Annotated in this window: 41 protein-coding genes (2 of these 41 cut by a window edge); 26 read left to right on the forward strand and 15 right to left on the reverse strand. The window is 50.7% G+C overall.

The features are described from left to right. A protein-coding gene (locus ACFSW8_RS16815) for a phytanoyl-CoA dioxygenase family protein (RefSeq protein ID WP_377087893.1) crosses the window boundary here: on the reverse strand, positions 1-368 show its beginning. Its footprint begins 607 nt before the window's first position; only the first 368 of its 975 coding nucleotides appear in the window; it begins with the start codon at positions 366-368; the stop codon falls past the left edge of the window. A gap of 43 nt (positions 369-411) precedes the next feature. On the opposite strand from ACFSW8_RS16815, the gene ACFSW8_RS16820 reads away from it, so the two are divergent. The 3 genes from ACFSW8_RS16820 to ACFSW8_RS16830 all read left to right on the forward strand — a co-directional run bounded on the left by ACFSW8_RS16820 (position 412) and on the right by ACFSW8_RS16830 (position 4,064). Then, positions 412-1,518 (forward strand): GntR family transcriptional regulator, encoded by a 1,107-nt coding sequence (locus ACFSW8_RS16820; RefSeq protein WP_377087891.1) that lies wholly within the window; start codon positions 412-414, stop codon positions 1,516-1,518. A gap of 332 nt (positions 1,519-1,850) precedes the next feature. Next, the gene (locus ACFSW8_RS16825; RefSeq protein WP_377178814.1) at positions 1,851-2,498 is read left to right on the forward strand and encodes a PEP-CTERM sorting domain-containing protein; all 648 of its coding nucleotides are present in this window, start codon (positions 1,851-1,853) and stop codon (positions 2,496-2,498) included. Between the two features lie 168 nt (positions 2,499-2,666). Beyond that, positions 2,667-4,064: a YARHG domain-containing protein gene (locus ACFSW8_RS16830; RefSeq protein WP_377178816.1), complete on the forward strand. Its 1,398-nt coding sequence runs from the start codon at positions 2,667-2,669 to the stop codon at positions 4,062-4,064. Between the two features lie 11 nt (positions 4,065-4,075). On the opposite strand, the gene ACFSW8_RS16835 is transcribed toward ACFSW8_RS16830, so the two are convergent. Then, complete coding sequence (locus ACFSW8_RS16835; protein WP_377087885.1) at positions 4,076-4,741, reverse strand: discoidin domain-containing protein; 666 nt, start codon at positions 4,739-4,741, stop codon at positions 4,076-4,078. A 92-nt stretch (positions 4,742-4,833) separates the two neighbouring features. After that, positions 4,834-5,226 (reverse strand): PEP-CTERM sorting domain-containing protein, encoded by a 393-nt coding sequence (locus ACFSW8_RS16840; RefSeq protein WP_377087884.1) that lies wholly within the window; start codon positions 5,224-5,226, stop codon positions 4,834-4,836. A gap of 60 nt (positions 5,227-5,286) precedes the next feature. Here ACFSW8_RS16840 and ACFSW8_RS16845 point away from each other — a divergent pair, with 60 nt between their 5' ends. Both ACFSW8_RS16845 and ACFSW8_RS16850 read left to right on the forward strand, forming a co-directional pair. Further along, the gene (locus ACFSW8_RS16845) at positions 5,287-5,442 is read left to right on the forward strand and encodes a hypothetical protein (RefSeq protein WP_377178818.1); all 156 of its coding nucleotides are present in this window, start codon (positions 5,287-5,289) and stop codon (positions 5,440-5,442) included. A gap of 305 nt (positions 5,443-5,747) precedes the next feature. Next, positions 5,748-7,445, forward strand: coding sequence for an arylsulfatase (locus ACFSW8_RS16850; RefSeq protein WP_377178820.1), 1,698 nt, complete (start codon positions 5,748-5,750; stop codon positions 7,443-7,445). Positions 7,446-7,528: 83 nt separating this feature from the next. Here the strand turns inward: ACFSW8_RS16850 and ACFSW8_RS16855 are convergent, their stop codons facing one another. Further along, positions 7,529-10,024: a hypothetical protein gene (locus ACFSW8_RS16855; protein WP_377178822.1), complete on the reverse strand. Its 2,496-nt coding sequence runs from the start codon at positions 10,022-10,024 to the stop codon at positions 7,529-7,531. Positions 10,025-10,431: 407 nt separating this feature from the next. Between ACFSW8_RS16855 and ACFSW8_RS16860 the strand changes: the two genes are divergently transcribed. From ACFSW8_RS16860 to ACFSW8_RS16875, 4 genes are all read left to right on the forward strand, one after another. Beyond that, positions 10,432-14,037: a hypothetical protein gene (locus ACFSW8_RS16860; protein WP_377087875.1), complete on the forward strand. Its 3,606-nt coding sequence runs from the start codon at positions 10,432-10,434 to the stop codon at positions 14,035-14,037. Then, positions 14,034-14,738, forward strand: a complete 705-nt coding sequence (locus ACFSW8_RS16865) for a hypothetical protein (RefSeq protein WP_377087874.1) — start codon at positions 14,034-14,036, stop codon at positions 14,736-14,738. The genes ACFSW8_RS16860 and ACFSW8_RS16865 overlap by 4 nt, the downstream gene beginning before the upstream one ends. 136 nt (positions 14,739-14,874) lie before the next feature. Then, positions 14,875-18,948, forward strand: coding sequence for a DUF6288 domain-containing protein (locus ACFSW8_RS16870; protein WP_377087872.1), 4,074 nt, complete (start codon positions 14,875-14,877; stop codon positions 18,946-18,948). A gap of 23 nt (positions 18,949-18,971) precedes the next feature. Then, complete coding sequence (locus tag ACFSW8_RS16875; RefSeq protein WP_377178824.1) at positions 18,972-19,799, forward strand: hypothetical protein; 828 nt, start codon at positions 18,972-18,974, stop codon at positions 19,797-19,799. 59 nt (positions 19,800-19,858) lie between these two features. Here ACFSW8_RS16875 and ACFSW8_RS16880 read toward each other — a convergent pair whose 3' ends face one another. The 3 genes from ACFSW8_RS16880 to ACFSW8_RS16890 all read right to left on the reverse strand — a co-directional run bounded on the left by ACFSW8_RS16880 (position 19,859) and on the right by ACFSW8_RS16890 (position 24,701). After that, positions 19,859-21,352, reverse strand: coding sequence for a prenyltransferase/squalene oxidase repeat-containing protein (locus ACFSW8_RS16880; protein ID WP_377087869.1), 1,494 nt, complete (start codon positions 21,350-21,352; stop codon positions 19,859-19,861). A 129-nt stretch (positions 21,353-21,481) separates the two neighbouring features. Beyond that, entirely contained in the window at positions 21,482-22,207 is a 726-nt protein-coding gene (locus tag ACFSW8_RS16885) for a CBM96 family carbohydrate-binding protein (RefSeq protein WP_377178826.1), read from the reverse strand. Between the two features lie 73 nt (positions 22,208-22,280). Beyond that, positions 22,281-24,701 carry a hypothetical protein gene (locus tag ACFSW8_RS16890; protein WP_377087866.1) on the reverse strand — a complete coding sequence of 807 codons (2,421 nt, stop codon included), beginning with the start codon at positions 24,699-24,701 and terminating at the stop codon, positions 22,281-22,283. Between the two features lie 138 nt (positions 24,702-24,839). Between ACFSW8_RS16890 and ACFSW8_RS16895 the strand changes: the two genes are divergently transcribed. The 5 genes from ACFSW8_RS16895 (at position 24,840) to ACFSW8_RS16915 (ending at position 30,806) form a co-directional block, all read left to right on the forward strand. After that, positions 24,840-25,379, forward strand: a complete 540-nt coding sequence (locus ACFSW8_RS16895; protein ID WP_377178828.1) for a sigma-70 family RNA polymerase sigma factor — start codon at positions 24,840-24,842, stop codon at positions 25,377-25,379. Beyond that, positions 25,349-26,941: a LamG domain-containing protein gene (locus tag ACFSW8_RS16900; protein ID WP_377087862.1), complete on the forward strand. Its 1,593-nt coding sequence runs from the start codon at positions 25,349-25,351 to the stop codon at positions 26,939-26,941. Before ACFSW8_RS16895 ends, ACFSW8_RS16900 begins: the two co-directional genes overlap by 31 nt. Positions 26,942-27,024: 83 nt before the next feature. Next, positions 27,025-28,551 carry an arylsulfatase gene (locus tag ACFSW8_RS16905; RefSeq protein ID WP_377178830.1) on the forward strand — a complete coding sequence of 509 codons (1,527 nt, stop codon included), beginning with the start codon at positions 27,025-27,027 and terminating at the stop codon, positions 28,549-28,551. A gap of 44 nt (positions 28,552-28,595) precedes the next feature. After that, positions 28,596-29,810 carry a hypothetical protein gene (locus ACFSW8_RS16910; protein ID WP_377178832.1) on the forward strand — a complete coding sequence of 405 codons (1,215 nt, stop codon included), beginning with the start codon at positions 28,596-28,598 and terminating at the stop codon, positions 29,808-29,810. 81 nt (positions 29,811-29,891) lie between these two features. Then, entirely contained in the window at positions 29,892-30,806 is a 915-nt protein-coding gene (locus tag ACFSW8_RS16915) for a metallophosphoesterase (protein ID WP_377087857.1), read from the forward strand. On the opposite strand, the gene ACFSW8_RS16920 is transcribed toward ACFSW8_RS16915, so the two are convergent. Continuing rightward, positions 30,796-31,674: a hypothetical protein gene (locus ACFSW8_RS16920; RefSeq protein ID WP_377087856.1), complete on the reverse strand. Its 879-nt coding sequence runs from the start codon at positions 31,672-31,674 to the stop codon at positions 30,796-30,798. The two genes, ACFSW8_RS16915 and ACFSW8_RS16920, sit on opposite strands and share 11 nt — an antisense overlap. Before the next feature lie 260 nt (positions 31,675-31,934). Between ACFSW8_RS16920 and ACFSW8_RS16925 the strand changes: the two genes are divergently transcribed. The 3 genes from ACFSW8_RS16925 to ACFSW8_RS16935 all read left to right on the forward strand — a co-directional run bounded on the left by ACFSW8_RS16925 (position 31,935) and on the right by ACFSW8_RS16935 (position 35,417). Beyond that, positions 31,935-33,524 (forward strand): arylsulfatase, encoded by a 1,590-nt coding sequence (locus ACFSW8_RS16925; protein ID WP_377087852.1) that lies wholly within the window; start codon positions 31,935-31,937, stop codon positions 33,522-33,524. A 225-nt stretch (positions 33,525-33,749) separates the two neighbouring features. After that, the gene (gene tnpA / locus ACFSW8_RS16930) at positions 33,750-34,199 is read left to right on the forward strand and encodes an IS200/IS605 family transposase (RefSeq protein WP_377087851.1); all 450 of its coding nucleotides are present in this window, start codon (positions 33,750-33,752) and stop codon (positions 34,197-34,199) included. A gap of 273 nt (positions 34,200-34,472) precedes the next feature. Next, positions 34,473-35,417 carry a hypothetical protein gene (locus tag ACFSW8_RS16935; protein ID WP_377087848.1) on the forward strand — a complete coding sequence of 315 codons (945 nt, stop codon included), beginning with the start codon at positions 34,473-34,475 and terminating at the stop codon, positions 35,415-35,417. A gap of 71 nt (positions 35,418-35,488) precedes the next feature. Here the strand turns inward: ACFSW8_RS16935 and alaS are convergent, their stop codons facing one another. From alaS to rdgB, 3 genes are all read right to left on the reverse strand, one after another. After that, the gene (gene alaS / locus ACFSW8_RS16940) at positions 35,489-38,362 is read right to left on the reverse strand and encodes an alanine--tRNA ligase (RefSeq protein ID WP_377087846.1); all 2,874 of its coding nucleotides are present in this window, start codon (positions 38,360-38,362) and stop codon (positions 35,489-35,491) included. A 427-nt stretch (positions 38,363-38,789) separates the two neighbouring features. Next, entirely contained in the window at positions 38,790-40,673 is a 1,884-nt protein-coding gene (locus ACFSW8_RS16945) for a serine/threonine protein kinase (protein ID WP_377087840.1), read from the reverse strand. A gap of 104 nt (positions 40,674-40,777) precedes the next feature. After that, the gene (gene rdgB, locus ACFSW8_RS16950; protein WP_377087838.1) at positions 40,778-41,377 is read right to left on the reverse strand and encodes an RdgB/HAM1 family non-canonical purine NTP pyrophosphatase; all 600 of its coding nucleotides are present in this window, start codon (positions 41,375-41,377) and stop codon (positions 40,778-40,780) included. Positions 41,378-41,444: 67 nt separating this feature from the next. On the opposite strand from rdgB, the gene ACFSW8_RS16955 reads away from it, so the two are divergent. Continuing rightward, positions 41,445-41,900 carry a thioredoxin family protein gene (locus tag ACFSW8_RS16955; RefSeq protein ID WP_377087836.1) on the forward strand — a complete coding sequence of 152 codons (456 nt, stop codon included), beginning with the start codon at positions 41,445-41,447 and terminating at the stop codon, positions 41,898-41,900. Positions 41,901-42,036: 136 nt separating this feature from the next. Here ACFSW8_RS16955 and ACFSW8_RS16960 read toward each other — a convergent pair whose 3' ends face one another. Beyond that, positions 42,037-43,530: a sulfatase family protein gene (locus tag ACFSW8_RS16960; protein ID WP_377087834.1), complete on the reverse strand. Its 1,494-nt coding sequence runs from the start codon at positions 43,528-43,530 to the stop codon at positions 42,037-42,039. 136 nt (positions 43,531-43,666) lie between these two features. Here ACFSW8_RS16960 and ACFSW8_RS16965 point away from each other — a divergent pair, with 136 nt between their 5' ends. Then, positions 43,667-45,214 carry an exo-alpha-sialidase gene (locus ACFSW8_RS16965; protein WP_377178834.1) on the forward strand — a complete coding sequence of 516 codons (1,548 nt, stop codon included), beginning with the start codon at positions 43,667-43,669 and terminating at the stop codon, positions 45,212-45,214. Positions 45,215-45,428: 214 nt separating this feature from the next. Then, on the forward strand, positions 45,429-46,379 hold the full coding sequence (locus tag ACFSW8_RS16970; RefSeq protein WP_377178836.1) for a ligand-gated ion channel: 951 nt from the start codon (positions 45,429-45,431) through the stop codon (positions 46,377-46,379). Between the two features lie 216 nt (positions 46,380-46,595). Here the strand turns inward: ACFSW8_RS16970 and ACFSW8_RS16975 are convergent, their stop codons facing one another. Next, the gene (locus tag ACFSW8_RS16975) at positions 46,596-47,351 is read right to left on the reverse strand and encodes a hypothetical protein (RefSeq protein ID WP_377087828.1); all 756 of its coding nucleotides are present in this window, start codon (positions 47,349-47,351) and stop codon (positions 46,596-46,598) included. A gap of 155 nt (positions 47,352-47,506) precedes the next feature. On the opposite strand from ACFSW8_RS16975, the gene ACFSW8_RS16980 reads away from it, so the two are divergent. Next, entirely contained in the window at positions 47,507-48,901 is a 1,395-nt protein-coding gene (locus ACFSW8_RS16980) for a mechanosensitive ion channel family protein (RefSeq protein ID WP_377087826.1), read from the forward strand. Positions 48,902-49,247: 346 nt separating this feature from the next. Beyond that, complete coding sequence (locus ACFSW8_RS16985) at positions 49,248-49,802, forward strand: hypothetical protein (protein WP_377087824.1); 555 nt, start codon at positions 49,248-49,250, stop codon at positions 49,800-49,802. A gap of 485 nt (positions 49,803-50,287) precedes the next feature. On the opposite strand, the gene speA is transcribed toward ACFSW8_RS16985, so the two are convergent. Together speA and ACFSW8_RS16995 are read right to left on the reverse strand one after the other, a co-directional pair. Next, positions 50,288-52,189, reverse strand: coding sequence for a biosynthetic arginine decarboxylase (gene speA, locus ACFSW8_RS16990; RefSeq protein WP_377087819.1), 1,902 nt, complete (start codon positions 52,187-52,189; stop codon positions 50,288-50,290). 120 nt (positions 52,190-52,309) lie between these two features. Continuing rightward, positions 52,310-52,999: a type II secretion system protein gene (locus tag ACFSW8_RS16995; RefSeq protein WP_377087818.1), complete on the reverse strand. Its 690-nt coding sequence runs from the start codon at positions 52,997-52,999 to the stop codon at positions 52,310-52,312. A 548-nt stretch (positions 53,000-53,547) separates the two neighbouring features. Here ACFSW8_RS16995 and dnaK point away from each other — a divergent pair. The 4 genes from dnaK to groL form a co-directional block, all read left to right on the forward strand. Continuing rightward, positions 53,548-55,467, forward strand: coding sequence for a molecular chaperone DnaK (gene dnaK / locus ACFSW8_RS17000; protein WP_377087814.1), 1,920 nt, complete (start codon positions 53,548-53,550; stop codon positions 55,465-55,467). 65 nt (positions 55,468-55,532) lie between these two features. After that, entirely contained in the window at positions 55,533-55,898 is a 366-nt protein-coding gene (locus ACFSW8_RS17005) for a four helix bundle protein (RefSeq protein ID WP_377087812.1), read from the forward strand. A gap of 102 nt (positions 55,899-56,000) precedes the next feature. Beyond that, positions 56,001-56,291 carry a co-chaperone GroES gene (locus ACFSW8_RS17010; RefSeq protein WP_377087811.1) on the forward strand — a complete coding sequence of 97 codons (291 nt, stop codon included), beginning with the start codon at positions 56,001-56,003 and terminating at the stop codon, positions 56,289-56,291. A 143-nt stretch (positions 56,292-56,434) separates the two neighbouring features. Continuing rightward, positions 56,435-57,671, forward strand: the 5' portion of a protein-coding gene (gene groL, locus ACFSW8_RS17015) for a chaperonin GroEL (protein WP_377087809.1). Its footprint extends 422 nt past the window's final position; 1,237 of the gene's 1,659 nt are visible here — the first part of the coding sequence; the start codon lies at positions 56,435-56,437; the stop codon falls past the right edge of the window.

Genomic DNA, 57,671 nt, shown 5'->3' on the forward strand with positions numbered 1-57,671 from the left:
TTGATTGCAGGAACTTCATCCACAATTCCATCGAGGGTGGCAGAGCCCTTGTCTTTGTCATCAATTCCACTGAGGAGCTTGGAGTGTGGAATGGCATCCATGGGGGCTGAGCCATCTGCTAGGAAGCCATGGTGCGCCATGCGGGAGGTAAGTTTTTCGCGAATAGCGACGATTTCAGGACGGTCCCAAAATCCTTTGATGTAGAGGTAGCCGTCGCGTTCGTATTGGGCCTTGCAGGCGGCAATGTTCTCGAGGGGGTCCTCGGTGAACTCATTGAGAAAGCCGAAGGCTTCTGGGGAGGTGTCGAGGGTATAGCCACGGCTTTTGAGTTCGAGGCCTGGTTCAATGATTGGGGTAGTGGTACTCATGTCAGTTGCTTGCTAGTTGGTGGTAGAATAGTGGTTTAGGGGGATGAGGAGCAACCTGACGAGTTTGGCCTTTTTAAAAGTCCAACTAGAATTTATAGTGGGTGAGATGGCGAGGGAATTTCAGCGCAAGAAGGTGTATGAGCAAGTAGCTCAGGCATTAGAGGAGAGGATTGGTAGGGGGGAGTGGGATAGGGTGATGCCGAGTGAGCGATGGCTGAGTGTGGATTTGGGGGTGAGTCGGGACCAGGTGCATGCGGCGATATTGAGTTTGAGGGCGCGGGGGGTGTTGGGGGTTGAGAAGCGGCGCAATGTGATTGTTTTGGAGACGCAGGTAGCGGAGGATTTAAGCAAGGTGGTGGTATTGACTTCGGATGATTTACAGCAAGCTAGCCACGGATTTTTGCACTGTGTGGATGCGTTGCGGCGTCAATTAAAGGAGGTGGATGTGCAATCGGTGGCGGCCTTAGGCCAGAAGTCACCGGGGCGAAGCCTTGAGCGATTAGTCGCCAAGTTCCCGGGGGCGGTGTGGGTACTGCACCGGGCATCTGTGGCTGCACAAAGGTGGTTTAGCGCAAAGGGCCTGCCAGCAGTGGTGTTAGGTTCGACTGGGGTTGCGTTAGAGTCGATAGATTTAGACCATCACGCTGCGGCAAGGCATGCCGTGGGAAGGTTACAGGCAGCTGGGCACCATGCTAGCGAGATTTTGTTCGTGAGGCCCGAGTGGGAGTTAGAAGGTGTGGCACGGATGGAGCGCGGGTACCGGGAGGTGGTTGAGGGGTTGGGTGGGAAGGCTGTGGTGATGCGGTATCGGGATTTAGAACATTTGAAGCTGCGTGTTAGCCAATTGCTAGAAAAGGGGGTGCCGTTGCGCGCAATGGTGGTGACATCGTACAAAGCGGCGAGTTTGTTGCCGGGTTGGTTAGCGTATGAGTATGGGGTGTACGTGGGGCGTGATTTATCATTAATCTGTTTATCTGATGGACCATCGTTAGCTTACCAGCATCCGGCTGTGGCCTACTATGCGATGGCTGAAAGTGGCTTGAGCCGCAAGTTGGTGCAGAGGGTTGAGGGGACACTGAAGCGGCAGGAGGGGGGGAGTGAGACTTTAGTGATGCCAGAATTTGTTAGGGGAGCTTCGGTGATTGGGTAATCGAAGAACAAAGTAGTTATGGCTTTAGAACTCTGTTTCATTTATTTTCCAGCTGATTAGGGTGTCGCACCATAGGCGGTGTGGACAAATTGCTTCACCGCCCGATTTTAGATAGGGTGATATGGAGTCAGTTGCCTTGCGGCAAACCATTTTGTCCACACTGTCTACGAGGAAGTTCATCCGTTCGATAAGTGGATTTTTAATTTTTGGAGTAAGAATAAGTGTATAATTATATTTACAGAATAGGGTAGTGACGTGTATGAATTACTTTTTTAAGTGCGATGAAAACTCCCAAATTATTCTTCATTTTAGCAGTGACATGCCTTGCTAGCATGCAGCTTCACGCTATCTCTGTGAGCATTGATTTCACGGAATTAGACAGTGGTTCTGGAAATATTAGTAACACTGTTTTGGCGCCACCCGATCCGATTTCAGTAATTGTTAGTGAGGGAGGAGTCTCGTTTACAGCAACGGCAACTATCACAGGTTTACAGCACTCGGGAGGCAGTGGTATTTCTTATGGGCGTCAAACGATCGATGGTCAAGCGGGTACAGGTTTCATAGCAATGAGCCATTTACCAGGTGGTGATGATACTCTCAATAAGGATATTACAGTCACATTTAGTAATTTCATGCAGACTTCAGGCGACAGTGGGGCGACCCTTACGTTCAATGGTTTGTCAGGATTTACGTCAGCTGGTGTTGGGGTGGGAATATCTGTTGGAATTGGAACACAAGGATACACAAATATTACGAGCAATTTGGAAACTGCAGCTTTTCAGTCCTTAACGGGAACTAATCCATATAAAGATTCGGAATTTGCTGTTCAGGTAAGAGCGAGTGATGGAAATCCAGGTGAGTTTCGTTTGTTAGGAGTGGAGGCGGATTTTACGATTGTGCCTGTACCTGAGCCAAGTAGCTCACTATTCTTGGCGATTGGAGGATTGGTACTGGGAGTGAGAAAACGACCTCGTGGGTGAATTGATACACTGGTTGGTTTGTCATTCCCTTTTTGAGGCTGGAGCTGGGTTACAGCAAAGTTCATTTTACAGGCCAGACGTGCGAGAGTGTTAGGGGAGCTTCGGTGGTTGGGTAATGGGAGGATTGGGCTTGATGCTTGGGCGAGAGATTGGATAAAGGTGGGCGTCATGCGTATTCTCACGATTGTTTCATTGTTATTGGCCCCTGGGGTATTTGGTCAGACACGCGGAGCGGTTTTTGAGGATCCTGAGGTGTACCGTGACATTCCCTTGGCAGTGGCACCGATGCGGGGTGAATTACCTGAGCGGGTGGATTTGTCTGGGAGTTTTCCGCGGCCGGGTGATCAGGGTGATCAAGGGTCATGTGTGGGGTGGGCGACGGCTTATGCGCTCAAGGGGTATTTAGAGAAGAAGGAACGTGAGTGGCCGGGGAGGGTGTCTAACGAGCTTTTCAGCCCAGCTTTCATCTACAACCAGATTAAGTTAGATGGAGGTGGTGCATATATTACATCGGCCTTGGATTTATTGATGCAGCAGGGTGTGGCTACCTTGGCGTCGTTTCCCTATGATGCTGGCAACGATGATAAGAAGCCGAGTGATGCTGTTAGGCGAGAGGCTCGGCAATTTGCGATAGCGTCATGGCGCAGAGTGAATCCGAAAGAGATTGGCGAAGTCAAAAGCCATTTGGCGAGTGGGTTTCCCATTCTGATAGGCATGTACGTGGGCAATGATTTTATGAAGCACCGTGGCAGTGGCGTTTTTAGTCACGGTCAGAGGAGTAATTCTGAAGGGGGGCACGCGATGTGTGTGGTGGGGTATGATGATGGCAAGGAGGCGGTGAAGTTGATCAATTCATGGGGGACGAGATGGGGTGATGGCGGCTATGCATGGGTGAGTTATGCGACATTTCAAAAGAAGGTGAGTCAGGCTTTTGTGGTGCAGGATATTGTGGTGTATCACCCTGATGAGCCTGAGAAAGATTTGGATCCGGAGCCCAGCGAGGAAAGCCCGTGGGTGTTTGGCTATTCGGGGGCGCGCAAGATTGCTGAGGCTGAGATGCGGGTGCGTTCTGAGAGAGAGTTGTGGCGGGCACGCAATGAAATTTATGCGCGTCATGGATATGCCTTTCAGTCGGCGAAGGGGAAGCGCTACGCGGCATCATTAGGGAGGCATTATAAGAATCAAGGTAAGTCAGCAGCGCAGGTTGAGGCTGGTTTTAACGCGGTTGAGCACTACAACGTGGCGCTGATTTTATCTTATGAAAAGGGGCGTGCACGTCCTAACAAACCCGAGGATAAAGCGGGTTGGATTTTTGCTGATTCGAGTGTGCGAAGGCTCAATCAGTATGAATTAGAGAGTTTGAGCAACGGGGAGCTGTGGCGTGCGCGCAATGAGATTTTTGCACGTAATGGCTATGTATTCCAATCGGAGAAAGGCAAGGCTTTGGCCAAGTTTATGGGGCCACTTTACGAGCCAAAGTCATCGGACATGGAGCAGGTATTTGCGGCGATGAACGCGGTGGAGCGAGAGAACGTGTTGTTGATTCGTCGTTACGAGCGGCGTTAGGCTAGCTGGTATTAGCGGCGGCGTTTTCTGATGAGCAATGCGCTGGCGGAGAGAAGAAGGAGTCCAGAGGTGCTTGGTTCTGGGATAGCCGTGCCTTCGATTTGGATTTCTGTGAGGCTATATTTATCACCGCCGATGGTGTCACCATCGATATTGAGTCTGACGTAGCGGGCAGTTTGGGAGAGGTTTGTGGTGATGAATTGTTGACCAGTGGTGTAGGTGAAGTTGGTGTTAATCGTGTTTTGGGGGGTGAAGCTGAGGCCATCGGTGCTGAAGGAGAGGTTGAAGTCGTCTGGAGCACCCAGAGCGAAGGAGGTGTAGACGTAGCTGTAGAGGCTAACAGAAGTGATATCTGCGAGGGTGCCTAGGTCGAAAGTGATTTCTGTTGGGATGACCGCTCCTGAACCATCAGTCACGGGGTTCCAAGCGACGACTGTATTGACGGCTGGAGAGGTAGGGGCTCCAGTGGTAAAGAAGGTGTCGTCATTGAGATCTCCACTATCAAAGGCATTGGGGCTGCTATTTCCGGCGTGACCATCATCGAAATAGAAGGTACCGCCATCGAACTGTGGCATGGGGCCATCGGTGTATGCGTAGGTGGCATTGAGAGCGAGGTTCGCCGCACTCACTTGGGCAGTGAGAAGGGCACTGGAGATGAGGAGGAGACGTGCACTCATAGAAAATAGAATAGATTTGACTATGAATGGGTGTCTGAGAGGGGTCAAGGAGATAGATGAGGGGGCTGGTCTGAATGCTAGGTAGAGCTAGGTTAGCGGCGTCGCTTAAGGGTGAAGGTGAGAGCTGCTAGGAGAGCGAGTGAGCTAGTACTCGGTTCTGGCACGCTAGTGATAGAGAGGGTGCCGATTCCTTGGTATTTTGAGCTTTGACGGGTGAACAGGCCATCAGCGGTGAGGATGCGTGTCGCTGTATTGCTTTGGCCAGCAACCGAGCTTCCGATTTGGGTATCATTGACGGAGAGGCTGGCTTGGTTGGTGAGGAGGTCGTAGTCGAGGCGGATGGTACGGTTGGCATCGCCACCAGAGAAGGCGCCTAGGTTGGTACGTGAGCCATTTGCGATGATGAAGTACTGGTTGGAGTTATTGAAATCTAGGCCCCAACCGAGGACGTCACCATGGGTGCTGGAGTAGAAGCCACTTTGCATGAAGTTGCTGGTGAGTCGTGCTGTGGTTTCGAGTGAGATGTGGGTGGTGGCGGGGGTAAATTGGTAGCTAAAGTTAGCATCGTTGAGTCTGGTGATTGTGTTATCTCCACCATTGTCGTTACGGGCGTAGAGCAGGCCATTTTGCGAGGCGAGGATCCAGTTGGGGAGGTCATCGCCAGTCCAGCCGTCACTGCTGATGGCATTGCCAATGCTTAGGCGTTCAGAGACCGAGTAGCTGACAGTGGCTGCGTGGATTGTATTGAGTGTCAGGGGGGGAGTAGGATAAGTATTTTTTTCATAAGGGGAAGTAGCTTGAGGCTATTTCTTCATGGATAGGGTGTGTTGTTAAGGTCTCAGGACGGAAGATAGATTTTCAAATTGCGACGCTGAGTGTGGGGGGGGATGTGGAAAAAATGAGGTGGAATGTGGGCTTTGGCGGGTAGTCAAGTGGGGGGTATGTTGTTTAATTTAAGGGGAGGTGGCACGCCGTGAGTGGAGGTCATTGAATGATAGAGAGAGCAATGATGAATGTGAGAATGCAGGGTTTTGGAGATTTGGTACGCCGCTTGTTACTGTGGGGGGCATTGCTTTTTCACTCTGTGGCATGGGCGGTGAGCCGGCCAAACATCATCACGATTTTGGTAGATGATTTAGGGTATTCGGACATTGGTTCATACGGGGGGGAAATTGAGACACCGCATATTGATGCGTTAGCAGCTGGAGGTGTACGTTTTACCCAGTTTTATACGACATCGCGGTGTTGTCCTTCGAGGGCGAGTTTACTGACGGGTTTGTACCCGCATCAGGTGGGGATTGGTCACATGGTGTACCGAGATTATGGTGATGGGTACCGCAAGAACTTGAGTCGTGGGTGTGTGACATTTGGCGAGGTTCTTCAGCAGGCTGGTTACAGGACTTTTTTTTCAGGGAAGTGGTATGTTGGGCATACGGACAAGGAGGCACGTCCAGAGCAGCGTGGTTTTGATAAATTCACGGGGGTGTATTCGCACATTGATGCTTACTGGTCTGTGCTCAAGGGCTGTGAGATCTACCGAGATAACACCTTGTTGATTCCGGCGGGCAAGGACCCGGTGAATCCGTATCGGCCAGATGAGGAGTTTTACATCACAGACTTTTTTACAGATGTGGCGATCGATTATGTAGATCAAGCGGCTGAGGAATCTGGGAAGCCATTCTTACTGCACCTTTGCTATAACACGCCGCACTTTCCGTTAGAGGCTCCAGAGGCATTGATTGAGAAATACCGTGGGCGTTACCTGAAGGGATGGGACATTATGCGGGCTGAGAAGTTAGAGCGTATGCGGGTGTTAGGGGTGGTTTCTGAGGGACAAGAGTTACCACGTGTCAAAGGGTTCAAGAATGTATCGATCCGGGGGTTTACACAGGTGGGGGTGGAGAGTGAATGGCTAAGAAATTGGGGTTCTCTGGCACAGAAGGATAGAGAAGAGCTCGACTTTAGGCGTGCGATGTATGCTGCGCAGGTGGAGAATCTTGATCAAAATGTTGGGAGGTTAGTGGCACATCTCAAAGCGAAGGGGCTTTATGAGAACACGGTGATTCTTTTTCTATCAGATAATGGATGTTCGGGTGAGACTGGGCTTTTTGGTATGCAATGGGGGAGGTTTCATTCTGGGAATTATCACCATTGGCGCAAGCGTGGTGGCTGGTCGATCTCGCAAGGTCAGGGGTGGGCGGCATATTCAAACACGCCGCTGCGCAAGTATAAGAAGTTCGTGCACGAAGGGGGGATTGCGAGTCCATTGATCGTGCATTGGCCGGGCGGGCTGCCAGCACGAGGCGAGATCGTTTCCGGTCAAAGTTTTCATTTAATCGACATCATGCCGACGCTGTGCGAGCTCGGTGGAGCGACTTATCCTGAGAGGTATCGGGGGCATCGGATTCCACCGATGGAGGGGCATAGCATGGTATCTTATTTGAAGGATCCTGATGTTGTTGGGGAAGCGCGGAGGCTGTATTGGCAGCATGAGAATCACGCGGCGATGCGCGAGGGGGACTGGAAGTTGGTGACGGTGGATGACAGGGTGGAAGGACGGTGGGAGCTCTATGATCTGAGTGATGATAGAAGTGAATCAGAGAATCTAGCAGCTCGGTACCCTGAGAAAGTAAAGGCGCTGCGGCAGCAATGGGAGAGCTGGGCGAGGCGTGTGAAGGCCGTGCCATTTCCGGAGGATCGTTAGATAGAAGTGGGGTAGGATCAGACCCGGAGGTGAGGACAAATTATCTCTCATCGCCCAGCAAATTTATTGTGTATACTATGCACCTAGCGCATTAAGCTCACAGATCTACCCAGTTGATTAAGGTAGGGGATGGTGAGGGTGGTGGTGGTTTCATTTTGCGTGAGGGTAGTATCACTGGGGGCGGAGTGGAGTTTCCAGTGACCTTCGAGAGTGATCGAGAACGGGGTGTTATTTTTGAGATCGGTGGAGCCGATGACGAGTTGGCAGTGATTTTTATTTTGATGCCACATGAGTGTGGATGGGCGATTGAGTTTTTGGACCAAGGAGGTGTGAGTGAATGTGGTATCTGGCTGGAAGGTGACGAGGGCGTGGGTTTGGGAGCTTTGGTCGATGAGGTAGTGGTAATGGTTTTGGATATCTTGGTAGATGGGAGGTGTGGAGGACTCCATGGCGTGGTGGAACTTTTTAAGTTCGAGGTGTGAGGAATTGACGAGCACATGGAAGTGGCACTGGTCATTGTTGGGGGCGTTACCGTGGTCGAAGTAGGCGAGTGATGCGGGGCGGATGATGGGGGAGAATTGGTCGATAGATTCGCGTAGTTGTTGGCGGTTTTTGATGGTGGATGGGAGGTTTTTTGGGGCACCTGGTTTGAGTTGGCTTGATAGCGCGTAGGTATAGCCTTGGTTGCCGCGACGGATGTGGATGGGTGGGTTGCCTTTGGGGATGTAGTAGCCGGTTTGGCTGGCATCGAGCAAGGTATGCGAGCGGTCAGAGGGGAGAATGGTTTGGTAATTTTGGGAATAGACTTCGGCATTAATAGTGAGTGGATTTCCGGGGAGTTGGTCATGGATGCTTTGGAGAAGAGCGGTGCGAACATTTGGTTTTGGAATGGTGATGCCGGTGGTGAAGAGGCTGATGCGATTGCCAAAGAAGAAGCCACTTTTCTGGACATGGCCTGGGTTCCAGGCCCAGACACCGAAGCCGTTGAGGCTGACGCCTCCACCTTGTTTAGCGCCGCTTCCGAGGTAGTCGGGATTATAGCGACCGGCGAGGTCTGGGTTATTTTGTTCTGCGGCGGTGACGTTGGGGAAGAGGTTGGGGTCATAGCCTTCGGTTCGGTAGCCACTATCGACAGTGTTAGGGAAGCGTCCCTCATCGCCGCGTGAGAAGATGAAGAGGGCTCCGTGCATGATGCGGTCCATGTAGGCGCCGGGGTAGCCTGCATCAGCGTAGACTTCTCCGCCACGGTAGTAGCGGTTGGCCCCGCGCAGCATGATGACTGCATTCTTGTGGCGGTGGACAGCGTTCCCCATGACGGGGAATGGTCGGTGCCCTTGGAGTGGGGAGAGCATGTTGGGATCTGAAGCGTAATGCTTCCAGAAATCTGGGAGTTGAGAGGAATCTCCGGCCATTTTTGAAGTGATGATGCGTGCCATTTCTCGGTCATCTTCGATGGGGCTGCCGAAGGTGGCGGTGGTGAGTTCTGCGGTTTTGATGGCAAATGTTTTGCTGAGCCCTACGCCTTGTCCTTTATGGCGTGAATTTTCCCAGGAGGGTGCGGGTCGGAGTTGCATCACGTAGGGGATTTCTGAGCGGAGCGAATTGAACGCCCAAGCAGTCGTGGCGGCACGGTAGCGCTGGCAGGCACGCTTGCTGTGGGGGCTGAAGATGCCGGCTTTGGCGAAGTTGATTTGGTGTTGAAGGGCGTGGATATGGCTATAGCTGGCGTAGGAAATGTGGTGGCCATTGTGGTGGATAATACCGCCATCTGGGGTGAGGTAGCGGTCTTGGGTGACGGCGAGGTCCAGTCCGCGACGGCAGGTGAGGAGTCGTTGCCACTTTGCTGGGCCGTCATCCATGCGACTGATGAAGCGCAGGACATTGTAGTAGAAGTTGAGTTGGAGGTCGGTATTGGCGTAGGGGGCTTCTTTGTAGAGGTGGTGGCCTTCACCGGTATAGGCGAGGCATTCGAGTAAGTATTGGCGTTCGAGTTTTGGGAGTGTGTGGTCCATGAGGACAAACTTTTGGCCCCAGTTACGCCAGCCGTAGCCATTACCGAGCCAGCCGTCCCTTTTACCGCCGGGGTGGAAATCGGAGTGCATGAGTGCGTGGGCGATGCGACGGTAGAGGGCTTCGATGGTAGGGGCTTGTGCGTCGTTGGCGTGAGCATAGGCGTGAAGCACACGCTCGAGAAGGGGCTTGAGCTCTTTGTCTATGGCGATGGGCGGGAGTTGGCCATCGGGTTGATTTTTGTTTTTTGACCGAATGAGTTTTACCTTGCGGTGGGGAGTGGTGTCAGTGGGGAGTGGGAGAGCGGAGTCGATATCACGCATGAGTTGGTCCAATTTTTGGGGTTCATTTCCCTGACCGTTTGGGGTGACTTTGGCGAGTGGGTAGGAAGAGCTGAAGCGTTGCATGCTATCGCGCTGTGCGTCCGTGAGTGTGGTGGGGAGGGGGGGCAGCCAGGGAAATTGCTGGTGAAGGTCCCAGGTGTAGTTTTTCCAGGGATTGGCTAAGATGCTGGGGAAGCTGAGTATGCAGGCAATGAGAATGGTCTGGAGTGATTTGAGGAAGTGCATAGCGGTTGGTGCGGACTTTGTATGTAGCTCATACTTGTGGTGATGCATAGATGTATCACGAGGGTGGTGGGTGATGGTTCATATTTGGATCAATCGGTCACCATGAGGATGTATGACCTCTTTCATTGGTATCTGATTTAGGGGTGGATGGTAGAGTTTGATTGTATTTTTTAGGCATTGTTGTTTCGTGTGGTATGTTGAATTTGATCTTATATATGGGTTGTAATTGTTTTATTTTAAAGCGTTTAGGTTGTTTATGGGTGGTCTGCATTGTTTCATATATGAATCTGATTGGGATCTAATTGCTGGCATGATGGTGGAGATCGTGGTCTGGTAATCTATGAAAATCCCGTAATGCCTGCTGCGATTTGTGGTGGGCAGGGCATGATCAGCTACCCCAGACAAAGATGAAAGCGAGTAAGGATAGGAAGAGGCCGCGAGTGACCGCTCAAAGTATGCAGAGTGGTTTTGCTTTGATTAGTGCCGTGATGCTGACGAGTTTTTTATTTTTTGTGATGATAGGGATGTTGACCTTGAGTTCTACAGAGACGCGCAAGGCTCAGAGTGATGGTGCTATGTTAGAAGCTAAAGCGAATGCGAAGTTAGCACTGACGATAGCATTGGGGCAGCTACAGAAATATGCGGGGAGTGACCAGAGAGTGACCGCGAGGGCGGACATCACTGATGAGGATTGGACTCAGTTAGATTCAGCTAAAGTGAATCCGTACTATACTTTAGTGTGGGATGTATCTGGATCTGAGATGGATTTTGAGTCGGTGGACGGGGAGATGGATTTATCGCATGGCAACCGCCGACCTGGCATGGATAGTGGTCATGATTTTGCTAAGAAGCCGGCAGTTCTAGTGAGTGGGAATGAAGCATTCTCTCTGGTTGACCAGGTAGGCAATTGGGTGGGAGAGGCTTATCCGGAGGGTTATATCACTGCGGATAGTGTGTTAGAGCAAGGTTCAGGAGATAGCATAACGATTGTTCCAGCTGAGAGGATTTTGGGTAAGAATGCCATGAGCACGGGAGAGGTGCATGCTCATTCGGTGACGGCGCCCTTGGTTGAGTTAGAAAATGATGGGGCATATGCTTGGTGGATCGGTGACGAATCCATCAAGGCGCGGACGAATTTATCTGAGAGGCATGCTATGGATTCGAAGCCAGCGCAGATGATGGCGCAGCGCAGTGTGATAGATTTTTATCAAGAGGGCTTGAGCAGTGTGGGGGTGGATAAGCGGAAGGTTGATGCCATGTTGAGTGTGGCAAATACTCCTTTGGCAGTCTCAGCGCCTTCTGGGAAGAGCTATAGTTATTCTCCAGATATCACGGCATTTTCAGAGTCTATTTTGAGTGATACACGGAATGGGGGGTTGAAGAAGGATATGAGCTATGTGTTGTATCGGCAAGAGGATGCCGAGGGGATTCCCGCAGAGCTCGCAGACTCAGCTCCTTTGTTAGACAGGCTAGATGGGCGTAGTTTTGGTGGTGAGCCTGGTTTGGTTACTGGCAATAGTGATTTGGGAGGTTTAGCACCCTATGTGAAGTATTGGCGTGAGTATGCGCAGCAAGAGGCGGGTGAGGCTGGTCGGGCTGTGAGCATGGGGACAGGTGGGATGGTGCCTGTGATGAGTCAGGTTCAGGCGGGTATACATGGAGCGATTCAGGTTGTGGACGGGTCCAAATTTCAAATTTACTATGGGGTGTATCCAGCGGTGACTTTATGGAATCCCTACAGTGTGCCTCTCAAGATAGACAAGAAAATCAATGTGTATATGGAGCGGCGTTCAGGCACGAGTAATTGGTGGTTAAACCTTTTCCGAGCGAACTATAAAATCCAGCGATCTGATGGGAGTTTTTACTCTAACGACGGAGTATTTGATAATTCACAGGGGGGGAAGGGAGGCTGGAATTTTCGCTTAGAGATCGATGCAGAGGAGGGTGTTATTCCACCTGGGAAGGCGATGGTTTTTACACCTCAAGGGATGACGATAGATTCGCGGCCAGTGGCTTCATCGCCAGGTGAATCGTGGAAGCGAACTACTCATGTGATTGAGTTAAAGAGTGGATGGCGTCCGGGAAAGGGGCATTTGTTTGCTTTGGACGGGGTAACGCATGATGCGAAGCAATTTAATCCCGATGGGGGGAGCTTTCCTAAGATTGCGATTGGAATGGGAGGGGTAGCGACTGATAATTTATTGTGGTTTGCCAATTTTCAGGATGATCAGAGGGTGACGCAGACTCTATCTTATTGGTCGAGGTTGAGTGCGCAGATGGCATCAGAGACGGCATTTTTTGCAGCGCCATCGGTGACGGATGAGAGCCAGGACACGCGCGGTGGGTTTCCTGGGATGTTATACAAGCATGCGTTACGTATGGGAGATGACTATTTAATCACTCCGTCGGAGGCGGTGCATGAGGAGCAGCTGGAGCTTCATTTTCCTTACATGGCGCATTACAATCCGCGGGCAATTTATCATGCTGGTATTGGGGACAGCTACACGCATAATCCTCATGAGAATAAGACAAAATTCTATAGTTCTGAGGGCACGGAGAGTGCGCCTTCATTGATGGGAGCACTTTATGATTACCAGAATGCGAGGACGATTTATACGATTCCGACTTTGAGTATAGCTGAGACATTTAGTTATATAGGATCAGGGTATTTAGGATCTGATGCGATGGTGATGGCAGCTCCGCCTGTCTCGCTAGGTGAGGTGAGGAATGCTGAGAGTGGGGGGATCGTTTCCTTAGTTCAGCTCAACCATTCTAACAGCTTTGTAGGATCAAGACGGGCGACGGGGGCGTTACGTTATATGTGGATGGGCACGTCGAATCTACCAGCGGAACCGATTGGCAACTCGGTGGGGGATTTTCGTTTAAATTTGGAGCACAGGAGGGTGAGTCACAGTGGAGTACGGCATTGGGGGAGCATGGCGAAGAGAGATACCCAGGGGTGGCGTGTGGACAGTGCGCATTATGATGTGTCCTATTTGATGAATGACATGCTGTATGACCGTTACTTTTTTTCTACGATCCCTCAGGGAAGTCAATATGACGCTGAGTCTCCATTGGTGAATGGTAGGATGCGTGTGGTAAATGGGTTGCAAGACAAGTTGCAGAGTATTGATAGTGCAGAGTATTTAAGGTTGTTAGGTGGATTTAACATCAACTCAACATCAGTGCCTGCATGGGAGATGGTTTTATCATCTTCACTGGGGGTAGCTGGGGATGGTGAGCATGTGAGTTTCAGTGCTTATCGGGAGTTTGAGGACAGCAAGAGGTTGCATGAAATGGATGACATAGATGCTGCTGCAGGGGATATACGCGTGACTCTTACTCAGTCTGAGATTGAGTTATTGGCACAAGCGGTGGTGCGTGAGGTAAAGCGTCGGGGGCCATTTCCGAGCGTGGCAGCATTTGTGAATCGGACGAACCGGTTGGGGGATTTATTACGTGAGGAGGTGAATGAGGGTGTGGCGCGTGGGCATGTTGAGGATGTGCGTTATGCGGGGGCGATACAGTCAGCGATAGACGCAGCGAGCTTGAATAAGAATGTGGATGGAGGCAATGAGGTGAGCTCGAGTGATTTCGTGAATGACACTCGATTTTATCCGGGTGTGGGTGCGGTGAGGAAGGCGACAAGTTCGCATTTACCTGGATCGGTGAAGCAAAGTGACATTTTGCAGCAGATTGATCCAATGATCACTGCACGAGGTGACACCTTTGTGATACGGACTGTGGGGGTGAGTCGGGATGAGAGTGGTAGGGTACTTGCGAAGGCAGCGTGTGAGGCGGTGGTACAACGGGGTGTGGATTACTTGGATGCGAGTCAATCTCCAGCTGAAGAGCCCTATGCTCTGGAAGGTGGGGCGAGTGGTAGCAAGGAATTCAAGGAGCAGCTCAGTGCGAGTAACAAGAAATTTGGTCGCGCATTCAAGGTGGTTGATTTTAAATGGTTGGCCTCATCTGAGGTCGCGCAGATGGAAATTCATGAAGTAAGCAAATGAGGAAGCATTGGATGATCGTATGGCTCGTTGTGGTGAGCTTGTTAGGTGGGGCTGCAATGGCTGAGGTGGAGCGTAGTCTGCGGTTCAAGGTGTATACCTGGTATGACGAATTGAGAGATCGGGCTGACCAAGTGGAGGTTCCGCAATTATATTATAGGGTTTCGGCTGAGCGCTATGTACCGATCGAGTTAAGCCACAGCCAGGTATCTGTGGAGTGCAAGACGAAGTTGACGGATGCGTTGATACTTTTTGAGCGTCACGTCAATGCTGAGGGGGAGGAAAGTTATGAGCCAGCTGTGAGTGCCAAATTATCTAAGGCGACGAAGCAGGCGTTTGTGTATTTATTTCCATTTGAGGGCAAGTTGGCGATGATGGTGGTAGATACGGGTGAGGAAGCGATTCCGAGTTCGAGCATGTTATTTATCAATCGGTCGCAGAAGCCAGTGGTTGTGGAGCTCAATGGGAAGAAGGTTGAGGTTGGATCTCTGAAGAAGGGGGTCATTTCTTATCGATTAGGGGAGCAGAAGACGCTGCGCTTGAAGGTGGTGGAGCAGGGGAAATCACGGCCACTGAGTGTGATGACCGTGGGGGCTCGGGAGGGACAGCGCCTCATCGGCTTGTTTTACCCTGTGCGGCAAGGCCGCTACCGGGTGTTGATTGAGCGAGAGGTAGATGACCAAAGTATTTTGATCGCGCAATAGTGGTGGGGGAAGATTGTACTCATAAGGGACACACTTGCGGGGGCTGCTCTCTTGAAATGTGTGGTGAATGTTGAGAGTATGAGAGCATGCTCTCAGGTGCCAATCTGTTAGCACATGCACATACCCAACACCACTCATGCACGAAAAATCTACGATCGATGCTGCTTGCCCGTCCTGTGGTAAGCAGTTCAAACTGGACGCCGAATTGTTAGGCAGAAAAGGCCGTTGCGACGCCTGTGATACTAAGTTTATCATTGAAGAAGCACCGAAAAGGAAAGCGAAGAAGAAGGAGGCGGTGAGCCCTCCACCTCAGGCTTTAGCATCGGCGAAATCATCTTCAGGTGTGGGAGTAGGGGTGGCAGCCATTGCTCTGGTAGGGGTGCTAGGAGTGGGTTACTTTTTTTATGACACGCAGGCACCGAGTAGCGGTGGGACGCCGGTAGTGACGGCAGGTTCTTTAGATGTTTCAAAGGAGCCAGCATTGGCGCCCTTGGTAGAGAGTTTTCCGGTGGTTGAGACATTTAGCGAGCCGGACATCCGCAAGTACATGCAGCGGTATCCCGATGTACACATGGGATGGATGCCCTCAAAGGTAGAGCAGGCTGAGGAAGCTAAGGGATGGGGGCATTATCTTGGACCCTTGGGGGTAAGGATTCGTTCTTACGTACCTCAACATCAGGGGCGTGCCTGTTTTGCAGCGATTGTTCCTGATTGTTTACGAGGTGAAGATGGCAGGTTGGCATTGACTGCGGCTGAGGTGGTTAGCATCGCTCCAGGCTCACCTGCAGAAGGCAAGTTAGAGGAAGGGGATCTAATCATTGGTATCGAAGGTGAGGTGCTTCAATCAGGCAATAAGTACCGGCCGGATTGGGAATTCATGCACAAGGACAGGCGTGAGGTTCAACTTATGTTCGGGGAGAAGCTGGATACTGCGCAGGCACGTGGTGATGTGCGCTTGAGTGTCATGCGGTATCCACGGCCAAGCGAGACAGTGTTTTCTGAGGAGATGGTGGAGTCAGATGGCAAGTGTATGTTATCTGAGACAGCAGTGCGTGCGGGGGATGAGATCCACCTGATTGTCGATAAGAAGGATAAGAATGATTTTGATCATTTTACGTGGCTTACTCCTGCACTGAATGGGCCGGCGGGCAGCTTGGACCTGAGTGATGAGGCGAAAATTAAGCCGATGAAAGCGACTACAGGCTGGGGGAAGGTGACACGGGGTAAGGATCTGACGGGTAAAGTGATAGCGGAACCCTGTCTTTCTGTGCACGGTGATTCCACATTAGTGTTTGTGGTACCGGAGGGGTTTGATCGTTTCACAACGGGGATGCAAGTGACGCATGGGAAAGCGGATTTGCGTGCTGAGGTAAGGATCATCAAGCAACGCGAGGCTCTTCCTGTAGTGCGCAGGCCATTGTGGGAAGGGGTCGGGGGCAACCAATCTGTGGGTGCTCAAGAATTCAGTGTGGAGGTGTCTGGTGATGGCTTTTTGACATTAGAGAGTGATCAGTTTGATGGTAATATTCACGGTGATGGTACCATGTGGTGCGATGTAGTGTTAGAGGGAGATTACGGCACTATAAATTTGTTAGGAGTGCCTTATGAATCTGCGAGTCCTGGGTATGGGAGGGTGAGAGTAGAGTTGGAGAAACCGCATGAATTTCAGGGTAAGCAATATGCGCAGAGTATGTATTTGCATGCGCATGGTGAGGCGACATGGAAGCTTCCTGAGGGCACCAAGCGTGCAAAGGGGGTATTTATGGCGTCGAGTTACGGCAAGGTTCAGCCTAGGGTATCATATACAAATTTGGCCTTACCCTTAGAGGGGATTCACAAGCAGAAGGTTGTGGATTTAAGAATACCGATTGGGAAGGTGGAGAGCTTTAGTGAGACGTATCCGAAGGATTGTGCGAAGTCAGAACTGACGGCGCGGAGGCAGGTGGCGTGGCTTGCTGGTCAGCAGCGTGAGAACGGCACTTGGCCGAGGTTGCGAGGCTATACGACGGATGGTTGGGACACCTCATGGTGTGGGTTGGCATTGATGTCGAGTGGTGACAGCCAATATGACGAGCAGGTGAAGAAGGCGGCCTATCAGATGGCGTATCATTCGGTGCCTAGTGAGTGGACGGCGGAGCGCGCGATGCGGTTGATTTTCTTATCTGAGTACTATTTACGGACGAAGGATGTGGGGATTTTAGCGGGTGTTCAGGCAGCCTATCACCAGATGATAGATGTTTGTAAGAATGATTACATGGCTGGGCACAAGGTGAATGGTTTTGGCTACGGCATTGCGGGCCAGCACTATGGCACTGGGCATCTTGCGTTGGGAGTGGCATTGGCATCAAGGACACCGATCACTGTGGACAAGCAATTGGTAGATAGCATCATTCGTCATGCGGGTGAGGTATGTGTGAATGGGACATATGCGTATGGTCGTGGTCGGAGGATGAAGCGTGATGAATCTCGCCGACACGGCGGGGGGCACGCTATGTCTGGACCTGGGGTGTTAGGCATGCAAATTGCTGGTGGCCACAGGGAGTCTATCAAGGAAGCAGTAGAGCGCTGGGAGGCCTCTATTGGTGATGGAGATAACTCGCATGCGACGAGTTCATTAGCCTTTATCTTTTCATCGCTTGCGATGGCGGTGGCGGACGAAGCTGTGTTTCTCAAGCACATGCAGAACTTCAAGTACAAGATGACGATCGACGACAACTGGGAAGGTGGCTATCTCAAGTCAGCATTCCCACTCGATTTCCAAGGAGGTGAAGGGGTGACATCGATGTGGATTCGCACGGCTGGAAGTATCCTTACCTTGAATGCTTTGAAGCACAATCTAGCGATTACAGGCAAGAAAGAGTTGATGGCAAGTGAGCGGATTGAGGGCAGTGTCGTGAGTGAATGGGGCGGGCAGGTACATTCTTATTACTTGCGCAATTGGTGCATTGCCAATGAGTTGTTAGGCGAGAAAGCTCCGCTGGCATTGGCTGAGGGAATTGCCAAGATGCAAGGCTTCGAGCGCGACCTTAAATTAGTTCCTAACACCAATGATCTGGTGCAGAAACTAGCGCCTGACTTAGTGAGGGAGATAGCTGGAGATAGCAGCTTAGATGCGATGCAGAGGGCGTATGCTATCGAGTTGATCACGGGTCTTAACTTCCAGCTCAGCACACAAGTAGAAGGTGAGAAGCAAGCGGTTCAGCTGAATGTGTTTTTGCCATTGCAGCAGCTTAATTGGTTAGAAGAAGACAAGGAAGCTTTCTACAAGCAATCGCCACTTCCGCTGAAAGCGACAGTGGCTGTGGAAGGAAGTAATTTGGCATCAGCGATACAGATGAAAGTGGATGGGCTGGAGGGCTTTAATTTTGACCAAGGAACGCGCAAGTTAAAAGCATCTGCAGCACTCAAGGACAGTGGAGTGAAGGAGTTTAGCGGTGTAGCAAAGATTGCGTTTTTCTTAGGTGGGCAGCACATCAGCTACCAACGTCCATTAGAGTTCAATAAGTTGTTAGTGACAAAGAATGAAGCTAACTTCCGTCGGTTTGACTTGAAGTTGAAGACGGGGCCACGTGCATATTTCCAGAGCCAGCCACTTGTCATATCAGGCATTGCATTTGACTGCATGTATCCGATTGAGACATTGCCACCGGTGACGGCACCGGATGGTGCCTTGATTGATGTGCATGAGGGGGATGTGGTGACAGTGAACATGGCCAGCGAAAACATGATTTGTGGAACGGTGTACACGCTGAGTTATGATGCAAAAACTCAGGTGAAGCATGAAGTGCCCGCCAGTGTGAAGGCGGTTCGGGGGGCGATAGATGGTGATCTTGCCGCCTGGACTGACCACAGTGGTGAGACCGTCGCTACGGTCAAGATGGACGAAGGTAAAGCAGTGTTAGAGTATGATTTTGGCAAGGCTGTAACCTTGAATGGTCTAGATGTGAAGGATTCACGTGCGTACATGCGTGTGTGGTATCATGATGGCCAGCAATGGATTCCTCTAGTTTGGGATAGTTACAGCAGCTACTCTAACCAGAACCCAGTATTCCCTGATACTCAGGCGCAGAAGTGGCGGATTGAATTCTTTGGTCGCGACCTTAAGTTGAAGACCTTGAGGTTTTACTATAATAGGCATCAACTTACGAAGCGTTTACCATTGATTCAGTCGGTGGATACGAAGTTCCTTCCACCGATTCAACCGGAGTGAAGCAGATACGTAGTATAAGCCACTTGGCCCTTGCTACTTTTGTGGTGGTACCGGCCTGTGAGAAGCCAGCGGCGGAGGGAATGGACCCACCGCCGCAAGTAGAGGAAGTGCTTCTTGTCGAGCGCGAGCATACGAGTGAGGCCCTAGCTGCTGCTTTTCCTTTGTTTCCTTTGGTTGAGAAGCAGCGGTGGGGAAAGTTGCTCGATTTAGAGGGAGAATGGGGTGAGGCGAGTGAGGAGGCGCGTGTGCGGTTGGCAGAAGAGATCAATGCTTTGGGTGATGAGCTGGCAGTCCGCTATCCATTTTCGGCTGATTCGGAGGGCATGCGCTTGGGAGGGATTCGCTATACGCGCGAGACGGGTGAGATTGAGATTCCGGCGGCTGTGCACTACCCCAAACAAGACCAAGAAGGGAAGGAATATGAGCTCGAAGTTGTGCTATGCAATGAGAGAGGAAGGGTGCATGAGACGCTATTGCTTACGGATGTTAGGCCATTGCACTTAGAGCTTATGCTGCACTTGATAGGGCATAAGAAGAAGGCGACTCAATACCGCTTGTCCATTCGTCTTCCTGATGAGCCGAGCATCCCATTGGTGCGTTTACTGAGTTCTACAAGTGGCGAAGCCTTGCCAGAGCCATTGGCTTTCACGTTCAGTGGCAGTGCGTTTGGGGAATCGTATGGTCCAGACACGACTGGAGATTTGATCATCACATGGCATGTGCACGATGCTGTGTTGCAGGCGAGAGATGAGGGTATTGCTCAAGCGCGCACCCGTTTGCTAGTAAAGCGTGATCCTCGTCTAGAGGAGGGCATGGCAGTGCGTTTGGTGCTCGAGCCTACGGACGAGTGAAGGGGGAGGTTGGGAAAGTCTCCTAAGTATGATTTGGCGGGGGATTTAGTGACACCACACTAGCGAGATGATGAGGCAGGTAGGAAGCGGTAGTAGACTTCCAACATGAGAGTGGCTAAGCATGTGCGGTAGTGCAGTGCTGCGGAGCCGCCACCAGCAAATGAAGTAGCAGTACCATTGATGGCATTGCCACCGCCTGGGCTTTTGAATGAGCCGTCAGGGTTTTGAGCGGCGAGGACTTCATCGCGGAAGAGTTTGTTGTAGTTTCTCCAAGTGGTCCCCCCGATGTTCATCATGGCTTGTCCGTAGTAGTAGTGGGCGTAGAGGTCGGATTCTGCGGTGTCGTAGCCGAAGGTGACTTTCTTTTCAATAAATTTACGACCGGCGCGCACTGTGGCACGGGAGCCTTTGCCCCATTGTTGGTGGCAGAGGATGGAGCCACCCGTCATGGTTGGCTTACCGTTATTTGGCTGGTAGCGAACGCCGCCATCAGCCGCTTGGCAGCTTTCGAGGTATTCAAGGCCTTTGCGTGAAACTGTGGTGAGTTTTTCGAAGCCTTCGATGCCGGTGTATTTACAGGCTTTGAGGGCTTGAAGCTGCCAGCAGACGATGGAGCTATCACCGCCGCGTTGGCCGCTGTAGTCATAGTTGTAGTCCCAGCCGCCAGTGCGTTGGTGCTGTGAGGTGATGATTTGTTGTCCAGCCATGGAGACGACCTCATCGAGGTTTGGAAGGTTGAGGTTTTGTTTGCTACAGAGGGTGTATGCTTCTGCGAGGGCGTAGGTGGCAATACCGTGCTCGTATGGCCAGTGTTTGTCATTCATGTCGGTTGCGAGTTTACCATTGTTAGCCATACCGACATTGACGAGGTAAACGATTGCTTTTTCAACGGTGGCACCGAATTCTGGGGATGCAGGAGTTTCGCAGTGACCGAGGTAGGCGAGGAGGGCGAGTCCGGTGTAGCCGACGCGGTGTTTCTTCTGCCAAGATCCGTCGTTATTTTGTGTTTTCTGGAGGAATTGGAGTGCCTTGACAACGGCGTCTTCACACTCAGGAGTGCCTCCTTCTTTTTTGAGTCGAGCGAGGCGGTCTGCTTTAGAGCAACGCTTTTTCATGGAGTCGGGTATAGAACCGTAGCTGCTGCCACCTGGGCCATTGCCATCGCCATCGTCCCAGCCGTCACCGAAGTCGTCGCCATTACCGAAGTCGAGTGATGGTTCCGTGATTTCGATATCTGGCACAGGTACTGCGGTAGGTGATGCGCTGGTGCTGGCAATGACCTTTGCCATTGAAGATGAGGGGGAGGATGGTTTGCGCTCGACCTGGTTAGGTGTTTCAGGTTGTTCAATGTCATCTTTTTCGGCGAGTCCTGGGGAATAGGAAATGGTTGGGGGAGGGTTTTTCACCTCGATAGTCAGGGCGATGATGAAGAGAATCAGGCCAATTAAGAAGAGTGAGAGTATGGCGATGATGAGAGAAGAGATAGTGGAATTTCTTCTCTGAGCTGCGAGTGCGGCTTTTGCTGTTGGGCTGAGTTGTGCGTGTAGGCTCATGGGTGTTTATAACGATGTGTTACAGGTCTAACTCAGTGGTTGGTTTTTTTATTAGGGCATGTGGGCAAAAAAAATAAGCTATTTCACGGGGTGAAATAGCTTAGGTTCTGTGGGTGATGTGAAATCTGGTTATCGTCGTCTTCTTAAGCAGAGGGCGATGCCTGCGAATGATGCGAGAGAGGCGCTGCTGGGTTCGGGGATAGCTGAGACGGAGTAGTCGAGATTGAGCTGCACATGACGGTTAGGATCTGCTGCTTGATCGCTTGTGATTGAGTACCAGTTTGACGGGCTGGAATCTGAGTTCAGGACAAGGTTGAGCGTGCCTTCTGACGCAGCATTCTGGATGGCTGATTTGAGTGCAGCGGTGTTGAGGCTGATTGTGGCTTGATCGTTATCGGAGGTGTTATCCCAGATGAGGAATGATGATCCCAGTACGGTGCTGAGGCTAGCTCCTGGGGTGGTGTCATCAGGTGATGGGGCGTTCCAAGTAGCAAGAGTATCGCTAAAAGAGGCATTCCATTGGCTCACGATGAGATTTAAGGAAGCGGTACGGCCTCGACGTTCATAGACGGTGAGCGAGGCGGAGTTAATTGTTAGGTTATTATAATTACCTCCTCCATCTGAGTTGACGAGATTGGTGATAGTACTGAGATCGAAGCCTACGAGGATGCGAAGGTTATCAGGTGAGCCATTTGCACCAACGAGTAGCTCGTTGTCAGAATCGCCATTGAAGTTTGTGTTGGGGTTCACATCATTGCGGATGTAGGTGTCTTGGGAGACGCTGGCGCTTATGGTAGCTGCTTGGATCGGGAAGACGCAGAGGGCGGCCATAACGGGGATATATGTTTTTTTCATGGTGTTCTCTATTTTTGAATTATTGGGGGGAGCTAGGGTAAGGTGTGCTGAGTGCTCAGAACTGACACATGCCTTATTGATAAGTGAGTTGTGCGCTTGCTTGGGTGTCACTGTCAGTGATGGTGCGTAGCCAATAGGCTTGGAATGCCTCATCAAAGTGGTGGGTGTGAATTTTGTTAGGTTGAAGCTGGATCGTCTTGTAAGTGACCCAGTGGCCGGTGCCGTCGAGATCCACCTGAATGGTTAGTTTCGTATCAGTGGTGGACTGGAGAGTGATAGATTTTTTATCGAAGCCGGTCATGAGGAAGGGGTCTGAGGGGGTATTTGCTTTGACTTGAGTGTTGAGCCACGGGCCGCCTTTGCCTCGTGGTTTTCCGAGCTTCCAGATGTCATCGACGGCTCCAGCCCAGAGGGCGACTTTGTTATCCTTGGAGCGAATAATGTGTGGGTTCTTAGCTGAGCTTTGGTTGCTCACTCCTGAGAGGATGAAGAGTCCGCGATAGGAACAGAAGTCGTGGATATAGCGGTTATGGGTGGCAACTGCTCTGACTTTACTGATGCCTCCAGCATTGCGTGCAGGAAGTTCATAGAAGGTGCCATGGGCATTGAGGAGGTCGCGCTCCGTCGCGACTTCACGGGCGACTCTGTAGGTGCTTAGTGGGTGATGACCCATGGATGGGTCACCTTTAGGAAGTCGCCAGATCTTGCCATTTTCGTCGGTATAGATGACGGATGCGGAGTCTATGCTAAGAGCCGAATTTGGGATGGTATTTTTTGTTTGCTCAAAGGTATAGGCTTTGGTGTCAGCGGACTCATTGAGCTCAAGTTTGTCATTGAGCAGGTAGAAGCCGATGGGATCATTGTCTTCATTGACAGCGGCGAATGCGAGATCTTGTTTGTTGCCACCTCTTGCTCTAACAACTCCAGCGCTAATTGAAGTGTTAGACTCTGCAAGACCATCAAAAATTGGATCGGAAGAGGCACTGCGAGAGTCGTGGTTGCGGTAGGAGAAGGCGGCGGTGACGCTGCTGCAGGGCTTGGTGTTTTTAATGCGGATCCAGCTGCCTTGTTCTGTTTGATGAAATGGAACGAAGAGGTAGCCAGAGGCTGGTACAGTGACTGTGCGCAGATGTGTCCATTGGTTAGACCCATCTTTATCGACCTCAAGTGAAAACTCTTGAGGTTTTTGAGATTGGTGATGGAGGTGGAGCCCGCGGTGGTCGTAGCCTGAGAAGAGGAATGGGTCTGAGGTTTGGTTTTTGGTGAGGTTTTCACTTCTCCAGACCATGCCGCGACCTATGGCGGGGCCGAGTTGTTTAAGTTGATTGGGTTTGACGAACCAGAGGTTGGATTGTGATTGGGGCGCTGGGATGTGTCCTTTAGCTTTGCGTTTATTGAGGAATTCATTTTTTGCGGTGTCATCGCAGCCGAAGACGATATGGTCATTCCAGTGGGTAAAGTCGCCAATGACTTTGAGATAATTACTCATAGGTGTGAGGCCAGTGGAGGAACTGGCAGTGAATGATTTGGGGAACTGCCAGAAGGTTCCATGCATAGTCATGAGGTAGTGGTCTTGGTTGATATCGCGAATGCGTGGCCATTCTGTGTTCCAGCCATGTGCACCGTCGTAGGAATGCGAGCCTTTGGGTAAGCGGAAGAAGTTCCAGCCATTTTGGTGGTGGCGGCTCGCAAGGATGAGTGACTTGTCATCCCAGCCTATTGACCAGATAGGGTCGGTGGCGGGAGTGGGATTTCCTACGATGCCACCGGGGCCCGTGACTTCTGTGAATTGGTTTCTGCGGATGACGGTCCATGTATCGGCTTTGCCATCCCATTCTGCGAGAACTCCAGAAGGGGTCTCTGGGTTCTTGAGGGCAGCAGAGCCACGCTCACCATTGTTAGAGTACACGTAGACCCCTTGGCCGGAGTAGAAGCCTTTTCCGTGGTAGCCGGGTAGTTTGGCTTTACGGGCATTGGTTTTGCGTTGTTCATCGGCCCATAGCTCTGTGACTTGGAGGGTCTTGGTACCGACTTCATAGATTCCTTCCTCCATGGTGGCGTAGAGGATTTTATTTTCAGGGTCAGTGAGGTGGCGCGCGTTACCAGTGGGGCGGCCAAACATTTTTGAGTAGGGGATTGTGCGCACTTTTCCAGCGTTATCGATGGCGTATGGGCCTATGAAGAGTTGTTGGGATTCTTTATGGACGAGTCGGTTGGCGGGTGTGCCACCGATCGATTCGGATCGAATGGTTTGCCTTAGATCAGGTGTGATCTCATAGAGTTTATCTGAGGATCCTTTTGGGGCGTGAGGAGCGTAGGTAACGGCCCAAAGGCGACCGGCCCAGGGAACAAGTGCACCTGTACCACATTCACCTTCTTGATTGTACATGGTGAGATGAGGGTAGATGCCGGAGAGTGAAATCGGTTGAGCAGGGAGATTGCCGAGTGTGATAGCGAGAGAGATTGGTATAAGTTTATGTGTGTGATGTCCCATGCTAGTAAGGTGTTTTTAGCTTCTTGGAGTGACACATTTATTCTTTAAGGGGTGTGATTTTATGGGCGGATGGAGGGGCAGGAAAATTTTTGAAGAAAGTTGTGTCAGTTTTCTGAGCTGGCTACACTGAGCAATAGGATGGACATTCAAGATGCATGGATAGCAAAGGCAAAGCAGGGGGATTTGGAGGCCTTCGGACGTCTTGTGCAAAGGCATCAGGCGTGGTTGAGGGCCTCATTAAGGGCAAAGTTACGTGATTGGACGGCAGCTGACGATTTGGCGCAGGATGCTTTTGTTACTGCGTATCGTAAGATTGAGAGTTACCGCGGGGAGGGAGAGTTTGAGGCGTGGCTGCAAGGGATTGCTCAAAATCATTTTAGGAATTATATCCGCAAGCGACGGGAAGATTATATAGGAGGTGATGTGGAGCTACAGGCATTGCTCGGAGGCAATGAGGAGGTGGTATGTAGTAATAGAAAGTTAGAGGCACTGCGTGAGTGCTTGGGAAAAGTAAAAGGGCCGATACGAAACTTGTTAGAGATGCGCTATGTCGAGGGGAAAACTATCCGTGAGATATCTGAGGAGACAGCGAATGGGCATTCGACATTGACAATGAAGTTGCATCGAGTGCGGGCGCAATTGGCGGAATGTATCAATTTAGAATCGGGGAAGATGTGATGGGTGATCGGGAGAGAGATATAGTAGATTTAGTGGAGGCGCAATTTGAGGGAAGTGCCAGTGGCGATGAGCGCGCGGCTCTGATCGAAAAGTTAGATGGGAATGATAGTGAGCTCGCAAGGTTCAGGACACAATCTCAGGTGGACGCGATGCTCTCTGTTGTCATGGAAGAAGGGGCGAGTGAGGCTGCGTATATGGAGCGCGTGATGGGGGCGATTCGAGACGACGATGGAGAGCGTTTCAGTCGTGAGGTCATTGGGCGGATTCGTACGAAGAAACGGTGGTTGCAGGCAGCCGCCGTGGTAGCGATGACTCTGTTTATTAGTGGTGTGTGGCTTGGCTTGGGTTCTCGTGAGCCTATGGCTGAGGTTTCGGGCATGCAGAGTGTGGTATGGGGGGCGGAAGCATATGATGTGGGGGATGAGATCAAGCAGGGGGGCAGCGTGGAGGTAAAAAGTGGCTTATTACAGGTGGGTATCGATGAGAAGAGGACCTTGATAGTGGAGGGACCAGCGCGTGTTACTTTCAAAAAGGCAGCGGTTGTGGAAGTTGACTACGGTCGAGTGATGGTGCGCAGCGAGGAGGGTGCGGGAGCGTATCGGGTAGTGACACCACGAGGCGCATTTGAAGATTTTGGGCAAGCAGTGGGTGTTGCAGTCACTGAGGGAGGGGAGGTTGAGACTCATGTGCTAGATGGGAGTGTGGTGGTTGTGAATGAAGATGGGGAGAAGGTGAAAGTGGAGGAAGCGTTACGGATGGAGAGTGGGGAAAGTAGAATGCTGGTAGCTGATCGAGGGCAGTTTTACACTAGTCTGCCGCCTGAGGTCGAGCTGGGTAAGCGTTCTATATCTTGGTCTTTTGATGAGGGAGCGGGTGATAGAGCAGCGGCTCGAGGAAGTGATGGGGAGGGAGCTGAGATGGTTTTTAAATCGATGGATGGTGGGGGGATACCAGAGTGGGTTGAGGGCCCATACGGAGGAGGTTTATTGTTTGATGGTGTGGGGAGTTATGCGGAGAGTAGGTATCGAGGGGTGGCAGGAAGCCAGGCAAGGACAGTTAGTTTTTGGCTCAAGGTGCCTGAGGATTTTTCAGTTCGCCAGGGGTTTGGAATCATTTCGTGGGGTGTGTTAGATAATCGAAGTGAAGTGGGCAAGGCCTGGCAGATTTCAGTGAACCCGATAGATTCAGAGGGGCCGGTAGGTCGTTTACGTTTAGGTTTAGGTTTGGGTCAGGTGGTTGGGACAAAAGATTTGCGTGATGGGCAATGGCACCATGTGGCTGTGGTTTTGTATGGTGGTGCTCAGGTGGATGTAGGAACTCATGTCTTGTTTTATATTGATGGTCAATTGGAGCCGGTATCGAGGCGGGCATTACAGGCTGTGGATACGGAGATTGCGGATGCAAAGCATGGGGTGTGGTTGGGGCGCAATGTGAGTTATCAGAAGAGCGACCCAGGGCATGCACACGGTGGGTTTTTCCGCGGGGCAATTGACGAGTTACAGATATTTGATACGGCGTTGGATCAGGACACGATTCGGGGATTGATGCAGGAAGCTAAGTAGGTGGGGTGTTTTCGATGCGCAAAATCGCAAGTAATACTCGGAATATCGTAAAGACATCTTTTCAGGATGCGTATAGGCTTGCGATGATGAAACACTTACTGACACCGATAGCGACGTTCCTGATGGCGGGAGCGATGAGTTTGACGCAAGCGGCTGAGAAGCCGAATATCATTTTCATTTTGGCGGATGATTTGGGTCATGGCGAGTTGGGGTGTTATGGTCAGGAAAAGATCAAGACACCGCACATTGATCAGCTGGCGAAGGAAGGTATGTTGTTTCATCAGCACTATACGGGAGCGCCTGTTTGTGCACCGGCACGCTGTGTATTGATGACTGGAAAGCATTTGGCGCATGCTGAAATCAGAGGAAATAGAGATTCTGGGAATGGCCGTAAGTTTCCGGGTCAGTGGCCGATCACTGATGGAGCGGTTACGATAGCGGAGGTGTTAAAGGAGGCGGGTTATGCGACTGGTGCGTTTGGTAAATGGGGGTTGGGTCCATCCGATTCAAGTGGCTCACCTAACAAGCAGGGCTTTGATCGATTTTATGGGTACAACTGCCAGCGCAATGCACATAGTTTTTACCCACCATTTTTGGACAGTGATGAGGAAGAGGTGACGATTAACAAGAAGCCGATTCCGGGGCATTTACGCAAGATGGAGGGACCCATTGACGCGAATGATTACCGGGCTGAGATGTACTCTTCCGACCTCGTGTTAGAGGAATCGATAAAGTTTATTGATAAGAACAAGGACAAGCCATTTTTCCTTTATTTACCATTCTTGGAGCCTCATGTTGCGATGCAGCCACCACAGGAATGGATCGACAAGTATCCGGCGGAATGGGACGATCCAGAGCAGGGAGGTAAGGGGGTGTATCGGGGGCAGAATGGATATTTACCGCATGATCGGCCACGTGCTGCCTATGCTGCGATGGTGTCAGATCTAGACGAGCATGTGGGCACGGTGCTGGCACGGATTAAAAAGCATGGTTTGGAGGACAACACGGTTGTGATTTTCACTTCGGACAATGGGACTACGCATCAGGGGGGTGACCCGAAGTTTCACATTGGGGGATGTGATGCGGAGTTTTTCAATGCGACAGCAGGTCTGCGTGGATATAAAGGAAGTTGTTATGAGGGTGGGATTCGTATTCCAGCGATTGTTAAATGGCCTGGTAAGATCAAGGCGGGTAGCACTAACAATGAGCCAACATACTTTCCAGATTGGTTTCCGACCTTGGTGACTATGGCGGGAGCTGAGATGCCAAAAGAGAAGTTAGATGGTTTGGATATGAATGGTGTGTTGGCCGGTAAGCCATTACCGAAGCGTGAGGAACTCATGATTTGGGATTTCCACAATTACGGAGGCATTATTGCGATTCGCGATGGGAAGTGGAAGGCACTACGTCGGGGCTTGTTGGCGCGCAAGGGTAAGTCACCACAGCCGTGGGAGCTTTATGACATTGAGAGCGATCCAAAGGAAACGAAAAACTTGGCTCAGCAATATCCTGAGAAAGTGAAGCGTTTGGAGGCATTTTGGTTGGAAACGCGTACGGTTGAAGACGACTTCAAGATACCTTTTGTTGATGGCAAGAAGAGCTTAGACTAGGCGTCGTGGCCAAATTGCTGCTGCAAGCATGGGGCTGATAGCGTATGACATGGGGTATGGAAATTGATGGTGATTGCCATACCCTTCGCTCTGCAGGGAAGTACGGTAGATTGATAGAGGTCGTGCGTGAGGCTGTGGAGTTGGACCGTGTAGCGGTTCAAAGGTCTTGGCAGTACAAGAAGTGGTGTGCGGAGCGCTGGAAAAACCTGTTCATTTCAGAGGCTGTAAGGGATGAGGCTGCTTTGGCTGTGGCGAAGAAAAAGTATGGAAAGCAGAGTGATAGGGCTGCCGTTGCTCTTCGTTTTTTACGTGAGACTGATGCTGCATTTGCGGATGTTGAGATGCCGGCATGCGAGTTTTCTAGCTTGAGAGAAACGCGTTTTATTTTTTGTCCCGGGCTGCTGAATGGTCTGTTACCGGTGCGAGCATTCCAGCGTGCTTTACCTGAGTTAGAGCGTGATGGGTTGTGTCAGGTTTTGCGAGCCGATTTGCATCCTTTGGCTGGATGTGAGAGTAACGCTGAGCATCTGGCGAGAGCCATTGAATTGGGTGTGGGCTTGAGTGCTGATAGAGAGTTGGTTGACGAGAAGGCGGCTCAGGAGCCTAAGAATGTCATTCTCTTTGGCTATTCCAAGGGTGTGGCAGACATTTTGACATTGCTAGTTAAGCGACCAGATTTGGCGTCACGTATCAAGTGTATCTTCAGCTGGGCAGGGGCGGCTGGTGGATCGTATATCGCTGATGATGTCTACAGCGTGCTGAGTGGTGTTGAGGAAGATCCTGATTTGTTAGATAAAGCAATTGCAAGTATGGCACCATTTACGAAGCTGCCGGAGATTGTGCAGCGTCGGAAGGATGAGACGGAGATCAAGCTGGCTTTGAGGGATTTGACGACTATGTGGCGTCGGCAATTCATGTTGGAGCATGAGAGGTTGATCAATGATTTGGGAATTCCGATCTTTAATTTAAGTGGGTCGACATCAGCGATGGAGGTTCCGAGTTTTCAATTTCAGGGGGCGATGCGATTGAATAAGATTGATGGTAACAATGACATGCAAGTGACTCAGGACCAATCACGCATTCAGATGCCGATGGCTACTGATTTAGCGATGTTACATGCGCACCATTGGGACATGAGTTACGATAGTTTTCCCAAGGCGATTCGGATGAGCTCACCTCATTTAGATCATCCGTTTCCGAAGAAGGCGGCATTGCTTGCAAGCATTCAGTTGGCGTATGAGTTAGGGCTGGCATCCTGAAGCTTGTTTATCGATATTGCGCACTGGTTGTCTATAAAGACAGGTGCTCAGCTGTAAGGGGGGAGAAAAGAATGGAGTAGTATGCCTATGGAAAGACGTCACTTTGTGAAACTCATGTTGCCTGCAGCTCTCATCCAGCCATTGGCGGCGCAGGGGGGGGCAAGCAAACCCTTGTTGAGGTTTGGAGCTATTGCCGATCCTCAGTATGCGGATAAAGACATGCGCCGGAATCGGTTTTACAGGAAATCCCCCGCGAAGTTAGAGAAGGCCATTACAGCGCTCAATAAGCATCCTTTGGATTTTGTGGTGACATTGGGCGATATGATCGACTGTGAGTTTGAGAGTTTTGGGCCGATGATGGAGCGCTATGCTCGTTTACGGGTTCCTCATTACAAAGTGTATGGCAATCATGACTTTGAGGTTGCGGATGCAGACAAAGGCAAGGTGGCTGCTGCTATGGAGATGCCAGAGCTTGGCTATTACGCGGTAGAATATGGTGGGTGGAAGTTGTTGTTCTTGGATGGGACTGAGTTGAGTACCTATCGCTATCCTTCAAAAGACCCACGTACAGTGGCTGCGGAAGCTGAGCGTGTGAAACTCCAGAAGGCAGGCGTGGTCTCAGCATTGAGCTGGAATGGAGGGATGTCTAAAGCGCAGTTCGAGTGGCTACAGAAGGTGTTAGATCAGGCGGAGGCTGCGGGACAAAAGGTTATCGTGATGAACCATTTTCCGATTTTACCTGAAGGTGATAGGCATAATTTGTGGAATGCAGAGCAACTGCTAGAGAGGCTTGATGCTTCATCCCAGGTTGTTGCGTACATGAATGGGCACAATCACAAAGGCGGGTATGTGGATCACAAGGGGGTGCACTATGTCAACTTTAAGGGAATGGTCGAGAGTGCGAAGGAGACCGCCTATGCGGTGGTGAGTTGTTACAGCGATCGGATAGAAATTGAGGGCTTTGGAGCGGAGCCTGATCGAAAGCTTAAGCTTTGAGTGAATCGATCCAATGTTTATGAGAAGCTGGCAATGGCTTTAGGAACGTTTGTTGTGATTGGTAGACCTCGTGAATGGCTTCACAAGTCATTTGGTATTGGGATTGTGAGGGGAATGAGTCAGCCCAATTTCTTTGATCCATGCTTGGGTCGTAGTTACTCTCAGGATTGGTTAGAATGGCATGGAGGCTTCGCAGGAGTGGGTTAGTGAGCGTTTGGGGTTTAAGTCGTTTCAGATCCTTTTCTGCCTCTTTGCGAGCCTTGGATTCGAGAACACTTTGTTTTTGGTTGCGCAATTTATCGCCAAGGAATTTTGAGCCAAGCTGGATGGCTGAATTTCCCAGTGAAGGCAGGAGTGCTTTGGCGGCTATGCCGATGCCTACCACTGGGTTGATGAGAGCGACAGCACCTCCAATGAGAAGAATGCCTCCGCTGACCTTGTAGGTTTCGGTATCAATGCGGTCTGCAATCTCGTCTAAGTGTTTCGCGAGAAGGGACTCGTCGGAGGCGTTCTGTAGGCTTGTCGTTGTTTGTGAGGTGATGAGAGCCGTTTCTAGATGGGCCAAGGTGCTCGGATCGGGGAGATGAAAGATTCTCTCCTTTGGGAGGCAATTTTCAGCTCCGACTCCAGGAGGGAGCACGCGCTTGGAATAGATGGTGAAGCCTCTTAGAGGGTCAGGAATGGGGATTAAAAAGTAGTGGGTGGCATCAGTTTCTCCTTCGCTGTCTTCGGCTGCGTAGAGTGCACCAAAGAGGTCAATGCTCTTCCATTGGGTGTGTACTGAGTGGAGGCCACTTGCCATGATCTCTCTCCCCATGACGGCGAGGTCTGAAGTCTTAGAGGTGATTTGTTTCAGTTGTGAAATCATAGATTTGGTTTTGCTATTTTTAGGCGTGTGGATACGCCCCTGTCGACCCAGAAGGTGGTAATGATTTCAATTTATTAACTATTTATATGCGAGAAATTTATGGTGTATTCCCATGGTGAGCCTGGTGTTGAGGATGGGTTTGGTAGGGTGCGGGTAGAGGTAAGGTTAAGGAATTTTTATTCTTTGGCACATTTAAATAACATGAATTTCCTACTATCGATGGGCGATGAATGTTAGATTAAAAATCTATATTTATCACAATGAAAAGTTATCTAATGTCGTTAGTTGGTGTGGTTACATTTTGTGTCACAATTGAAGCAGCTCCTGAGAAGCCTAACATTATCGTTCTCATTTCAGACGATACTGGCTGGGGTGATTTAGGAGCGTATGGAGGGGGGGCTGGACGTGGAATGGCGACGCCGAATTTTGACCGTATGGCGAATGAAGGCATGCAGTTTTGGTCGTACTATGGTCAGACGAGCTGTACTCCCGGTCGTGCTGCCATGTTGACTGGGCGTAACCCTAACCGCTCAGGCATGACAACAGTGGCATTCCAGGGGCAGGGAGGAGGACTTCCTGCTGCCGAATGGACTTATGCTTCGGTATTGAAGAAAGCGGGTTACAATACCTTTTATGCGGGGAAGTGGCATCTTGGTGAAGACGATTATGCCATGCCGATCGCGCATGGATTTGATGTGATGAAGAACACCTTTCTTTATCACTTGAATGCTTATACATATCCATTGGAGTCCTTCAATCCGGATATGGAGCCAGAGTTGCGTGAAGCATTCAAGAAGATCACTACTGGTTTGTTAGAAGGTGAAGCTGTTGGCAAAGCGAAGGAAGTGGCGAAGATCGACGACTCTAACATCGCTGAAATTGATGTGATGACGACCAAGGTTTCACTCGAGTACCTCGAAAAGTACGCGAAGGAGGACAAGCCGTTTTTGATGAGTATTAATTTCGGTAAGAACCACCAGCCGAATATTCCGGCGAAAGCATTTAAAGGGAAGTCTGCGGCGAAGAGTAAGTACGCGGATTCAGTGTGTGAACTGGATCATCACGTCGGCCAGACCATGGACAAGATCCGTGAGCTTGGGATCGATAAGAACACACTCGTGATCTACACCGTGGACAATGGTGCCTGGCAGGATGTGCATCCAGATTCAGGCTATACTCCATTTCGCGGTACCAAAGGAAACTGCCGTGAAGGTGGTAGCCGTGTGCCAGCCATTGCGTGGTGGCCGGGAGTGATTGAGCCTAATAGCAAGTCGCACGCGATTGTGGGCGGGCTCGATATGATGGCGACTTTTGCCTCTCTCGCTGGCCTTGAGCTTCCTAAAAAGGACCGTGAAGGCAAACCAGTTGTTTTCGATTCTTATGATATGACACCCTTGTTAGAGGGCAAGGAAGAGGACTGGAAACGTAAGTCTTGGTTCTACTTCACTGAACAAGAGCTTTCCCCTGGTGCGATTCGTGTTGGAAAGTGGAAGGCGGTATTTAACCTTCGTGGCGACAATGGTGCGATGGCGGGCTCTGAAGCGCCTGCTGCCGAGCTCGGTTGGCGTGGTCCTAGCAAGTATGCTGCGACCGTCCCTGCGATTTATGATCTCTGGCAGGACCCGCAAGAACGTTACGACGTGTTCATGAATAGTTATACAGAGAAGACTTGGACTCTGGTGATGTTCAATGAAGCGCAAGCGCAGTTGATGAAGAGTTACGAAAAGGATGAGCCGCGTAAGATGCAGAGTGAGGTCTACACTGGTCCTATGACGATCGAGCGCTTCCGTAAAATTGAGGAGGTGAAAGACGTGCTCAAGAAGAAGGGGATCGAGCTACCGAAGGAGTAGTTCTTGATGTAAGTTTAATCAGGAAGCTGGTAAACATAGTCTACCAGCTTTCTATGTTACAGGGGATCAGGATCCAAAGCCTCGTATTTCTATTGAACCTCGAAGAGGTTCATTCTCCAAGCCCAGTGTTACGTAGTAACGCCGGGCGGTATGAGTCTAGATAAGAGAAGTCTGAAAGACTTCAGGCTTGGATCGTGTCTTGATCTAAGTTCATGTTAGAGTGTCATGTCTCAGTCATTGTCGCGCATTTATTTGCACATTATTTTTTCTACGAAAGAGAGGTTTCCTCATTTGACCGAGGATGTTTTGAGGGAGGAGACGCATGCGTATCTAGGTGGGGTGGCTAAGTCTATGGGCTGCCAACCAGTGATTGTTGGAGGCGTAGCGGATCATGTACATTTGCTTCTTTGTTTTTCTCGGACGATGGAGGTGGCTAGTCTTGTGAGAGATCTCAAGCGGAGGTCTTCTGTGTGGCTCCACGACAAAGGTATAGACAAGTTTGCGTGGCAGAATGGTTATGGGGTGTTTTCCGTTGCACTATCGAATGTTGGTGAGGTGGAAACCTATATTCGGAATCAAGAGGAGCATCATCGGAAAGTGGGATTTCAAGAAGAGTATGGCGCTTTTTTGAAGAAGCATGCTGTCCAGTATGATGAGCGGTATGTGTGGGATTGATAGAGCACATGCCGCAACGCTTTCAGCGTTGGGTGCTCATGCTGTGGTTTGGTCCCAAGGTGGTCGCCTGCGGCTCGACCTTGGGCTGGGAGAGGGAAGTCCATTGGACTTTATTGGCTAGAAGGGTTGGGGAGTTGAATGAATGTGTGAAGTGTTAGGAATGAGACACTCCGTTTTGTCTAATGTGGAGTTGTTGCTCAGGCCGAATCAGGTGTTAATATGTGTTGATAATGGTTTCATGCAGCAACGCTTTCAGCGTTGGATATAGGTGTTGTGGTTTGGTCCCAAGGTGGTCGCCTGCGGCTTGACCTTGGGCTGGGAGAGGGAAGTCCGTTGGACTTTTTACTGGAGGTGATATCCGATGTGGGAGAGAGTTTTGATATGAGGTTTCTTTCTATTTTTTGTGTGTTGTTGTGTAGTTCTGTTTTTTTGACTGCTGAAGAGTTTCTATTGTACGAGGAAAAGTCACGTGGTGTTGGCACAAAATGGCAGATGACAAACAAGACTCATTCGAAAGATATTCGGGCAGAAGTATTTGGAGTTGATGAGGGTTCAGTGGTTGTTCGTTCGGAAGCCTTGGTGGAGCATCTCTCGGAAGTCGAAGTTCTCTCAGAGCATCGTCACATTATCACAATTTTAAAAAATGAAATGACTTCGACCATGCTTGATGGAGACGATAGGCGAGAATCTGAAGTGAAAAATTTAGGTGTATTGGTGGGGAGGAAACTTGAGTTTGAGTATCGATTTTCTCAATGGAATTTTAGGCCAAGTAAAGAACAATGGTCAGAAGCAGAGTTAGCAAGGATAGCTGACATCATAGACGTAATGAATTCTGAGCGGCGGATATATGGAGGTGGGAAGCGTAAAGTCGGTCAGTCTTGGAGAATCTCAGCTTCAGATTGGATGTCAGGAGCGATGGATTGGAAAAACTTAGATGGGGACGTTAAGGTGCATTTTCTAGAGGTAGTGAAACACGAGGGTAGGAGGTGCGCTTTATTGAAGATAGTTGGTGATGTAGAGGGGACGACCATAGAGGAGGGAGAGAATGTAGTATCTATTAAAGGAGAGGTTCACATATATCGTGACTTAGAGCTATTGATTGATGTGTCTGAAAAGGCAGATCTTAAATGGAGCTGTAAGTCATCGACGGACGAGGGAGTGGTACAAATTGATTTTAATTACATGAGTAACAGCAAGGCTGTTCAAGTTACTCCGTAAATTTTTTGATGAAAAAGGGCTGATAGATGTTTCTATCAGCCCTTTTGTGTGGAGTTTTTCTTAACTGGTTGTTAGCCGAGCTTTTCTTTTGCAGCTGCGAGGAGGGCGTCTGCTTTGTCGAGCTCTGGTGCTGCGCCGCGTGCTTGGTCTGGCTTGCCGCCGCCTTTGCCGCCTGCGATTGGGCCGAGCTCTTGGATGAGCTTGCCAGCTTGGAGACCGGCAGCTTGAGCGTCAGGTCCACAGAAGGCACCGATGTGGAGGCGTGAGCCATCGTTGACGATGAAGAACGCCGCTTTTGTGTACTGTTTCTTTTTGCAGCCATTTATCAGTTCCTGAAGCAAGCTTGCAGGGCCTTCGACGAGGGCGGCTAAGTTTTCAGTTTCCAGTTTCCAGTTTCCAGTTGAATCCTCGGCTAGTGCCTCGTTGAGCATATTATCAGCCATAGCTGCTGCTGCACCTGCTTGTGCTTTCTTGAGCTTCTTGTCGGCAGCGGTGACGGTGTCACGGAGGCCTTGGGTGTAGGCGAGTGACTTGTTGAAGGTGTTGTTCACTTCCTCGAAGGATGCTTCAGCAAGCATGCCGGACATAATGTGTGCTTCGAGTGGGTAGTGGATTTCTTCTGCTCCAACAGCTTTGAGACCTTCGTTGATCTTCTCGAGTTTGGCGCGGAGTTCGTCTTCCTCGTGGCCATTCTTTTCCATGATACCGCGTGCCCAATCGTAGGCTGCGACACCACAAGCGGCTTCGATACGGCGGACGCCGGAAGCGATCGCGCTCTCGGATTTGATCTTGAAGATGCCGATGTCAGCAGTGTTGTCGAGGTGGGTACCACCGCAAAGTTCCATAGCGTAGCCATCGAGCCCGAGCTCGTTGCCGCCGATCTGAACCACGCGAACCATCTCGCCGTACTTGTCGCCGAAGAACTGCATGATGTCCTTGCGGTTCTTGACGTCAGCGTGTGGGACCTCGTTGTAGAAGACGCCGGAGTTCTCCGCGATCTTCTGGTTCACTTTGACTTCGATTTCAGCAATCTGCTCAGGTGTGAGCGCGCCAGAAGTGAAGTCGAAACGGAGACGGTCGGTTGTGACGAGGGAGCCTTGCTGGGTCGCATCGCTAGAGACGACTTCGTGGAGTGCCCAGTGAAGAAGGTGAGTCGCTGTGTGGTGTGTTTCGATACGGCGACGGCGCTTAGCATCGACTGTTAGGGCAACGGTGTCGCCAACTTTGATAGCGGATGACGGATTGCTGATTGCGGATTTGGAAATCTCGTGTGCGATCGCTTGGCCGATCTTTTGCACAGAGGTGACTTCGATTGCTTCGCCGAAGTTGCCATCTTTGAATGGTGTGAGGATACCTGTGTCGCCGAGCTGGCCACCCATTTCTACGTAGTATGGGGAGCGATCAGTGATGACTAAGAGAGACTCTTCACCTTCGTGAATTTCGAGCACTTTCGCTTCGCTAGAGTCTTCGCTGTAGCCGGTGAATTCGGTTTCTACATCGGAAGAAATGTCGAGCGCGCGGACGACGGTCTTCTTCTGAGATGCTTGGGAAAGCGTGCGAGCTTCGTCCATGCGCTTCTCGAAGCCATCCATGTCGATCTCGAGCTTGCGCTCCTGACAGAGGAGTTCGGTGAGGTCGATTGGGAAACCGTATGTATCGTAAAGTTCGAAAGCGAAGTCGCCGGATATCTTTCCTTTTTCCGCTTCTTTGTCGAACATGCCGAGGCCACGGTCGAGGGTGCGGTTGAAGGATTCTTCCTCGCGAGTCAGTGTCTCTTTGATCGCTTCGCGGCGTTCGCCCATTTCTGGGAAGGTGCCTTTCATCTGGTCCACGAGTACGTCGACGAGCTGTGGAAGGAATGGCGTCTCACCTGTGAAACCGAGTGTGCGACCGTACCTCACAGCGCGACGTAAGATGCGGCGAAGGACGTAGTTGCGGCCGGTGTTACCCGGAAGGATGCCATCAGCGATGGAGAAGGAAAGGGTACGGATGTGGTCGGCGATGACGCGGAAGGCGACAGCCTCTTTCATCTCCGCAGAGAGGGTGGACTTGTCGACTTCGACGGACTCTGGGTAGATGTCGTTGTACTTCTTGTTAGAAATCTCTTCGAGCTTAGCGAAGATTGGCGTGAAGACGTCGGTCGCGTAGTTGGTAGGCTTCTGCGAGAAGTCGGTGAAGCCTTTGGTTCCCTGATAGATCGAGCATGCGCGCTCGAAGCCCATGCCGGTATCGACGTGCTTGGATGGAAGGTCACGGAAAGTGCCGTCAGCTTCGGCATTGTACTGAATGAAAACGAGGTTCCAGACTTCGATACAGAGGTCGGAGTCCATGTTGACGAGCTTGCCCTCAGTGTCGCCGTTAGGAGTGAGGTCGACGTGGAGCTCGGAGCACGGGCCGCATGGGCCAGTTTCGCCCATCATCCAGAAGTTGTCCGCCTTGTTGCCATCGACAATGTGCTTCTTCGGGTCGAGGCCCTTGGATTCGAAAAGTTTTGCCCAGAGGTCGTAGGCTTCTTGGTCGAATTCGGATGGGTCACCGAGTGATTTGTCCGGACGGTAGACCGATGCGTAGAGACGCTCTGCTGGGAAGCCGAGGCGCTCGACGATGTATTCCCACCCCCACTGGATGGCTTCAGCTTTGAAGTAGTCGCCGAAGGACCAGTTCCCAAGCATCTCGAACATGGTGTGGTGGTAGGTGTCGTAGCCGACATCATCGAGGTCGTTGTGCTTACCACCTGCACGGATACATTTCTGCGTGTCAGCTGCACGCGGTGGATCGTATGGAGCCTTTTCGGTGCCGAGGAAGTAAGGGACAAACTGGTTCATGCCCGCATTGGTGAAGAGCAGGCCAGGGGACTGTGGAAGCAAGGAGGCGGAAGGCACGATGGTGTGCTTTTGCTCCTTGAAGAAGTCGAAGAATGATTGGCGTATTTCGTTCGCGGTCATGAGATTGCTTGTCGCTTATCTAGTTGTGAAAAGTGGAGAGCTCTTGAGCAATGGCTCAAGAGACAATTGGATGACCGAGGGAGTAGGTGCTCAGCGGCTGAGTTTCAAGGGTTTTCTGGGAAGAGGCTTGGTTCTGAGACGCAGGCTGGTGGGCGTTTTTGGGGAGGTGGAGGCCTGAGTGCTGAGCTTTATACCATCTCTCGACTCGGAATAGAGGAATGGAGTGTGGTTGAGTCTTGTGAAGTTTGCGCTTCGCGATTTTAGAGTAAATCGGATTACCTTACCGAATGTCATCGTTGTCATTCAGTTGTCCCGCGGGTGCGGGAGGCCTTCACTCCGCCCTGCTATTCTGCAAGCTCATTCCGACCATTCGTCCATTCCGTTTCGCTCAATGGTATTAGGTCTCAGGCAGCTCACTCGTGTGGGATTATTCGACGACGAGTGCGTTGAGTGAGATACCCATGGTGTCGTCTGATTTTGCTTTAGAGGCAATGAGTTTCAGGGTGATAAATTTGTTACCTTTGACTTGTTCAGCGGTGAGTTTGTGGAGGGTTCCGAAGGAGGTATCTTGGCTTTCGCTTTGGTAGTAGAGTTCGGGCAGGATGTGGTCACCCTTATCGTCGAGGATATCGAGGTGGGCATCGCAGTTCCAGGTGGTGAAGTGGAGTTTGATTTTACAGCCATTGGCGGGTGGGGTGACTTGGATTTCCCAACCGTCGCCAGCATCACGGGTTTGGCCGAAGAGTGTGGGGCGGAACTTAGATTTTTTACCGCTGAAGAAGAGGAGGTTTCCGACTTCTTGTTGTTTCGCAGTGGTATCACCGATGGGGGTGACGGATTCGATGAGTTCTGCTTTAGGGTGGCTTAATTTGTCAAAGTGGCTGAGAGGAGCGGAGAAGACGACCCAGTCTTTTTTGCCCTTATTGTTGACGTCACAGCCGATGCGCGAGTGGCCCTCGGCGACAGCATTGCTGTAGAAGCTGGTCATGTTGGCGCGCTCGATCGCCGATTCTAGGCCTTCATTGATGGGGCGTTCGTCCGGGTTTTCCTCATAGAATTCCTCTACGTCGGATTGCTGAGGGAGCATCATAGCGAGGCAGACACCGGCAACTAGGAGGAGTGGTAGAGCGATGGCGAGGATGAGTTTCTTTTTACTTTTTGAGGGCTTTGTAGGTTCAGCCTCAGTCTCAGGTGTCGGAGGTGTGGCCTGAGGTGGGGGGGGAGATTGAGCTGGTGCAGCGGTCTGAGAAGGTGGCGGAGGGGTTGGGGAAGTGTTAGGTGTGGGGGTGGCCTGAGCGGTGACTGGCTGGGTGACAGCAGCCTGGGGTTGCTTAGGAGTTGGGTGCTTCTCCATGGTGGTGGGAGCCTTGACCTGAGGGGGGACCTGGGTCTGAGGGGAGGCTTTACGCAAAAGCGGTGGGGCTGCCGGAGTGGAGGGCTTGACAAGTCCTGCGTTTTGCTCAGGAGCTGGGGGTTTAGAGGGGGCAGCTTGTGGGCTGAGTTTAGGCAGGGCCCTGAGAGCGTCAGCGGCGGTGGCAGGGCGCTTCTCAGGATCGAGCTGGGTCATGAGCTGAACCCATTCGATGGTGGCTTGGCTGATATCGTCGCGGTAATCGGTGATGGGGGGGATGGTACCGGCTTGGTGGAGCTGTTTGGCTTCATCGAGGCTTTTTCCCGCAAATGGGTGGCCGCCGAGGAGGGTGAGGTAGATCAACTGGCCCAGCATGTAGCAGTCAGAGGCGACAGTCGAGACAGCTCCGTCAAAGAGCTCTGGTGCGAGAAGGGCAGGGTCCGCCATCATGGCATAACTGGAATCCGCACCTTGGATGAGTGGGGCAAGACGCGAGAGGCCGAGGTCCATGAGCATGTAGCGGTGGCCACCACGGGCGCGTTCGGTCAGCAGGACAGAGCCTGCGGTGAGTGCACCGTGGATAAATCCCGCAGCGTGGGCGGAAGCGAGGCCGTCGAGGAGTTGGCCTGCGAGGTCAAGGGCGTCGTATTCGCTGAGTTGTTCTTTCCCGATGGAATCGGAGAGGCGTTTTCCTTCGAGCAATTGGGTGATGAGAAAGGCGCCATCTTCGTCGACACCCGCGTCATAGACGGTGAGAAGATTTGGGTGGGTGAGGTTGCTGAGGTTATGGGCGATGGTGAGAAATTCTTCTTTCCACTCGTCAGCTGAAGTATCTCCGCCAGCAGAATAAAAGCGTCTGACGGCCACCTTGCGATTGAGCTGGGTGTCCTCGGCTCCGTAGACCCCGCCGGTGCGGCCTTTCCCGAGCAAAGTTGTAATTTCGTATCTTTCTTCGTCCATGAACTCTAAGCTAAACAACAGCTGTAGGACTGATATAGATTAGGGGCTTGAAAGCAATCATTGAGTTGCGAAAGTTCCTCAGTTTTGAATATTTCGGTCAAGTACTAGATGTTTTTTTCAATCCATGGAAGGGCTTCGGCGAGTGCGCGAGCGCGGTGGCTGAGTGAATTTTTGGTTTCGCTAGGGAGCTGAGCAAATGTGGCTTCGTGTCCTTCGGGGATGAAGAGTGGGTCATACCCGAATCCTGCGTTACCGGTGAGTTGGTCGATGATACGGCCTTCGACGGCGCCGGAGAAGTGGGCCATGCGCTGGCCATTTTTGGCGAGGACGATGACACAGCGGAAGCGGGCGCTGCGTGGGGTGTCTGCTGGGAGTTGGCCCAGCTCGTTGAGGAGTTTGGCATTGTTGGCAGCATCATTGCCTTCTTCACCAGCATAGCGGGCGGAGTAGACGCCGGGCTCGCCATTGAGGGCATCGACTTCGAGCCCGGAATCATCTGAGAGAACCCAGGCATCGGTGCGTTTGCTAATTTCGACGGCCTTGAGGGTGGCATTTTCGAGGAAGGTGGTGCCGGTTTCGTCGACTTTGGGGAAATTTTTTCCATTGAGGTCGGAAACGCTGAATTGGGAGCCGAGGATGGCGCCGATCTCTTCAGTTTTATGGGAATTTCCGGTGGCGATGAGAATAGGTGTGGCTGAGCTCATGATGGATTTTTTTTGCATTATTTTTATCTTATGGGAATAAAATTACGCGTCTGTACCGCTAACGTTCATGATGAGACTGAAAAAGACATTTCTAACTGCTGTGCTCACCTTTGCTGCTTCCGCTCTCAGCCTTGTGGCTGGTGAGGGCTGGATGACTAATATTGATGAGGCGAAGAAGCTCAGTAAGGAGAAGAATAAGCCTGTTTTTGTCGAGTTCACCGGATCTGACTGGTGTCCACCCTGTATGATGATGGAGAAGAACGTGTTCTCTAAGGGCGCTTTCAAGACAGGTGCAGAGAAAGATTTTATCCTTGTTAAGATTGATATTCCCAATGGTGACAAGGCATTGCGTAAGAAGAACGAAAAAGTGTTAGAGAAATATAAAGTCTCTGGTGTTCCCACCGTAGTCTTGTTAGATCCTAAGGGGAAAGAATTCTCACGCTTTTCGGCATCGCGCTACAACACGGTAGACAAGATGTTAGGTCAGCTAAAGAAGCAGTTACGCATCAAGGATATGTTTTAGAAAATTTCATTGTGTAGTAAACGTGGTTGAGAAGGGTGTGCATGGCAACGTGCACGCCCTTCTTATGTTAGAGCAAATCGCACTTCAGAAGAGACAAATGATGATTTTTGGGGGGATGCTTTGCGCTGGCAGGGGGTTAGCGGAATTGCTTGTATTCTGGATTGGTTTGGGCGTTTTTGAAGATTGGTTTATTTTTCCAGAGGTCGAAGGTGGCTTTGAGTTGTTTGGGGTCTTCAGGTGATTGTCCTTTATCGCCGGAGGAGTTGATCCATTGGTTGAGGGCGTCGCGGTGTTGGGTGAGGGTGGTTTGGTATTGTGGGTTGGATGCGAGGTTGTGCATTTGGTGTGGGTCTTTAGCGATATCGTAGAGTTCTTCGGACGGACGTGTGCCGAACCACAGCTCGGAGAGGTTTTTGGAGAGTTTGCCTGAGGCGTGAAGGTTTTTGAGGTCTTTCACAGTGGGTGCATTATCGCGGTATTGGGCCTGGAGGAGTGGGCGTTCCGGGAAGTAGTTGCGGATGTAGCGGAATTTGTCGGAGCGTACGGAGCGGATGCGATCGATGGTGTAATCGCAGCGGTCGCGCGCTGAGATAATCCATTTTTTGGGTGCATAATTAGGGTCTAGGAGGTTAGAGCCATCGAGGTATTTGGGGAGGGGAATGCCTGCGAGTGCGAGGGAGGTGGCGGGGATGTCGAGGCCTGAGATACATTCTGAGCGAGTGGTTCCTGGGCGGATACTTGGGTGGTTGCCAAGGATGATGAGTGGGACATGGAGTCCATCTTCGTAGCAAAATTGTTTTCCGCGCAGCGATTGGTTATTTCCGTGGTCAGAGAAGAAGAAGACGATGGTATTGTCTAGTTCGCCGTCTGATTTGAGTTGTTGGAGGATTTGTTCGACTTGGTGGTCGGCACCTCTGGCGGCGTTATGGTGGAGGGTCCAGGCGCTGCGGTGAGCTTTGGTGTTAGGGAAGTAGGGGGGGAGTGGAACGGCTTCTGCTGCGAGCTTATCACCTTTGCGGACGTGTTTATGGCCCGCTTTACCGCCCCAGAGCATGATTTGTCCAAACCAGGGTTGTTTTTTATCGGGGCGAGCATTCCAAGTGTCCTTGGTGATGGATGTGGAATGGCGGGCGAAGTTGCCCTGCCAGCCATTCATTCCGACTTCGTAGTTTTCTTTGGTACCGACCGAGTAGAGGGCGCGACGGTCGTAGTGGAAGTTGTAATCGTCTTTACCGCTATTGAAGGTGAAGTATCCAGCGTCACGGAAATGTTCAGGGATGGTTTTCATGCCCTTTGGCAAATGGATACGCAGGGGAGGAGGGACGACTCCGGGGGCGTGGCGTGACGAGCGATGTTGGTGGGTACCTGTGGTGGTTTGGAAGACGCCGGTGATGATGGCTGAGCGTGCGGCTGAGCAGACTGGGGCGGGCATGAAGGTGCGGGTAAAGAGCACGCCGTTTTTGGCCATTTGATCTACGGTGGGGGTATGTCCACGATTGACTGAATTCCCGTAGCAGCCGAAGTAGGGTGAGAGGTCTTCTGAGAAAATCCACAAGATGTTAGGTCGTTGGGCAGCATGTGCCCATGTCAGTGAGATTAAGAATACTAAGGATGTGAGTGTGCGTTTCATGGTATGTGTCAGTTGGTCTAAAAAAAGTCCAGACAGGTGGATTTCATAGCGTGAGTAGACTGAAGATACGTTACCCTAGCTATAGGAGATATCAGCAATGATGTATGCGTTGGGAAATAGAAAGCATTACAAAGAAATGAGAAAATTTACGACATTAAGTCTGTTCTGGGTTTGGGCCTTAGTTGCAGAGGCTGTGGAGGTAGAGGTGAAGACAGCGACACTACCGGTATTGAATGATGGAGAGCTGAGCACGGTAATGGATTTTGGACTCGCGTGTGAGGCGCCGCGCATCTTGACGGGCATTGTCGTGGATACTGATGGGACGACGGCTTTGAGTGAGGTGGAAGAGATTCAGGTGGTGATGCGCCGAAGCGCTGGAGACCTCATGTTAGGCAGTAGTAGAGCGTTAGATAAAATTGTAATCATGCAGGGGGAAGCGGAGCTCCCGAAAGGAAACCATACATGTAGTTTAGTGGTGCGAATGAAGAAGGGAGCGGATCTTGACCATCGTGTGGGATTGCAGCTAAAGGAATTGGTTTTTAAAGATGGAGCTCGTGTGCGAGTGGATGGAGTAGAGGGATGGGAGCCATCTCGGCTCGCATATCCGATTCACAAGCGAGGTCAATTTGAGTGTCACACATTTCGGATTCCGGCGATTGCGCGTGCGAACGACGGGGCATTGTTAGCGGTGTATGACATGCGCTACAATTCGCGTCGCGATTTACAGGAGCACATGGACATAGGTTTGTCGCGTTCGGTGGATGGGGGGCAGAGTTGGTCTAGGCCCGAGCCGATCATGGATATGGGGGAGTACGGTGGAAAGCCGGAGAAGGAAAATGGATGTTCTGACCCAGGTATTTTGGTGGATCAGAGGACGGGTGAGGTGATTGTGACGGCCTGTTGGACACATGGTAAGCCGAGGACGCATCAATGGGTTGGGAATGGTTCTGAACCTGGTCATTCGATTGATAAGTCCACGCAGTTTATGGCGGTACGCTCGAGTGATCATGGGAAGAGTTGGTCAGCGCCTGAGAATTGGACGCAGGCATTGAAGGATCCGTCGTGGTATCTATTTGCACCAGCACCTGGCAATGGGATTACCTTAGCCGATGGGACATTGGTGATGCCGACGCAAGGGAGGGATGCGAATGGTTTGCCGTTTTCTAATATCACGTGGAGTAAAGACCGAGGGAAGACTTGGACGGTTTCTTCGTTTGCACGCAGTAACACGACCGAGTGTGCGGTCGCGGAATTGTCCGATGGCACGCTCATGCTCAACATGCGTGATAATAGGAATCGCAAGGATAAGGGAGAGACGAATGGTCGTGCTGTGGCTGTGACTCAAGATTTAGGAAAGCAATGGGAGGTGCATGGTTCCGACCATGGTGCGTTACCAGAGCCTGTGTGTATGGCGTCCTTGATCAGTTTCAAAGGAGAGGAGGGTAAGCATGGTTTGTTATTTTCTAACCCTCATGACAAGCATGGTCGTCGCAAGATGACCATTCAGATGAGCATGGATGATGGGAAGAGCTGGCCGAAACCACAGCATATTTTATTAGATTCAAAAGGTGGAGCGTATTCTTCTTTGGTCATGATTGATGAGAAGACTGTGGGAATTCTCTATGAGTCTTCAGCTGCGGACATGGTCTTCCAGAGGGTTCCTTTGAGTGATTTTGGTAAGTAAAGCGAGAAGAGGTGGTGGTGGAGCTGAGCAACCACCACCGGTCTGGGTGTGGTGGTTGGGTAGGTGTGAGTGATAGATTCGGTCTAGCAGTATTTCTTAATTCGAGTGCAATAGCTTCGATACTGTGTTAGAAGAGAAGTGGCTTATGAAACACGCTCATCTGATCATTTCACGAATCCTTCTAGTATGCATTAGTGCACTCTTACTAACCAACATGGTGATGGGTGAGGTGAGGCATCCTAATCACGGAATTGGTGAACCGACAGAGGTGAAGGTGCGTTATGTGGTATTGGACATCGATGGTGTGGACAGTGCGGTACAGAATTTTACGATGAACTTATTCTTTCGGGCTGAATGGAAAGACCCGCGGGAGGCGCACAATGAAGATGGCTCGATCACGAAGAGCTTGAGTGAGATTTGGCATCCTAACATCCAGATCACGAACCGGCAGAAGATATTCAAGACCTTGGATCCGAGAGCGGTGATTTCGCAGGATGGTACGGTGAATGTGACTCAGCGAGTATGGGGGAATTTTTCGCAGATCTTTGACCTTAAGGATTTCCCATTTGATTCACAGAAGTTTGAGGTGACTTTGGTTTCAGTCGGGCACAGTCCAGAGGAAGTGAAGTTTGTTTTAGACAAGGCCAAGGACAAGAAATCTGGGATATCACCGAAATTTTCCTTACCGGACTGGGAGATATTAGGGCATGAGGCATGGGGGTTTAGTGAATCGATTTTTGATGGGATGCAGCCGGCGTCGATGTTTCGGATTTCGTTGGAGGCGAAGCGGTACAATGAATATTACCTGCTCAAGGTGATTTTACCTTTATTTTTGATAGTGGCGATGTCGTGGATTGTATTTTGGATTGATCCTGAGCAGGCGGGTACACAGATCGGTGTGGCGACGACCTCGATGCTGACATTGATTGCCTATCGATTTTCGATTGATAGTTTGGTACCAGCGGTGCCTTACCTCACAAGGATGGATGCATTTATTCTGAGCTCCACCTTGTTAGTGTTTGCGACACTCGGCGAGGCGGTTTTGACATCAGTGCTGACCAAGCATGGGCGGCCTGAATTGGCGGTTCGTATGGACCGTTGGTGTCGGGTGATTGTGCCTATAGGCTTTTTGACATTAGCGGTACAGGTCTTCTTAGGTCAGTAGCTAGGCCGTGTGGACAGATTGCTTCACTGCCCGTTTTTAGATAGGGTGATATGGAGTCAGTTGCCTTGCGGCAAAGGGATTTGGGAGGCTGAGGCATCTTTTGTATCTGGCTTCGTTGTCTTCCAATGCGAGGATGTTTATCCACGCCATGAAATCCGCCTTGCCAGATGCAAAATCCACTCTTAGCGGGCGGCAAACCATTTTGTCCACACCACCCTAGAAGCTGTATTTAAAACCAAGGAAGGGGCCGGATGTTTCGGTGTCGTAGACGAAGCCATTTTTGGAATAGTCGATGGCTTGGTGGCGGTAGCCACCGAGGGCGGCCCAGCGTTCATTGAAGTTGTATCCGAGGACGGCGAGGATTTGCCAAGTTTGGTCGGATGAGACACCGAAGCCACCGTATTCACCGGTGAGGTTTCCGTACCAACATTCTGTGAAGGCATGGTTGATTTTGAGGCCGATAGCGGGGTCGACCCAACCTTCTGAGGCTTTTGCTTGGTTACCCATGGGTCCGGAGAGTCGGTTATCGAGGTAGTTGTACATGACGGCACCGTAGGCAGTGAGGCTGGTGGATCCGTTATTATAAAATTCATAGCCAGCACCGAGTTCAATGCGGACTTGTTCGACGTCGAGTTTGAAGCTTCCTAGTTGAGGGACAGTGGCACTGGAGCCGAGGTTGATGTATTGGAAGTCGGCGAAGGATTTAAACTTTCCTTTATTTGCCTCGACGGCCATGAAGGCGGCGAAGTCGAGGTTATTCCAGATGTCGCCAAATGAGGCATCTACACTAGCAGGAGGGAGAGAGGGGACTCCGACGGTACCGTCGATACCGGCAAGCCAGAGGTAGGGGGCAACGCTAAACTCCCAACAATTTTCATGAGATACTGGGGTGGAGACTGGAATTGGTTCGCCAGCGAAGATTGAGGTGGTGGTCGCTAGAGTGAGGGAGCTGAGTAGAAGTGTGTGTTTCATCGTAGAAGAAATGGTGGTTTATTAAATTGGGAGTCAATCATCGATAGCATAAATCTGTTAGTGGGTGTAGTTAAATTTATTGGGTAGTGGGATAGATCTGGCTTGTTCTTTGAGGCATCCTGCGTTTCCTATAGAGAAGGATGAAAAGTGCTGTTATGAAGTCATTAATCTTGGGAGCGATCTTTATTGTTGGGGGGGCGAGTGTGGTAGCGCAGGAGGAGAAAAAGGAGGAAGCGAAGGTTGAGCAATCGGCATCGGGAAAGAAGGAGGCAAATCCTGAGTTAGAGATAGAGCTGGATGCTACAGAGCCGGCAGAGATTGCGGGAGATAAGGATGTGGTGCCGAAGGCTGAGGTGGTAGCGGAGCCGAATGTGAAGATTCCATTGGTTCAGCTTTCCGCGCAGATGCGATCGATGCGCAAGGAGGGCTTGGAGAAGTTGCTGGAGCTTTGGTTGAAGAGGTTAGAGTTACAGATTGAGAACACGGCGGTTTATACCTATCGCATTGATGCGGGGGAATTGAGTGAGAGTGACCGCCAGCATTTTATTGATTTGGAGAAGAAGTCTCACGAGGTTGAGTTAGAGATAGCGAAGCGTGCTAGAGTGGTGATGAGGGCACTGGAGGTGAAGGGAGGTGATGTGACGGAAGCGAGAGCATATTTAAAAGCGGCGACTGACATCACGAGTGATTTAGATTCCTCGAGTCGGGTGCAGTATGTTTTCACTTTGATAGGGAATTGGTTGAAGGATGCGGATGGGGGGATTGCGTTTGGCAAGGCATTGCTGGGGGCCTTTTTTATATTATTGAGTTTTTGGTTTGTTGGGAAGTTGGTGAAACATCTCACGAAGCGTGCTTTTTCAAAGCATGACAAGGGGTCGAGGATCATGAGAGACTTTGTACTTCGATCGATCACGACGGTGGTGATGGTGATTGGTTTGATGGTGGCGTTATCGTCGATAGGGATTGAGGTGGGACCGATGATAGCCGCACTGGGGGCGGGTGGATTCATCATTGGTTTTGCGCTACAGGAGACTTTAGGCAACTTTGCGAGTGGGATGATGATCATGATTTATCAGCCCTTTGATGAAGGGGACTATGTTGAGATATCAGGAGTGGCTGGCAGGGTGGAGAAGATGAGTTTGGTTTCCACGACCATGCTGACTATGGATAACAAGGAGTTGATCATTCCCAACAAGAAGGCATGGGGGGATACGATTACCAATTACAGTGGGAGGCGGGTACGTCGTGTGGATTTGGTTTTTGGAATTGGATATTCTGACGACATTGATCACGCGCTTGAAATTTTACGTGAGGTGGGCAAGGCGCATGGCATGGTTTTGGCCGAGCCTCAGCTAACAGCAGGCGTGCACAGCTTGGGCGATTCCTCGGTAAATCTGTTTTTGCGGCCGTGGGCGCGTTCGGTCGATTATTGGGATGTGTATTGGGATTTGACGAAGCAGGTGAAGCAGAAATTTGACCAAGAAGGTATCAGTATTCCATTCCCGCAGAGGGATGTGCACATCATTCAATCTGCGGTTGAGAATGCTTGAATCGTTAAATTGTAGTAAAAAGTCGTCAATTTGATCGATTTTTATATTTTTTAGCTAAGATTCGGCAAAGTTGTGGAATAAGTCTAGTGACATGCACGGCTGGGGAGCTGTGCGTTTCATCATCATATTAGTTGCAGACTCGTCTAGTCTGTTGGACACCTCGCCTTTGATTGTTTTGGCGAGGTGTCCTTTTTTATGGTTCTGATACCCAATTGCACCGTCATTTGACTCTTTTGAGTAACGAAGTGGTATAATGTGTTGATAGAGAATGCCCAGTTGTGTTATCTGTTAGTTTCCTCAATATTTTTATAATGTGATTGGGGTTTAATGAAAACTGAGAGACACAATGATGAAAAGACAATGGATCGTGGCTGCTACTTCAATAGTATGGGTGATGGCAGCTCAAGAAATGCAAGCCGACAAGGGTGGCAAGGGAGGTGGTAAAGGAGGGAAGGCGAAGGTCGAGAAGAAGGCGACACCCACTGGAAAAGTGGATAAAAAGCCTAAGGTGGATCACAAGAAGTCAATCGACAAAGATATTGGCAAGAAGCATGTGAAACACGATGACTGGAAGTTTGGCGACAAGGACAAAAATGACCTTAGGGACTTTTACAAGAAGTATGACGGAAAGAATGGTGGTTTGCCACCAGGGCTTGCGAAGAAGGTTGCAAATGGGAAGCCATTGCCACCTGGATGGCGTGATAAGGTGAAACCTGGTTGGGTGTTAGATGATGATTGGTGGGGGCGTTTAAACCCACTTTCCTCAGCTGATTTACCAGCAGGTTTTAAGCTAGCGGATGATGTGGGCGCCTATTTACTGGGGGACCAGATATTGCGGGTGGACAAGAAGACCCGAAAGATGATCGATGCGGTGGACATACCGACTATCAAGATAGACTAGTTTGAGAATTTTGACGCGGCTCGGAAGTGGGCCGCGTTTTTTTTTGGGGGGGGGCTATAGAGGAAGATGGCTTTATACCATCTCTCGACTCGGAATAGACGAATGGAGTGTGGTTGAGTCTTGTGAAGTTTGCGCTTCGCGATTTTATACCAACTCACAACATTTTCTGGTAGTATTTATGATTGTTAGGTTACGGATTGGGCTACGCCATCGTTTAGGAGTTTCGGCTGCTTTTGCCTTTTCTCTGCGTCATTCGTCAGTCATGGTGCACGCACCACTTCTTTCTCATTCCTTGAGAAACGGCAAAATCAGCTCGAAAATACTACCAGAAACTTTTACTCATTGGTATTAGAGTAAATCGGATTATCTTACAGAATGTCATCGTTGTCATTCAGTTGTCCCGCGCGTGCGGGAGGCCTTCACTCCGCCTTGATATTCTGCAAGCTCATTCCGACCATTCGTCCATTCCGTTTCGCTCAATGGTATTATTCATCCTCGTAGTAGGTGTAGCCATTGAGGCCTGTTTTGTAGGCCTGCATGATTGATTTGCGTTGGGAGGCGCTGATGGTTCCTTTACGCACGGCGCGTTCAGCAAAGCTTCGGAATCGTTTTTCGAGTTCGCGCGGGTCGTATTCGACGTAAGACAGGACATCAGCGACGCTGTCGCCTTCTACTTCGTGGGTATAGGTGAGTTCACCATCTTCGAGTCCAACGGAGACGACGTGTGGGTCACCGAGGAGGTTATGGAGGTCACCGAGGGTTTCTTGGTAGGCCCCAACGAGGAAGGCGGCGATGTTGTATTCTTCACCGGGAAGTTTTTCGTGGACTTGGAGGAAGGTAGATATGGTATCGCGGTGGATGAAGCGGTCGACTTTGCCATCACAGTCGCAGGTGATATCTGCGAGGATGGCGCGTTGGGTGGGTTCGGTATCCAGTCGATGGATGGGCATGATGGGGAAGAGTTGCTGGATGGCCCAGGAGTCGGGGAGGGACTGGAAGACGGAGAAGTTGGCGTAATAGAAGTCGATTAAATTCGACTCAAGGGTTTGGAGATCATCGGGGACGTGGTCGAGTTTTTGGGTTTGTTCGGCAATTTGGGTACAGAGGTGCCAGTAGATTTTTTCAGCGAGTGAGCGTTCGCGTAGGTTGATGACGCCATGGCGGAAGAGGTCGCGGACTTGGTCGCGGTAGAAGAGGGCGTCATTGAAGCACACTTGGAGGTTGTTGGGTTGGATACGATTGCGGATATCCCAGAGGTTGTGCACCATTTCATGGCATTCGGGGGAGGGTGGTTCTGGGCAGTCGGGGTGGGAGAAGCGGGTGACGTCGAGGATATTAAAGACGAGTACTGAGTAATGTGCGACGACAGCTCGGCCAGATTCGGTGACGAGTGTGGGGTGAGGGAGCTGGGCGGCATCGCAATGGTGTTGGACGACTTCGATGAGGTTTGAGGCGTACTCGGTGAGGCTATAGTTACAAGAGGAAGCGGCATTGGAATGGGTGCCGTCGTAATCGACGGCGAGGCCACCTCCCATATCGAGGATTTCCATGGGAGCGCCTTCTTGAGCGAGGTTGACGAAGACGCGCACGGCTTCGGTGGCTGCCTCGCGAATCGCGCGGATATTGGGGAGTTGGGAACCTTGGTGGTAGTGGAACAACTTGAGGCAGTCGAGGAAGCCAGCGTCCTTGAGAAGGTCGACGGCGTCGATGAGTTGGGAGGAATTGAGGCCAAAGACGGAGCGGTCGCCGCCAGACTCAGCCCAATGACCTTCAGATTTGGTGGAAAGTCTGAAGCGGATACCGAGTTCTGGGCGAATACCGAGTGTGTTTGAGCGCTCGATGATGGCTGGGAGTTCTCCGGGCATTTCAAGCACGAGGATGACGCGCAGGCCCATTTGGGTGGCACGCAGGGCGAGGTCGATGAACTCGGTGTCTTTGTAGCCATTGCAAATGAGGAAGGCATTCGGGTCATGCATGTAGGCGAGAGCAGCGATGAGCTCAGGTTTTGAGCCTGCCTCTAGACCATAGTGGTATTTTTTTCCGAAGTCGGTGATTTCCTCGATGACTTGTTGCTGTTGGTTGACCTTGATGGGGTAGACACCCTGGTAGTTGCCGCGGTATTTGGTGGCTTTGATGGCACTGAGGAAGGATTCGTTGAGGTGTTCAATGCGTCGGTCGAGGAGGTCGCGAAAGCGTAGGAGTTGTGGCATGGCTGAGCCTCTTTCGCGTAGGCCATCGATGATTTTTTGCAGCGATACGGAGACGGATTTTTCGCCATCACGCAGGAGGACGGCAGCTTCGCCATCGGAGTTGATATCGAAGTATCCGTTACCCCAGCGTTGGATGCCATAGAGTTCGCGAGCGTCATCGATTGACCATGTGTTCATAGTGCTCGGATCTGTAGAAAAGTGGTGTGGAAAATCCAGATAATTTTGTGGGGAGTGGGCACAAAAAAACCGAAGAGCGATGAAGCTCTTCGGTTTTGATTAAGTAACTAGAGGTGGCGATTAGTTGCCGTTGGCTGGGATCACAGTAGTACCAGCAGGGAGGCCTTCTTGGAAGATGTCCACATTAGAACCACCACGTTTTTCAAGGATTGCACCTTGCTTAGATGTACCGTCTTCGTTAAGCGGAGCGCCTGTGTAGTCGATGCGGAGCGCTTCTACAGAGGAGTCGAGTTTGGCAACGATTGCGAAGCCGTCCCACACGCCTGTGTCGAATGTTCCAATATCTGTGGAAGCATCGAAGAGCAATGGAAGGTTGGTACGTGAAGAGGTGGAGAGGCCTGAAACGTAGCCCCAGGCATTTTCCCCTGGGTCGACTTCACCGTTGAGGTCAGGCTTCGCAGCAGCTGTGGTACCGATGGAGTTGTTTGCAGTGTTCCAGAAGATCTCTTCGTTATCGATCTTACCAGCATTGATGAGCATGGTGAAGCAGCCTTCAGCTGTTGAACCGTTTTCGCCTGAGCGAGCGGTGCTTTCGTTCGGGAAGAGACCGTCGTTATCGTTGGCATAACTCTGCATTGCAGTATAGATGTTACGCGCTGCGGTGATAGCGTTGTTCTTTTCCGCTGCCTTCATCTGCTTGATGATCGGGCCGTATGATACGGCTGCGAGACCCGCGATGATGGCGATCACCACGAGGAGTTCCACGAGGGAGAAACCCTTACGTAGATGGTGTTTGTGCTTAATTTTCATAATTTCGTGTTTTTTTGGTTTTTTGGCGGCCAGAGATACCAATATCTCGGCCCGTTATGGAGTGCGCCGGTATGGTGCCCGAAGGCTGCGCGGGTATGGTATATATGGAATCAAACGATGCCAAAACGACAGGTCTGATAAGCAAACTTAGCCAGCGACTATACTCTGGCAAGGGAAAAGATCACTTCTAGTGTGCTTTTTATGTGATCAAAATAATCGTCTGTTCATGGAGGCGACAGATCGGTATAAATGCGTGTGTACAATGTACTTATGAGTCTGTTAGGTGGGGTGTTTTGGTAGGATGGGGATGGGGGATTTTTGGGTGTGCTGCAGCTTTGTCGCAGCTGTGACAAGTTGGCCTGATGGGTAGGGTGTTTGCGTGACAGATTGGCTCAAATGGCAGAGCTTCTGAGAGGTGTGAATGAGGTTATTTGTTGATAAATCAATGGATTACACGATGTGGCACGGAGATTGCAGAGGAAAGGGCAAGGAAATGTGTTACCGCAAGAAGGGGTGGCACACACAGATCAACAACAACATTTATCATTATGGCTAAAATTCTAGGAATTGACTTAGGTACAACCAACTCATGTATGGCAGTGATGGACGGTGGTGAAGCTACCGTTCTTGAGAACTCTGAAGGTGCACGTACCACACCTTCGATTGTGGCGTTCACGAAATCAGGCGAGCGTCTCGTCGGTCAGGCAGCGAAGCGTCAGGCAGTGACGAACCCAAAAAATACCATTTTCTCGGCGAAGCGATTCATTGGTCGCAAGTATGACGAGCTTACGGAAGCGGATAAGGCGATGCCTTATGAAGTGGTGAAGGCAGACAATGGAGATGCCCACATTCAGGTGGAAGTGGAAGGTGAAGCAAAGGTTTACTCACCTCAGGAGATCGCGGCGATGGTGCTTGGCAAGCTCAAGTCTGATGCTGAGACCAAATTAGGTGAGACTATCACAGAAGCAGTGATCACGGTACCGGCGTACTTCAATGACTCACAGCGTTCGGCTACGAAGGCGGCGGGTGAGATTGCAGGTTTGAAAGTGCGTCGTATCATCAACGAGCCTACAGCAGCAGCGCTTGCTTACGGTATTGATAAGAAGAGTGAGGAGAAAGTGGCCGTGTACGACCTTGGTGGTGGTACCTTCGATATCTCAGTACTCGACATTGACGATGGTGTCTTTGAGGTGCTTGCGACTGACGGTGACACTCAGCTCGGTGGTGATGACTGGGATAATACGATCATCAAGTGGATCGTAGATGAGTTTAAGAATGACTCAGGCATTGATCTCGGCAAGCAGGCTGATGCGCTTCAGCGCATTAAGGAAGAGGCAGAGAAGGCGAAGATTGCGCTTTCATCTGCACAGACATACGACCTCAGTCTTCCATTCATCACCATGGATGAGACTGGACCGAAGCACATTCAGCAGACACTTACACGTGCGAAGCTTGAGCAACTCACTGACAGTTTATTTGAGCGCACGAAGAAGCCAGTACTCGACTGTCTCAAGGAAGCAGGAGTTTCTGCGAGCGAGATTGATGAATTGGTACTCGTGGGTGGCATGACACGTATGCCGAAGGTGGTAGAGACTGCAGAGGCACTTGCCGGCAAGAAGCCAAACCAGGGAGTGAACCCAGATGAGGTAGTAGCGATTGGTGCAGGTATTCAGGGTGGTGTTCTTCAAGGTGACGTTCAGGACGTTCTCTTGTTGGATGTGGCTCCATTGACGCTTTCTATTGAGACTGCGGGTCAGATTGCTACACCGATGATTGAGCGCAACACAACGATCCCGGCGAAGAAGTCACAGGTTTTCTCTACAGCTGCTGATAACCAGCCAGGTGTGGACATTCGCATCTGTCAAGGTGAGCGCAAGATGTTTGCTGACAACAAGATCCTTGGTAACTTCCACCTTGGTGACATTGAGCCCGCGCCACGTGGCGTGCCACAAATCGAAGTGACATTCGACATTGATGCGAACGGCATTCTCCACGTCTCAGCAAAGGATAAGAAGACTGGCAAGGAGAACAAGATCTCCATTGAAGGTTCCAGTGGTCTTTCTGAGGAAGAAATCGAGAAGGCTAAGCGTGAAGCTGAAGAGCACGCTGAGGAAGATGCGAAGCGCGCTGAAGCGATTCAGACAAAGAACGAGGCGGACAGCATGGTTCACCAAGTTGAAAAGCAGATCGAAGAAATGGGCGACCAAGCACCCGCTGAGCTCAAGACTGAGATTCAAAGCAAGGTGGACGCAGTGAAAGAAGCGCTCAAAGAAGACGACCTTGAGAAGATTAAGTCTGCTAAAGCTGAGCTTGAGGCAATGCTGCAACAACTTGCACAAGCTGCTCAAGCGGCAGGTGGAGCTGGTGCTGCAGGTCCTATGCCGGGTGCTGCACCTGCTCAGGAAGAATCATCTGAGCCTAAGGCAGCGAAGGGCAAGGTTGTAGATGCGGAGGTTGTTGAAGACTAAGCTTCGCGGATAAGAGTCAGGGGTCATGAGTCAAGAGGCTCGTGATCCCAACTTCTTTTCAGAAAATGAGTTTCCACTCGATCAATGATTTAGAAATTTATCGCGAGGCGATGAGCCTAGGCGAGGAAATCTGGTTATTGGTTTCGAAGTGGGGCTATTTTGAAAAAGACGCTCTTGGCAAACAGCTCACCCGTAGCGTGGATTCGATCGCTGCAAATATTTCAGAAGGGTACGGAAGGTATCATTATAAAGAGAATCAAAAGTTCTGCTACTACTCCAGAGGAAGTCTGTTAGAGACACAAACTTGGATAGAAAAAGCAGTGCACAGAAACTTGATAGAAGCTGAGAAAGGCAGAGAGCTTTATTCTCAATTAGAGCGGCTCAAAAAACGCCTCAATACTTACATTAAATCTATCGGCTCCGAATTGTAAGCTCATGACTCTTGACCAATGACATTTGGCTGAGAGAAATCTCCGCTACGTTAAGTAGCAATCTAAACTTTAATCAAACAAACAAAAAGAAACCAACAAGATATGGCTAACATCAAACCACTTGGTCAGCGCGTGCTTTTGAAGCGTGTCGAGACTGAAACAGTATCCGCAGGAGGCATCGTTCTCGTAGACTCCGCTCAGGAAAAACCACAGGAAGCTATTGTTGTAGCTCTTGGTACCGGTGGCAAAAACGAAGACGGTTCCGACTTTGAATTTGCAGTATCAGTAAACGACAAAGTGCTTATTTCTAAGTACGGCGGTACTGACGTGAAGTCTGACGGTGATGATTACCTCATCATGTCAGAGTCTGACATTCTCGGCATTATTGGTTAATAATGTCGGTCAATGGTTATGGGTCGAGAGTCATTGGTTGAGTTAGTGGCGTTGTCGCGCCAGCAGCTTTCTAAGCCAATCTAACGAATCACGCTAAGCACTCATTTCCATTTTATCATCATTCAATATCAATTTATAAAACTATGGCTAAGCAATTAGAATTTGACGAAAAGGCACGCCAATCACTTCTCCGCGGTGTGGAGAAGCTTGCAAAGGCAGTGAAGGCAACTTTAGGACCTGCGGGTCGCAATGTGATTCTCGACAAGAAGTTCGGATCCCCAACGATCACCAAAGATGGTGTGACAGTGGCTAAGGAAATCGAGCTTGAGGACGCATATGAGAACATGGGAGCACAGCTCATTCGTGAGGTGTCATCCAAGACGAATGACGTAGCAGGTGATGGTACGACTACCGCGACAGTACTTGCAGAGGCAATCTACAAAGAAGGTCTTCGCAACGTGACTGCTGGAGCGAACCCAATCAACCTTCAGCGTGGTATTCTCAAGGCGTCTGAGGCGATTGTTGGAAAGCTTCAAGAAATCTCCAAGCCAGTTTCTGACTCTAAGGAAGTGGCACAGGTGGCAACAGTTTCTGCAAACTGGGACACTGAGATTGGTAACATCATTGCGGAAGCAATGGATAAAGTCGGCAAAGACGGCACCATCACAGTAGAGGAAGCAAAGGGAATCGAAACGACTCTCGATGTGGTTGAAGGTATGCAGTTCGACAAGGGATACCTTTCCCCTTACTTCGTAAACAATCCTGAGAGCATGGAGTGCAACATCGACAACGCGCTCATTCTCATCCACGAGAAGAAGATCTCTAACCTTAAGGACATGCTTCCATTGCTTGAGAAGGCAGCGAAGACTGGCCGTCCGCTTCTCATCATTGCTGAGGACGTAGAAGGTGAAGCACTTGCAACACTCGTAGTGAACAAGCTTCGTGGTACATTGAACATCGCTGCTGTGAAAGCACCTGGATTCGGTGACCGTCGTAAGGCAATGCTCGAGGACATCGCTATCCTCACAGGTGGTAAGGTCATCACTGAAGAGCTTGGTATTAAGCTTGAGTCCGTTGAGCTTGATGATCTTGGTTCAGCGAAGCGCATCACGATCGCCAAGGACAGCACGACTATCGTCGAAGGTGAAGGTTCCTCTGATGACATCTCTGGCCGTGTAGGTCAGATTCGTAAGCAGATCGAAGACACGACTTCTGATTATGACCGCGAGAAGCTCCAAGAGCGTCTTGCTAAGCTTGCAGGTGGAGTGGCAGTGATCAACGTAGGTGCTGCTACTGAGACTGAGATGAAAGAGAAGAAGGATCGCGTAGATGATGCGCTTCACGCGACACGTGCTGCTGTGGAGGAAGGTATCGTTCCAG

The sequence above is a fragment of the Rubritalea tangerina genome (genome assembly GCF_042683245.1).
GTDB classification, from domain to species: Bacteria; Verrucomicrobiota; Verrucomicrobiia; order Verrucomicrobiales; family Akkermansiaceae; genus Rubritalea; species Rubritalea tangerina.

Coding starts and splice junctions, on each gene's coding strand:
- ACFSW8_RS16820 (WP_377087891.1), top strand. CDS start 412: ATGAGGAGCAACCTGACGAGTTTGGCCTTTTTAAAAGTCCAACTAGAA.
- ACFSW8_RS16825 (WP_377178814.1), top strand. CDS start 1,851: ATGCAGCTTCACGCTATCTCTGTGAGCATTGATTTCACGGAATTAGAC.
- ACFSW8_RS16830 (WP_377178816.1), top strand. CDS start 2,667: ATGCGTATTCTCACGATTGTTTCATTGTTATTGGCCCCTGGGGTATTT.
- ACFSW8_RS16835 (WP_377087885.1), bottom strand. CDS start 4,741: ATGAGTGCACGTCTCCTCCTCATCTCCAGTGCCCTTCTCACTGCCCAA.
- ACFSW8_RS16840 (WP_377087884.1), bottom strand. CDS start 5,226: ATGCAAAGTGGCTTCTACTCCAGCACCCATGGTGACGTCCTCGGTTGG.
- ACFSW8_RS16850 (WP_377178820.1), top strand. CDS start 5,748: ATGATGAATGTGAGAATGCAGGGTTTTGGAGATTTGGTACGCCGCTTG.
- ACFSW8_RS16855 (WP_377178822.1), bottom strand. CDS start 10,024: ATGCACTTCCTCAAATCACTCCAGACCATTCTCATTGCCTGCATACTC.
- ACFSW8_RS16860 (WP_377087875.1), top strand. CDS start 10,432: ATGAAAGCGAGTAAGGATAGGAAGAGGCCGCGAGTGACCGCTCAAAGT.
- ACFSW8_RS16865 (WP_377087874.1), top strand. CDS start 14,034: ATGAGGAAGCATTGGATGATCGTATGGCTCGTTGTGGTGAGCTTGTTA.
- ACFSW8_RS16870 (WP_377087872.1), top strand. CDS start 14,875: ATGCACGAAAAATCTACGATCGATGCTGCTTGCCCGTCCTGTGGTAAG.
- ACFSW8_RS16880 (WP_377087869.1), bottom strand. CDS start 21,352: ATGAGCCTACACGCACAACTCAGCCCAACAGCAAAAGCCGCACTCGCA.
- ACFSW8_RS16885 (WP_377178826.1), bottom strand. CDS start 22,207: ATGAAAAAAACATATATCCCCGTTATGGCCGCCCTCTGCGTCTTCCCG.
- ACFSW8_RS16890 (WP_377087866.1), bottom strand. CDS start 24,701: ATGGGACATCACACACATAAACTTATACCAATCTCTCTCGCTATCACA.
- ACFSW8_RS16895 (WP_377178828.1), top strand. CDS start 24,840: ATGGACATTCAAGATGCATGGATAGCAAAGGCAAAGCAGGGGGATTTG.
- ACFSW8_RS16900 (WP_377087862.1), top strand. CDS start 25,349: ATGTATCAATTTAGAATCGGGGAAGATGTGATGGGTGATCGGGAGAGA.
- ACFSW8_RS16905 (WP_377178830.1), top strand. CDS start 27,025: ATGATGAAACACTTACTGACACCGATAGCGACGTTCCTGATGGCGGGA.
- ACFSW8_RS16910 (WP_377178832.1), top strand. CDS start 28,596: ATGACATGGGGTATGGAAATTGATGGTGATTGCCATACCCTTCGCTCT.
- ACFSW8_RS16915 (WP_377087857.1), top strand. CDS start 29,892: ATGCCTATGGAAAGACGTCACTTTGTGAAACTCATGTTGCCTGCAGCT.
- ACFSW8_RS16920 (WP_377087856.1), bottom strand. CDS start 31,674: ATGATTTCACAACTGAAACAAATCACCTCTAAGACTTCAGACCTCGCC.
- ACFSW8_RS16925 (WP_377087852.1), top strand. CDS start 31,935: ATGAAAAGTTATCTAATGTCGTTAGTTGGTGTGGTTACATTTTGTGTC.
- tnpA (WP_377087851.1), top strand. CDS start 33,750: ATGTCTCAGTCATTGTCGCGCATTTATTTGCACATTATTTTTTCTACG.
- alaS (WP_377087846.1), bottom strand. CDS start 38,362: ATGACCGCGAACGAAATACGCCAATCATTCTTCGACTTCTTCAAGGAG.
- ACFSW8_RS16945 (WP_377087840.1), bottom strand. CDS start 40,673: ATGGACGAAGAAAGATACGAAATTACAACTTTGCTCGGGAAAGGCCGC.
- rdgB (WP_377087838.1), bottom strand. CDS start 41,377: ATGAGCTCAGCCACACCTATTCTCATCGCCACCGGAAATTCCCATAAA.
- ACFSW8_RS16955 (WP_377087836.1), top strand. CDS start 41,445: ATGATGAGACTGAAAAAGACATTTCTAACTGCTGTGCTCACCTTTGCT.
- ACFSW8_RS16960 (WP_377087834.1), bottom strand. CDS start 43,530: ATGAAACGCACACTCACATCCTTAGTATTCTTAATCTCACTGACATGG.
- ACFSW8_RS16965 (WP_377178834.1), top strand. CDS start 43,667: ATGAGAAAATTTACGACATTAAGTCTGTTCTGGGTTTGGGCCTTAGTT.
- ACFSW8_RS16970 (WP_377178836.1), top strand. CDS start 45,429: ATGGTGATGGGTGAGGTGAGGCATCCTAATCACGGAATTGGTGAACCG.
- ACFSW8_RS16975 (WP_377087828.1), bottom strand. CDS start 47,351: ATGAAACACACACTTCTACTCAGCTCCCTCACTCTAGCGACCACCACC.
- ACFSW8_RS16980 (WP_377087826.1), top strand. CDS start 47,507: ATGAAGTCATTAATCTTGGGAGCGATCTTTATTGTTGGGGGGGCGAGT.
- ACFSW8_RS16985 (WP_377087824.1), top strand. CDS start 49,248: ATGATGAAAAGACAATGGATCGTGGCTGCTACTTCAATAGTATGGGTG.
- speA (WP_377087819.1), bottom strand. CDS start 52,189: ATGAACACATGGTCAATCGATGACGCTCGCGAACTCTATGGCATCCAA.
- ACFSW8_RS16995 (WP_377087818.1), bottom strand. CDS start 52,999: ATGAAAATTAAGCACAAACACCATCTACGTAAGGGTTTCTCCCTCGTG.
- dnaK (WP_377087814.1), top strand. CDS start 53,548: ATGGCTAAAATTCTAGGAATTGACTTAGGTACAACCAACTCATGTATG.
- ACFSW8_RS17005 (WP_377087812.1), top strand. CDS start 55,533: ATGAGTTTCCACTCGATCAATGATTTAGAAATTTATCGCGAGGCGATG.
- ACFSW8_RS17010 (WP_377087811.1), top strand. CDS start 56,001: ATGGCTAACATCAAACCACTTGGTCAGCGCGTGCTTTTGAAGCGTGTC.